The organism is Rhizobium lentis (assembly GCF_014200175.1).
Lineage (GTDB): Bacteria > Pseudomonadota > Alphaproteobacteria > Rhizobiales > Rhizobiaceae > Rhizobium > Rhizobium mulingense.
Genome location: NZ_JACHBD010000002.1, coordinates 110,204 through 166,075 on the forward strand (window position 1 = coordinate 110,204; position 55,872 = coordinate 166,075).

55 protein-coding genes (2 of these 55 only partly in view) are annotated in these 55,872 nt (G+C 62.6%); 21 read left to right on the forward strand and 34 right to left on the reverse strand.

The features are described 5' to 3' along the window. Positions 1–561, reverse strand: partial view of a ribonuclease PH gene (rph, locus tag GGI60_RS06210; RefSeq protein WP_183914106.1) — the 5' portion only. 159 nt of this gene lie to the left of the window's left edge; the window shows 561 of its 720 coding nt (coding positions 1–561); it begins with the start codon at positions 559–561; its stop codon lies off the left edge, out of view. Between the two features lie 126 nt (positions 562–687). Here rph and hrcA point away from each other — a divergent pair, with 126 nt between their 5' ends. After that, the gene (gene hrcA, locus GGI60_RS06215; protein WP_183914108.1) at positions 688–1,776 is read left to right on the forward strand and encodes a heat-inducible transcriptional repressor HrcA; all 1,089 of its coding nucleotides are present in this window, start codon (positions 688–690) and stop codon (positions 1,774–1,776) included. Positions 1,777–1,945: 169 nt separating this feature from the next. Continuing rightward, positions 1,946–2,578, forward strand: a complete 633-nt coding sequence (gene grpE, locus GGI60_RS06220) for a nucleotide exchange factor GrpE (RefSeq protein WP_183914110.1) — start codon at positions 1,946–1,948, stop codon at positions 2,576–2,578. A 45-nt stretch (positions 2,579–2,623) separates the two neighbouring features. Here grpE and GGI60_RS06225 read toward each other — a convergent pair whose 3' ends face one another. Beyond that, entirely contained in the window at positions 2,624–3,568 is a 945-nt protein-coding gene (locus GGI60_RS06225) for a nucleoside hydrolase (protein ID WP_183914112.1), read from the reverse strand. Between the two features lie 293 nt (positions 3,569–3,861). Between GGI60_RS06225 and GGI60_RS06230 the strand changes: the two genes are divergently transcribed. Together GGI60_RS06230 and GGI60_RS06235 are read left to right on the forward strand one after the other, a co-directional pair. Next, a complete protein-coding gene (locus tag GGI60_RS06230; protein ID WP_183914114.1) occupies positions 3,862–4,287 on the forward strand; it encodes an Hsp20 family protein in 426 nt (141 codons plus the stop codon). Positions 4,288–4,334: 47 nt separating this feature from the next. After that, positions 4,335–4,592, forward strand: a complete 258-nt coding sequence (locus tag GGI60_RS06235) for a DUF1150 family protein (protein ID WP_008524631.1) — start codon at positions 4,335–4,337, stop codon at positions 4,590–4,592. A 191-nt stretch (positions 4,593–4,783) separates the two neighbouring features. Here GGI60_RS06235 and GGI60_RS06240 read toward each other — a convergent pair whose 3' ends face one another. The 16 genes from GGI60_RS06240 to GGI60_RS06315 form a co-directional block, all read right to left on the reverse strand. After that, complete coding sequence (locus GGI60_RS06240; protein ID WP_183914116.1) at positions 4,784–5,485, reverse strand: tRNA (guanosine(46)-N(7))-methyltransferase TrmB; 702 nt, start codon at positions 5,483–5,485, stop codon at positions 4,784–4,786. Further along, entirely contained in the window at positions 5,482–6,732 is a 1,251-nt protein-coding gene (metK, locus tag GGI60_RS06245; protein ID WP_183914117.1) for a methionine adenosyltransferase, read from the reverse strand. Before metK ends, GGI60_RS06240 begins: the two co-directional genes overlap by 4 nt. Positions 6,733–6,909: 177 nt before the next feature. After that, a complete protein-coding gene (locus GGI60_RS06250) occupies positions 6,910–7,329 on the reverse strand; it encodes a helix-turn-helix domain-containing protein (RefSeq protein WP_004679846.1) in 420 nt (139 codons plus the stop codon). Positions 7,330–7,480: 151 nt separating this feature from the next. Beyond that, positions 7,481–9,085 carry an apolipoprotein N-acyltransferase gene (gene lnt / locus GGI60_RS06255; RefSeq protein ID WP_183914119.1) on the reverse strand — a complete coding sequence of 535 codons (1,605 nt, stop codon included), beginning with the start codon at positions 9,083–9,085 and terminating at the stop codon, positions 7,481–7,483. Between the two features lie 240 nt (positions 9,086–9,325). Further along, positions 9,326–10,471, reverse strand: coding sequence for a hemolysin family protein (locus GGI60_RS06260; RefSeq protein WP_183914121.1), 1,146 nt, complete (start codon positions 10,469–10,471; stop codon positions 9,326–9,328). After that, complete coding sequence (gene ybeY / locus GGI60_RS06265; protein ID WP_183914123.1) at positions 10,468–10,983, reverse strand: rRNA maturation RNase YbeY; 516 nt, start codon at positions 10,981–10,983, stop codon at positions 10,468–10,470. The genes GGI60_RS06260 and ybeY overlap by 4 nt, the downstream gene beginning before the upstream one ends. Continuing rightward, positions 10,983–12,035, reverse strand: coding sequence for a PhoH family protein (locus GGI60_RS06270; protein ID WP_183914125.1), 1,053 nt, complete (start codon positions 12,033–12,035; stop codon positions 10,983–10,985). The genes ybeY and GGI60_RS06270 overlap by 1 nt, the downstream gene beginning before the upstream one ends. 18 nt (positions 12,036–12,053) lie before the next feature. Then, entirely contained in the window at positions 12,054–13,463 is a 1,410-nt protein-coding gene (gene miaB / locus GGI60_RS06275) for a tRNA (N6-isopentenyl adenosine(37)-C2)-methylthiotransferase MiaB (protein ID WP_183914127.1), read from the reverse strand. 228 nt (positions 13,464–13,691) lie between these two features. Continuing rightward, positions 13,692–14,489 (reverse strand): lysophospholipid acyltransferase family protein, encoded by a 798-nt coding sequence (locus GGI60_RS06280; RefSeq protein ID WP_183914129.1) that lies wholly within the window; start codon positions 14,487–14,489, stop codon positions 13,692–13,694. 27 nt (positions 14,490–14,516) lie between these two features. Next, the gene (locus GGI60_RS06285; protein ID WP_010028198.1) at positions 14,517–14,945 is read right to left on the reverse strand and encodes a Fur family transcriptional regulator; all 429 of its coding nucleotides are present in this window, start codon (positions 14,943–14,945) and stop codon (positions 14,517–14,519) included. Positions 14,946–15,028: 83 nt separating this feature from the next. After that, on the reverse strand, positions 15,029–15,523 hold the full coding sequence (locus GGI60_RS06290) for a GNAT family N-acetyltransferase (protein ID WP_183914130.1): 495 nt from the start codon (positions 15,521–15,523) through the stop codon (positions 15,029–15,031). A 2-nt stretch (positions 15,524–15,525) separates the two neighbouring features. Further along, positions 15,526–16,188 (reverse strand): tRNA (adenosine(37)-N6)-threonylcarbamoyltransferase complex dimerization subunit type 1 TsaB, encoded by a 663-nt coding sequence (tsaB, locus tag GGI60_RS06295; protein WP_183914132.1) that lies wholly within the window; start codon positions 16,186–16,188, stop codon positions 15,526–15,528. Between the two features lie 88 nt (positions 16,189–16,276). Then, positions 16,277–16,843 (reverse strand): NifU family protein, encoded by a 567-nt coding sequence (locus tag GGI60_RS06300; protein ID WP_183914133.1) that lies wholly within the window; start codon positions 16,841–16,843, stop codon positions 16,277–16,279. Positions 16,844–16,952: 109 nt separating this feature from the next. Beyond that, complete coding sequence (locus tag GGI60_RS06305; RefSeq protein ID WP_183914134.1) at positions 16,953–17,444, reverse strand: universal stress protein; 492 nt, start codon at positions 17,442–17,444, stop codon at positions 16,953–16,955. Positions 17,445–17,553: 109 nt separating this feature from the next. Beyond that, the gene (gene trpS, locus GGI60_RS06310) at positions 17,554–18,618 is read right to left on the reverse strand and encodes a tryptophan--tRNA ligase (protein ID WP_183914135.1); all 1,065 of its coding nucleotides are present in this window, start codon (positions 18,616–18,618) and stop codon (positions 17,554–17,556) included. 97 nt (positions 18,619–18,715) lie between these two features. Continuing rightward, positions 18,716–19,114, reverse strand: coding sequence for a VOC family protein (locus GGI60_RS06315; RefSeq protein WP_183914136.1), 399 nt, complete (start codon positions 19,112–19,114; stop codon positions 18,716–18,718). Positions 19,115–19,302: 188 nt separating this feature from the next. Between GGI60_RS06315 and GGI60_RS06320 the strand changes: the two genes are divergently transcribed. Beyond that, on the forward strand, positions 19,303–19,731 hold the full coding sequence (locus tag GGI60_RS06320; RefSeq protein ID WP_183914137.1) for a D-Ala-D-Ala carboxypeptidase family metallohydrolase: 429 nt from the start codon (positions 19,303–19,305) through the stop codon (positions 19,729–19,731). A 3-nt stretch (positions 19,732–19,734) separates the two neighbouring features. Here the strand turns inward: GGI60_RS06320 and murJ are convergent, their stop codons facing one another. The 4 genes from murJ to mutS all read right to left on the reverse strand — a co-directional run bounded on the left by murJ (position 19,735) and on the right by mutS (position 27,365). Beyond that, a complete protein-coding gene (gene murJ / locus GGI60_RS06325) occupies positions 19,735–21,315 on the reverse strand; it encodes a murein biosynthesis integral membrane protein MurJ (RefSeq protein WP_183914138.1) in 1,581 nt (526 codons plus the stop codon). Beyond that, on the reverse strand, positions 21,312–24,218 hold the full coding sequence (locus GGI60_RS06330) for a [protein-PII] uridylyltransferase (RefSeq protein ID WP_183914139.1): 2,907 nt from the start codon (positions 24,216–24,218) through the stop codon (positions 21,312–21,314). Before GGI60_RS06330 ends, murJ begins: the two co-directional genes overlap by 4 nt. A gap of 133 nt (positions 24,219–24,351) precedes the next feature. Next, the gene (locus GGI60_RS06335) at positions 24,352–24,627 is read right to left on the reverse strand and encodes a hypothetical protein (RefSeq protein ID WP_183914141.1); all 276 of its coding nucleotides are present in this window, start codon (positions 24,625–24,627) and stop codon (positions 24,352–24,354) included. 11 nt (positions 24,628–24,638) lie between these two features. After that, positions 24,639–27,365, reverse strand: a complete 2,727-nt coding sequence (gene mutS / locus GGI60_RS06340) for a DNA mismatch repair protein MutS (protein ID WP_183914143.1) — start codon at positions 27,363–27,365, stop codon at positions 24,639–24,641. A gap of 113 nt (positions 27,366–27,478) precedes the next feature. Between mutS and GGI60_RS06345 the strand changes: the two genes are divergently transcribed. After that, positions 27,479–29,764, forward strand: a complete 2,286-nt coding sequence (locus GGI60_RS06345) for an NADP-dependent malic enzyme (RefSeq protein ID WP_183914146.1) — start codon at positions 27,479–27,481, stop codon at positions 29,762–29,764. Positions 29,765–29,980: 216 nt separating this feature from the next. Here GGI60_RS06345 and GGI60_RS06350 read toward each other — a convergent pair whose 3' ends face one another. The 5 genes from GGI60_RS06350 to GGI60_RS06370 form a co-directional block, all read right to left on the reverse strand. Next, entirely contained in the window at positions 29,981–30,859 is an 879-nt protein-coding gene (locus GGI60_RS06350; protein WP_183914148.1) for a GNAT family N-acetyltransferase, read from the reverse strand. 110 nt (positions 30,860–30,969) lie between these two features. Continuing rightward, complete coding sequence (locus tag GGI60_RS06355) at positions 30,970–33,249, reverse strand: ATP-binding protein (RefSeq protein ID WP_183914150.1); 2,280 nt, start codon at positions 33,247–33,249, stop codon at positions 30,970–30,972. A 55-nt stretch (positions 33,250–33,304) separates the two neighbouring features. After that, positions 33,305–33,808 carry a signal peptidase II gene (lspA, locus tag GGI60_RS06360; protein WP_097579524.1) on the reverse strand — a complete coding sequence of 168 codons (504 nt, stop codon included), beginning with the start codon at positions 33,806–33,808 and terminating at the stop codon, positions 33,305–33,307. Further along, on the reverse strand, positions 33,805–34,665 hold the full coding sequence (locus GGI60_RS06365) for an RNA methyltransferase (RefSeq protein WP_183914152.1): 861 nt from the start codon (positions 34,663–34,665) through the stop codon (positions 33,805–33,807). The genes lspA and GGI60_RS06365 overlap by 4 nt, the downstream gene beginning before the upstream one ends. After that, positions 34,662–35,759, reverse strand: coding sequence for a class I SAM-dependent methyltransferase (locus GGI60_RS06370; protein WP_183914153.1), 1,098 nt, complete (start codon positions 35,757–35,759; stop codon positions 34,662–34,664). Before GGI60_RS06370 ends, GGI60_RS06365 begins: the two co-directional genes overlap by 4 nt. 324 nt (positions 35,760–36,083) lie before the next feature. Here GGI60_RS06370 and GGI60_RS06375 point away from each other — a divergent pair, with 324 nt between their 5' ends. Together GGI60_RS06375 and GGI60_RS06380 are read left to right on the forward strand one after the other, a co-directional pair. Beyond that, entirely contained in the window at positions 36,084–36,539 is a 456-nt protein-coding gene (locus tag GGI60_RS06375; RefSeq protein WP_183914155.1) for an SRPBCC family protein, read from the forward strand. A 52-nt stretch (positions 36,540–36,591) separates the two neighbouring features. Beyond that, positions 36,592–37,026: a GNAT family N-acetyltransferase gene (locus GGI60_RS06380; protein WP_183914157.1), complete on the forward strand. Its 435-nt coding sequence runs from the start codon at positions 36,592–36,594 to the stop codon at positions 37,024–37,026. A 24-nt stretch (positions 37,027–37,050) separates the two neighbouring features. Here GGI60_RS06380 and GGI60_RS06385 read toward each other — a convergent pair whose 3' ends face one another. The 3 genes from GGI60_RS06385 to sppA form a co-directional block, all read right to left on the reverse strand. Next, positions 37,051–37,383, reverse strand: a complete 333-nt coding sequence (locus GGI60_RS06385; protein WP_183914159.1) for a LapA family protein — start codon at positions 37,381–37,383, stop codon at positions 37,051–37,053. Between the two features lie 161 nt (positions 37,384–37,544). Then, complete coding sequence (locus GGI60_RS06390; protein WP_003544934.1) at positions 37,545–37,844, reverse strand: integration host factor subunit beta; 300 nt, start codon at positions 37,842–37,844, stop codon at positions 37,545–37,547. Between the two features lie 29 nt (positions 37,845–37,873). Beyond that, positions 37,874–38,824 carry a signal peptide peptidase SppA gene (sppA, locus tag GGI60_RS06395; RefSeq protein WP_183914161.1) on the reverse strand — a complete coding sequence of 317 codons (951 nt, stop codon included), beginning with the start codon at positions 38,822–38,824 and terminating at the stop codon, positions 37,874–37,876. A gap of 224 nt (positions 38,825–39,048) precedes the next feature. Here sppA and lptC point away from each other — a divergent pair, with 224 nt between their 5' ends. The 6 genes from lptC to ptsN all read left to right on the forward strand — a co-directional run bounded on the left by lptC (position 39,049) and on the right by ptsN (position 44,642). Further along, positions 39,049–39,714, forward strand: coding sequence for an LPS export ABC transporter periplasmic protein LptC (gene lptC, locus GGI60_RS06400; RefSeq protein WP_183914163.1), 666 nt, complete (start codon positions 39,049–39,051; stop codon positions 39,712–39,714). A gap of 15 nt (positions 39,715–39,729) precedes the next feature. Next, positions 39,730–40,365, forward strand: coding sequence for an LptA/OstA family protein (locus tag GGI60_RS06405; protein WP_183914165.1), 636 nt, complete (start codon positions 39,730–39,732; stop codon positions 40,363–40,365). Positions 40,366–40,405: 40 nt separating this feature from the next. Beyond that, the gene (lptB, locus tag GGI60_RS06410; RefSeq protein ID WP_183914672.1) at positions 40,406–41,182 is read left to right on the forward strand and encodes an LPS export ABC transporter ATP-binding protein; all 777 of its coding nucleotides are present in this window, start codon (positions 40,406–40,408) and stop codon (positions 41,180–41,182) included. A gap of 194 nt (positions 41,183–41,376) precedes the next feature. Next, the gene (rpoN, locus tag GGI60_RS06415; RefSeq protein ID WP_183914167.1) at positions 41,377–42,936 is read left to right on the forward strand and encodes an RNA polymerase factor sigma-54; all 1,560 of its coding nucleotides are present in this window, start codon (positions 41,377–41,379) and stop codon (positions 42,934–42,936) included. A 591-nt stretch (positions 42,937–43,527) separates the two neighbouring features. After that, on the forward strand, positions 43,528–44,103 hold the full coding sequence (hpf, locus tag GGI60_RS06420; protein WP_003570772.1) for a ribosome hibernation-promoting factor, HPF/YfiA family: 576 nt from the start codon (positions 43,528–43,530) through the stop codon (positions 44,101–44,103). A gap of 74 nt (positions 44,104–44,177) precedes the next feature. Continuing rightward, complete coding sequence (ptsN, locus tag GGI60_RS06425; RefSeq protein ID WP_003570770.1) at positions 44,178–44,642, forward strand: PTS IIA-like nitrogen regulatory protein PtsN; 465 nt, start codon at positions 44,178–44,180, stop codon at positions 44,640–44,642. Between the two features lie 75 nt (positions 44,643–44,717). Here ptsN and GGI60_RS06430 read toward each other — a convergent pair whose 3' ends face one another. Both GGI60_RS06430 and GGI60_RS06435 read right to left on the reverse strand, forming a co-directional pair. Continuing rightward, positions 44,718–47,057 (reverse strand): methyl-accepting chemotaxis protein, encoded by a 2,340-nt coding sequence (locus GGI60_RS06430; protein ID WP_183914168.1) that lies wholly within the window; start codon positions 47,055–47,057, stop codon positions 44,718–44,720. A gap of 409 nt (positions 47,058–47,466) precedes the next feature. Continuing rightward, positions 47,467–48,354 carry an AraC family transcriptional regulator gene (locus GGI60_RS06435; RefSeq protein WP_183914170.1) on the reverse strand — a complete coding sequence of 296 codons (888 nt, stop codon included), beginning with the start codon at positions 48,352–48,354 and terminating at the stop codon, positions 47,467–47,469. 134 nt (positions 48,355–48,488) lie between these two features. Here GGI60_RS06435 and GGI60_RS06440 point away from each other — a divergent pair, with 134 nt between their 5' ends. Next, positions 48,489–49,412, forward strand: coding sequence for an SMP-30/gluconolactonase/LRE family protein (locus GGI60_RS06440; RefSeq protein ID WP_183914172.1), 924 nt, complete (start codon positions 48,489–48,491; stop codon positions 49,410–49,412). 166 nt (positions 49,413–49,578) lie between these two features. Here GGI60_RS06440 and GGI60_RS06445 read toward each other — a convergent pair whose 3' ends face one another. Together GGI60_RS06445 and GGI60_RS06450 are read right to left on the reverse strand one after the other, a co-directional pair. Beyond that, a complete protein-coding gene (locus tag GGI60_RS06445) occupies positions 49,579–50,478 on the reverse strand; it encodes a ribokinase (RefSeq protein WP_183914174.1) in 900 nt (299 codons plus the stop codon). Positions 50,479–50,563: 85 nt separating this feature from the next. Beyond that, positions 50,564–51,781, reverse strand: a complete 1,218-nt coding sequence (locus tag GGI60_RS06450) for a DNA recombination protein RmuC (protein ID WP_183914176.1) — start codon at positions 51,779–51,781, stop codon at positions 50,564–50,566. Between the two features lie 203 nt (positions 51,782–51,984). Here GGI60_RS06450 and GGI60_RS06455 point away from each other — a divergent pair, with 203 nt between their 5' ends. The 6 genes from GGI60_RS06455 to truA all read left to right on the forward strand — a co-directional run. Then, positions 51,985–53,481 carry a globin-coupled sensor protein gene (locus tag GGI60_RS06455; RefSeq protein ID WP_183914178.1) on the forward strand — a complete coding sequence of 499 codons (1,497 nt, stop codon included), beginning with the start codon at positions 51,985–51,987 and terminating at the stop codon, positions 53,479–53,481. A gap of 98 nt (positions 53,482–53,579) precedes the next feature. Beyond that, on the forward strand, positions 53,580–54,095 hold the full coding sequence (gene def, locus GGI60_RS06460) for a peptide deformylase (protein WP_183914180.1): 516 nt from the start codon (positions 53,580–53,582) through the stop codon (positions 54,093–54,095). Positions 54,096–54,168: 73 nt separating this feature from the next. Next, positions 54,169–54,420, forward strand: a complete 252-nt coding sequence (locus GGI60_RS06465) for a FitA-like ribbon-helix-helix domain-containing protein (protein WP_409527248.1) — start codon at positions 54,169–54,171, stop codon at positions 54,418–54,420. Next, positions 54,417–54,833 (forward strand): type II toxin-antitoxin system VapC family toxin, encoded by a 417-nt coding sequence (locus GGI60_RS06470; RefSeq protein ID WP_183914184.1) that lies wholly within the window; start codon positions 54,417–54,419, stop codon positions 54,831–54,833. Before GGI60_RS06465 ends, GGI60_RS06470 begins: the two co-directional genes overlap by 4 nt. Before the next feature lie 20 nt (positions 54,834–54,853). Then, a complete protein-coding gene (gene fmt, locus GGI60_RS06475; protein WP_183914186.1) occupies positions 54,854–55,789 on the forward strand; it encodes a methionyl-tRNA formyltransferase in 936 nt (311 codons plus the stop codon). Beyond that, positions 55,789–55,872, forward strand: partial view of a tRNA pseudouridine(38-40) synthase TruA gene (truA, locus tag GGI60_RS06480; RefSeq protein ID WP_183914188.1) — the 5' portion only. 720 nt of this gene lie beyond the right edge of the window; only the first 84 of its 804 coding nucleotides appear in the window; it begins with the start codon at positions 55,789–55,791; the stop codon falls past the right edge of the window. Before fmt ends, truA begins: the two co-directional genes overlap by 1 nt.

The window sequence follows — 55,872 nt, forward strand, 5'->3', positions numbered from 1 at the left end:
ATCGGTCTCGGCCGAAGAATCCTCGAGGTAGTCGAGGTCGATCACCGCCTGCCTGGCGAAGACGCCGCAGGAGATGGCGGCGACATGATCCTTCAGGACCCGGTCGACCTTGATCATGTTCCGACTTTCCATCCATTTTAGGCAATCATAAAGCGCGATCCAGCCGCCGGTGATCGACGCGGTCCGCGTGCCGCCATCGGCCTGGATGACATCGCAATCAAGGGTGATCTGCCGTTCGCCGAGCGCCTGCAGATCGACGACGGCGCGCAGCGACCGGCCGATCAGCCGCTGGATTTCCTGGGTGCGGCCGCCCTGCTTGCCGGCGGCGGCTTCGCGTTTCATGCGTTCGCCGGTCGCCCGTGGCAGCATGCCGTATTCGGCCGTCACCCAGCCCTTGCCGGTATTGCGCAGCCACGGCGGCGTCTTGTCCTCGAGGCTTGCGGTGCAGAGCACATGCGTATCGCCGAACTTGACCAGGCAGGAGCCTTCCGCATGCTTGGAAAAGTTGCGCTCGAACGAGACCTTGCGCATCTGGTCGGTTTTTCTGCCTGAAGGCCGCATTCTTATCTCCTGGAGTTGTTGACCGCTTCTACGATTGGCGGCGCCCATTTGCAAATTCCCTTTTGCCACGGGGGCGAGTTTGACTATATTTTCCGGAAGCATCATCAGTTTGGGTTCGAGAGGTTCATGGGCACCAGGTCGACGTCGGTTTCGGATGCCGTTGCCGTGCTGGACGAGCGCTCCCGGGAAATCTTTCGCCGGATCGTCGAAGGGTATCTGGAAAGCGGCGAACCGCTCGGCTCGCGGAATCTATCGCGCCTCCTGCCGATGTCGCTGTCGCCGGCCTCGGTGCGCAACGTCATGAGCGATCTCGAAGAACTCGGCCTGATCTACTCGCCGCATATCAGTGCCGGCCGGCTGCCGACTCAGATCGGCCTGCGCTTCTTTGTCGATGCCTTCATGCAGGTCGGCGATCTCTCCGCCGAGGACCGCGCCAATATCGACCGCCAAGTGCGGGCCGAAAGCGGCGGCAATCCGGTGGAATCGATGATGAACGAGGCGAGCCGCATGCTGTCGGGCATTTCGCGCGGCGCAGGCCTCGTCATCACCTCGAAAAGCGATCCGGTGCTCAAACATGTCGAGTTCATCCGGCTGGAGCCGACAAAGGCGCTCGCCGTGCTCGTCGGCGATCACGATCAGGTGGAAAACCGCATCATCGAGCTGCCGGCCGGCGTTACCTCCTCGCAGCTGACGGAGGCGGCGAATTTTCTCAATGCCCACATGTCCGGCCAGACCCTGCCGGAGCTGCGCAAACAATTAAGTCAGCTGAAAAATAACGTCCGTCACGAACTCGATGCCCTGTCGCGTGATCTCGTGGAGCGCGGCATTGCCGTCTGGGCCGGCAGCCCGGACGAGGGCAAGCCCGCCCAGCTGATCATTCGCGGCCGCGCCAACCTGCTCGAAGGCCTTGCTGGCGCCGAGGATCTCGACCGGCTGCGCATGCTGTTCGATGATCTCGAAAAGAAGGACAGCCTGATCGAGATCCTCAATCTGGCCGAAAGCGGCTCGGGCGTGCGCATCTTCATCGGCTCGGAAAACAAGCTCTTTTCGCTCTCCGGCTCGTCGCTGATCGTCGCGCCCTATCGCGACGAGGACGACCGGATCGTCGGCGCTGTCGGCGTCATCGGCCCGACGCGGCTCAATTATTCCCGCATCGTGCCGATGGTGGATTACACCGCCCAGCTCGTTTCCCGCCTTTCGCGCAATCCGCTTTGACGCGGTTTAGCTCCTTGCATGTCGTTATCCCGGAACCGCGGCACACTTCCGGGCGACATGCATTAGCGCGCAACTCCGCGGAATTTTCGCTTCTTTGTCACGCAGACTTGATTTTTTTCGGTCAAACCTCGATATCGGGCGCATCTGAAGACACCAACCGGAGACCGTCATGACCGATGAAACGACGAAAAACGGACCTGACGCAACTGCGGCCGATGCCGCAGCCGACGCTGCCGCCTACGTCGAGAACGATACAGTGCAGGAAGAGACTGCCCAGCCAGACCCGCTTGAGCTTTTGAAAGCCGAAAACAGCGACCTGCGCGACCGCTATCTGCGCCTCGCCGCCGAGATGGACAATCTGCGCCGCCGCACCGAGCGCGAGGTCAAGGACGCCAAGTCCTATTCCGTCGCCGGTTTCGCCCGCGATATGCTCGCCGTCTCCGACAATCTGCGCCGGGCGCTGGATGCCATCTCTCCGGAGGCGAAGGCCACCGCCGATGCCGGCCTCACCACGCTGATCGAGGGTGTCGAGATGACCGAACGTGCCATGCTGTCGGCGCTCGAGCGCCATGGTGTGCGCAAGCTGGAGCCGGTCGGCCAGAAGTTCGATCCGAATTTCCATCAGGCGATGTTCGAGGTGCCGAACTCCGAGGTGCCGAACAACACGGTCGTCCAGGTCGTGCAGGCGGGCTTCACCATCGGCGAGCGCGTGCTGCGCCCGGCCATGGTCGGTGTCGCCAAGGGCGGCCCGAAGCCGGCCGAAGCCGAAACCAATTCCGTCTTCGACGAGAAGGACGCCTGAGATCGATATCCTTCTCTTTTTTCGCTCGAGACGGAAAACCAAAGATCAGATGCGGGCGAAGCGTTCGATCAGAAGATCGAAGAAGCCGTCCGCATCGACGTGGCGCATCACTTTCGCATTGCGCTTTCGATCGGTCACATGCCACCAGTCGACCACGGTCATGCCGACGGTGAGTTCCGACCGGACCTCGATCTCGACATTGCAGTCCCGGCCCTGGAAAAGTGCCGGCTTCAAGAGATAGGCGATCACGGTCGGGTCGTGCAGCGGCCCGCCGTCGGAGCCGTATTTCTCGATATCGAAGCGTTCGAAGAATTCCAGCATCTCGACCATCGCCTTTGCCGGCGCCGTGCCAATCTCGGCCATGCGCTTCACCCGGTCCTTGCGGGTCAGCAACTGGTGCGTCACGTCAAGGGGCATCATCACGATCGGCACGCCCGAGCGGAAGACGATATCGGCGGCTTCCGGATCGACATAAATATTGAATTCGGCCGCCGGCGTGATGTTGCCGCCCTCGAAGAAGCCGCCGCCCATCATCACCAGTTCGCGCATGCGCGGGATGATGTCGGGAGCTTTCTGAAAGGCCATGCCGATATTGGTGAGCGGCCCGAGCGTGCAGAGCGTCACGGTGCCTTCCGGCTCGCGGCGCAGCGTCTCGATGATGAAGTCGACGGAATGGCCTGGCTGCAGCGTCATCGTCGGTTCGGCGAGTTCGGGGCCGTCGAGGCCGGTCTTGCCGTGCACGTGCTCCGCCGTCACCAGCTTGCGGGCGATCGGCCTGTCGGCACCGGCGAAAACCTTCGTCTCCGGTCGGCCGCAGAGCTCGCAGACGATGCGCGCATTGCGGCTGGTCAGCGAAAGCGGCACGTTGCCGGCGACCGTCGTGATCCCCAGCACCTCCAACTCATCGGGGCTGCCGAAGGCCAGCATGATGGCCGCCGCGTCGTCCTGGCCGGGATCCGTGTCGATGATGATTTTTCTTGCGCTTGCCATTGCGACCGTCCCGTCCTCACCATGCCCGTTGCTGCGGCATGCACCTCTTTTTCATTTCCCGTCACAAATCAGCACATTTCGCACGGGCATGTTTTGATGCGAGGCGATAGCCGCTTTGTCAAGCAAGGAGGCAGGCGCCGTCACCTTAAACTTGAGAGGGACTTAAATCGGGGAGGCGTCGCCGACAGGCCGCCTGTGTCTTGCACCGCCAGGGTGCTGTCCCCATATTAGCGGCATCCGGATGCTGCGCTTGAGGTCCGGGATGGTCGCTTGCATCAAGGACTTGAAAAGAGATGAGCCGCATAACCCCTTTCGCCAGCCCGCTGCTTCTGGGCTTCGATGCCATGGAAAAGACGCTGGAGCGCATTTCCAAGGCGAGCGACGGATATCCGCCCTACAATATCGAACGTATCGCCGCCGACAGGGGCGCGCCTGAACGTCTGCGTATCACCCTTGCGGTGGCCGGCTTCAGCGAGGAGGAACTCGACGTCTCCACCGAGGAGAACCAGCTTGTGATCCGCGGCCGCCAGGTGGAGCAGGGCGAGCGGGATTATCTCTATCGTGGCATTGCCGCCCGTCAGTTCCAGCGCACCTTCGTTCTTGCCGACGGCATGCAGGTGCTCGGCGCCAGCCTCAAGAACGGCCTGCTCTCCGTCGATCTAATTCGTCCGGAGCCCGCGCGCATGGTCAAGAAAATTAACATTTCGGTTTCACAGTAGCACAACGGTTTGTCGAACCGTTGGTCCCTTCTTCCGGAGGAACAGGAATGTTGATGAAAGAAGCCACGTCTCACTTGACCAAATCCGAGCTTGCCCACATCGGCAACGGCGAGGTCGCCTACATCAGAAAAATGCGCACCGAAGAGGTCGCCAAGTGTTTCCCCGAGGCGCCGGATATCGATCCGAACGTCGATCTCTGGGCACTCTTCGGCGCCGACGGCACGCCGATCCTCTTGACGGACAACCGCTCCAGCACCTTCTTCAAGGCTGCCGAAGACGAATTGAAGACGGTCAGCCTGCACTGACCGTTGAATAGCGCCTAATTGTCGCGACGCTGCTTTGGGATAGGCTGATCGCCGATGGTGCTGTGCCTTTGGGCCCCTCATCCGACCCTTCGGGCTACCTTCTCCCCAGCGCGGAGAAGGTGGACCGAAGGGTCGGATGAGGGGGTCGCACGGCACGCCCGTCACTATTGCCCTTTAGCTGTCATTGAAACTCACATCTTCCGGAATGTCAGATAGGCCGAAGACCGGCCCTCGCGCCGCGCCTTGGCCTCGTAGCGGGTACTCGGCCACCCCTCGTAGGGCGTCAGCCAGTCGGCTGCATTGTGGGCGAGCCAGTCGAAGCCGCCATGGTCGCGGCATTTGAGCAGCGTCCAGTTGACATAGGTGTCAATGTCGGAGGCAAAGCAGAACAGGCCGCCGGATTTCAGCACGCGATGGAAGCGGTCGAGATTGGTCTTCGAGACAAAGCGGCGCTTCCAATGCTTCCGCTTCGGCCACGGGTCAGGATAGAGCAGATCGATCTGGTCGAGCGACGCGTCCGGCAGCCAGTCGAGCAGCTGCGTCGCATCGTCGTTAAAGACGCGGATATTGCGTGCGCCTGTCTCGCCGATGCGCGACAACAGCTTCTGCATGGAATTGACGAAGGGCTCGACGCCGACGAAGCCGGTCGAAGGCCTTTCCAAGGCGCGGTGCATCAGATGCTCGCCGCCGCCGAAACCGATTTCCAGCCGCAACGTTTTGACGGGAACTGGAAAGAGGGATGCCAGCGGCTCCGGAGGAGCCGCCGAGAGGTCGATGAGGAATGCCGGGAGCAGGCTGTTTAACGTCTCGGCCTGCTGTTCGCGCAGGGCCTTGCCCTTGCGGCGACCGAAAAAGGCTTCGGTCGCCCGGCCCCGGCGTTCCATATCCGTCATGCAGCGGCCTTGGTCTTGACGGCTTCCTTCAGCGCCTTGACGAGGTCAGTGCGCTCCCAGGAGAACGAGCCGTCGCGGCCGGCCTTGCGGCCGAAATGGCCGTAAGCGGAAGTCTTGGCGTAGATCGGCTTGTTGAGGTCGAGGTGACGGCGGATGCCGGACGGCGACAGGTCCATATTCTCGCGGATCGCCGCTTCGACCTGGTCCTCGGAAACGCTGCCGGTGCCGTGCAGGTCAACATAGATCGACAGCGGCTGGGCGACGCCGATCGCGTAGGAGAGCTGGATCGTGCAGCGGTCGGCAAGGCCGGCGGCCACGACATTCTTGGCAAGGTAGCGGGCGGCATAGGCGGCCGAACGGTCGACCTTGGTGGTGTCCTTGCCGGAGAATGCGCCGCCGCCATGCGGTGCCGCGCCGCCATAGGTGTCGACGATGATCTTGCGGCCGGTGAGGCCGGCGTCGCCGTCCGGGCCGCCGATGACGAACTTGCCGGTCGGGTTGATGTACCACTTGCAATCATCGGCGATCTTCAGCTCGCCGAGCGCTTCGCGGATATAGGGTTCGACGACGGCGCGGACCTTGTTGGAATCCCAGCTCTCATCGAGATGCTGGGTGGAAAGCACGATCGAGGTCGCTTCCGACGGCTTGCCGTCGACGTAACGCACGGTCACCTGGCTCTTGGCGTCAGGGCCGAGCTTGGCGACTTCGCCATCACCCTTCTTGCGGCCTACTGCCAGCAGCTGCAGGATCTTGTGGGAATAATAGATCGGCGCCGGCATCAGGTCCGGCGTTTCTTTGCAAGCGTAACCGAACATGATGCCCTGGTCGCCGGCGCCCTCGTCGCCCTGCTGGTCGGCGGCGCTATCGACGCCCTGGGCGATGTCGGCCGACTGCGAGTGCAACAGCACGTCGATCTTGGCTTTCTTCCAGTGAAAGCCGTCCTGCTCGTAGCCGATATCCTTGATGGCGCGGCGGGCGGCGGCCTTGAACTTTGAGGGATTGATGACGTCGTTGCCGTCCTTGTCCTTCTTCATCAAGCTCGGCGGCAGGCGGACCTCACCGGCGATGACAACGCGATTGGTCGTCGCCAACGTTTCGCAGGCAATGCGCACGCCCCACGGATTGACGCCGGTCTTGGCCGCTTCGCGGTAGACCAAATCGACGATCTCGTCGGAGATGCGGTCACACACTTTGTCCGGGTGACCTTCGGCTACAGATTCGCTGGTAAAGAGATAATTCGCGCGCATTCCGGGATTCCCCTCAAAGAATAAAAGCCTGCTAGTAGGTACTCAGTTCGCGCGCCGATGACAAGCGCAGAAGGACATAAATATATCTTTATATCTGCGGCAAAGTGACAAATTTTGCCCCAAAAACGCAAAAAAGCGGCCTTTCGGCCGCCTTCGATTCTGCGAAAGGAGCTGTGATCAGTCGGCGTCGGCTTCGGCCGCGAGCGCCTTGACCAGTTCCACGACCTTGCGGCGAACCTTGGGATCGGAAATCTTCACGAAGGCGCGGTTGAGCTGCAGGCCTTCGGAGGAGGAGAGGAAGTCGACGACATAATTCGAGCTGGAGGCTTCTGCCATGCCGCCGATGGCGCCGGAATGTTCGCCGGGTGCATCCTCGAAGAAGAAGGAGACCGGGACGTTCAAGATGCTCGAGATGTTCTGCAGACGGCTTGCGCCGACGCGGTTGGTGCCTTTTTCATATTTCTGGATCTGCTGAAAGGTGATGCCGAGGCTTTCGCCAAGCTTTTCCTGGCTCATGCCCAGCATCGTTCGGCGAAGGCGAATGCGGCTGCCAACATGGATGTCGATGGGATTCGGCTTTTTCTTGTTTTCAATCATGGTCGTGCCCTAGCTACGAATTTCAACCTGTGTCCAACCGGCATGCCCCTGATCCATCCCAAAACGCCACGTTGCAGTCGGTGGGAATCCACCTTCCAACATCCGTTAAGAACGCCGATTGTCATCACTATGCAATTTTAGGGGTTTTTGGTCAATTCAACCCTAAAATAAAACCTCCGCGCGAGATCAGCGCAATCAAAATCAGCAGAGCCTCGGTCAACCAGAAGTATGTCTGGTGGGGGTATGTGGTTCCGAACCCTTCACTGAGGCTATCGACAGTTGCATCAATAAAGCCGGTTTCTCCAAGATCGAGGCCGGCGATTATTTCTCCATGGGCGTTCACCAGTGCTGAAATGCCGCTATTGGCGTCGCGAATCAGCGGCAGGCCGGTCTCGACCGCCCGCACGCGCGCCTGCAGGAAATGCTGGTAGGGGCCGGGGGTCATGCCGAACCAGGCATCATTGGTGAGGTTGAGGAGGGCGTTGGCGTCTTTTATGTCGCCGGTCATTTCATCAGGAAAAATGATCTCGTAGCAGATCAGCGGATAAAGATTGAGGCCATCGGGCAGCGCCAGCAGGTGTCGGCTTGCGGCAGCCGAAAACCCGCCCGGGATCTCGACGACGTTCTGGATGCCGAGTTCGGTAAGAAGGTCTTCGAAGGGGAGATATTCGCCGAAGGGCACCAGATGCACCTTGTCGGAGGCGGCAATGATCTGGCCGCGGCCATCGATGACATAGACGGAATTATAGTAGCGCACCGGCGTGCCCGGCCCCATTTCCTCGGCGCGCACCGCGCCGGCGATCAGGATCTGGTCGTCGTCGAGCGTATCGGCGATCCGCGTCAGGGCATCCTGGTTGTCGGTCAGGATGAAGGGGATCGAAGTTTCCGGCCAGACGATGATATTGGGCTTGCGCCCGCCATTCCTGGGCGCCTCGGCCGAAAGCTTCAGATGCGTCTCGAAGATCGCATTGCGATCGGCGTCGTTGTCCATCTTCGCCGCCTGGTCGATGGCCGGCTGCACCAGCCGCACTACCGGCCGCTTGTCCTCGGGCAAGGGCGCGGGCCGCGGCGCCAGATAGAGAGCATAGGCGCCGTAGCCGAGATGGGCGGCAAACAGTAGGACGGCAAGCGCAATGCCGGTGCGTGCGCCCTGCCGGGTCCCGACAAGGGCGGGAGCGGAAAAGACGAAGACGGCAAGGGCGGTCACACCCATCGCCCCGATCACATGCGCCGACTGCATCATCAGCGGCACCGGCATCAGGCCGTAGCCGATGGCGTTCCAGGGAAAACCGGTGAGGATGACGCTGCGAAGCCATTCCATCAGCCCGAAGCCAGCCGCAAGTGCGGCGATCCGCCCCATGCCGTCGGACCAAAAGATGCGGGCCAGCGCAACAGCCAGCCCGTAGAAGATCCCCAGACAGGCCGGCAGACCCAGGATGGCGAGCGGTAGCGCCCAGGCGAATTCCTCCGAATCGACGAGCAGCGCATGGCCGAGCCACCAGAGGCCGGCGACGAAATAACCGAAGCCGAATAGCCAGCCGACCGCAAAGGCCGGCCATAGCCTGCCTATCAGGCCGCTTTCAGGAGAAGCCGCTGCCCCGTCGATCAGCCAGACGAGCAGCGTGAAGGACAGGAACATCGCCGCGAAAAAGCCGAAAGGCGGCAGCGCCAGCACCGCGAATGCCCCTGCGGCAGCGGCCAGCAATGACCGTTTGACCCCCCAGACGAGGATAACCCTGTCCGCAAGCCGCTCCATGCACACTCCCATCAAGCCGCGAATCAACCCATCCGCAGTCTTTCAAAAAAGCGGCTCTTTGTCCTGTTAGAGCGTGTCGCGCAAAAGTGTGCCACGGTTTTGCGGCAACGACATGCGCAAAAACAAAGAGCTAAATTAAAGCGCAAGGAGCGAATCTGAAAGATCGCGACACGCTTTAATGCATTTCGTCAGGAACCGCGCAGCGGTTCCTGAATGACGACACGTTGCAAAAGCAAAGAACTAGTTGGCGGTCGATTCGGCCGGCCGGTCGTCGCCGGTCTCGGAGCCGGGCGTGATGTCGCCGGCCTCTTTGGCGCGGCGGCGGATCGCGTGGCGCTTGCGGGTGATGCGCAGCCGTTTAATGCGGCGCGGATCGGCGTCGAGGATGTGGAATTCGAAATTCGGCAGCGCCTGGACGACCTCGCCGCGCACCGGAATGCGGCCGAGGGCCGAGAAGATCAGCCCGCCCAGCGTATCGACTTCATCGACCTGCTCGCTGATGTCGAAATCCGGCCCGATCGCTGCGGCGATCTCTTCCAGTTCGACTCGGGCGTCGGCGATGAAGACGTCTTCGGCGACGCGTTTGAACATCACTTCTTCGTCATCATGTTCGTCGTCGATGTCGCCAACCACCATTTCGACGATGTCCTCATGCGAGGCGAGACCGTCGGTGCCGCCATATTCGTCGATGACGAGTGCCATCTGCGTGCGGTTCACCTGCATCCGGCGCAACAGGTCGGAGGCCAGCATCGACGGCGGCACAAACAGGATCTTGCGGATGATGCCGGCCTCCGCCAGCGTCTTCTGCAGGTCAACGCGGGCGAGATCGAAATTCGACTTGGCCGAACGCGGCGGCTTCTGGATATTCTCAGGCGCAACGTCGATCGCCGGCACCGCGACCGCCGGTTTCGTCGGGCCGCGGCGCTTGTTGCGCGCCTGTTTGGCGACATAGGAGAGCAGGTCGCGGATATGCACCATGCCGCGCGGATCGTCGAGCGTATCGGCATAGACGGGCATGCGCGAGCGGCCGGATTCCTCGAACAGGATCATCAGCTCGCCGATGGTGATGTTCTGGTCCACCGCCTCGATATCGGCGCGCGGCACCATCACGTCGGCGACGCGCACCTCGCGGAAGCGCAGGATATTGTGCAGCATCGCCCGCTCGTCGGGCGAAAAGGCGTCGTCGCCGGCCGCGTCTGTCATCAGCGCGTCGGCCAGATCCTCTCGCAGCCGCGAGCCCTGCTGCGGGCGGAGAATGCGCGCGGCGCGCGACCAGAAGGATTGGGATCGGCCGGATGGCCGACTACTACTGCCCGCCTCGTCCGAAGAGGAGGATGACTCGGAGTCCTTGGCGTCTGCCGCCGGCTTCGTCGTAAAGTCGCTCATGGTTCCATTTTAAGGTCTTGACCCTCGTAAGGATCAGATAGGCCGAGCTGCGCCAAAATGCGAGTCTCCAGCCCCTCCATAATTTCGGCTTCGGTACTATTCATATGATCGTAGCCGAGAAGATGCAAGAAACCGTGCACCAGGAGATGGGTCAGGTGGTCGTCGAAACTCTTTTCGAGCTCATGGGCCTCCCGCTCAACCGTCTCCCTGGCGATGATGATATCGCCGAGCATCGGGCCCGGCATTTTTCCCGGCTGAACCGGAAAGGCCGGAAAGGAGAGTACGTTGGTCGCCTTGTCCTTGCCGCGCCATTCGGCGTTGATGTCCTGGATCGAGGCGTCGTCGGTAAAGACCAGCGACACCTCGGGCGGAATCGTCGGGAAGGGCTGCTTTTCGCTATCGCGGAGATAGACCGCCGCTGCCGCGAGCACACGGCCGCAAAAAGCCAACAGCGTCTCTTCCTCGGGCCAGCCGATGTTCTCGATGCTGATTTGGATGTCGAGCTCGGCCATCAGTCCTGCCGGCTGCCGTCTTCAGCGTCGACGGCATACGTGGAATCATAGGCCCTGACGATGCGCCCGACCAGCGGATGACGCACGACGTCAGTATCCTTGAAGCGCACGATAGAGATGCCCTCGACGCCGTTCAGCAGCTGCAGGGCCTCGACCAGGCCGGATTTGACGCCGCGCGGCAGGTCGATCTGGCTCGGGTCGCCGGTGACGATCATCCGGGAATTCTCGCCGAGGCGCGTCAGGAACATCTTCATCTGCATCGACGTGGTGTTCTGCGCTTCGTCGAGGATGATCGCGGCATTGGCAAGCGTGCGGCCGCGCATGAAGGCGAGTGGCGCGATCTCGATGACCCCGGCGGTGATCGCCCGGTCGACCTTGTCGGCGGGGATCATGTCGTAGAGCGCATCATAGAGCGGGCGAAGATAGGGATCGACCTTTTCCTTCATGTCGCCGGGCAGGAAGCCCAGGCGCTCACCGGCTTCGACGGCCGGACGCGACAGGATGATTTTCTCGACGGCGCCGCGTTCCAGCAGCTGAGCGGCATGGGCGACGGCGAGATAGGTCTTGCCGGTGCCGGCCGGGCCGACGCCGAAGACCAGTTCGGAGCGTTCCAGCGCCCTGATATAGGCGTCCTGGGTCGGCGTGCGGGCGATGATCGTCTTCTTGCGGGTGGAAACCTGCGCCATCGTCAGCTTGGCCTTGCGCTCCATCGTCGGCAGGCTGAGCTGATCGTCGGCGGCGACCGCCATGCGGATTGCGCCCTCGACGTCGGATCGTTCCACGTTGCCGCCTTTCTGAAGTTTTTCATAGAGATAGTCGAGCGTGCGCCGCGCCTGGTTGGTGGTCACGACATCGCCCGATATGACGACGGAATTGCCGCGCGCCCGCGCATCGATGTTGAGCCGCTCCTCGAGCAGCTTCAGGTTCTGGTCGAATTGACCGAAGAGCTCGCTGGCGAACCGATTGTTCTCGAACGTCAGGACGAAGTGATTGGTGTCGCTCGGCGTGCGGGGGTGGCGCGGTGAAGAAGAAACCAATTCTTGTCCGTTCAAGCGGTCGGGCTCCTTGGGTTAGACCGCAGCCTCTGCGCGTTCGGCAAACAGGCTGTTCGTTCCGGTTCCGGTGATTCGCACTTTAATAATGTCACCGATTTGCGATGCTTTTGCATCAACATTTACGGATTGAAGCCAGGGAGAACGTCCGATTAGCTGGCCGGGCATGCGGCCGGGCTTTTCGAGCAGCAGATCGATCTCCTTGCCGATGCAGGATTCGGCAAATTCCTGCTGCTGCTTCAAAAGAAGCGCTTGCAGGCGTTCCAGCCGTTCTGCCTTGATTTCTTCCGGCACCTGGTCCTTCAGTTCCGCACCGGGTGTGCCCGGCCGTGTCGAGTATTTGAACGAGAAGGCCTGCGCGTAGCGCACCTCTTCTACGAGTCTCAGTGTATCCTCAAAATCCGCGTCTGTCTCCCCCGGAAAGCCGGTGATGAAATCGCCCGACAGCGCGATGTCGGGCCGCACTGTGCGGATGCGTTCGATCAGCGTCAGATATTCGGCTGCCGTGTGACGCCGGTTCATCGCTTTCAGGATGCGGTCCGAGCCCGATTGCACCGGCAGGTGCAGATAGGGCATCAGCGCCCTCAAGTCGCGGTGCGCCTCGATCAGCCGGTCGTCCATGTCGCGCGGATGGCTGGTGGTATAACGCAGCCGCGCAAGGCCGGGGATCTCGGCAAGGCGGTAGAGCAGGTCGCCGAGGCTCCATGCCTCTCCCTTCGGCCCGGCGCCGTGCCAGGCATTGACGTTCTGGCCGAGCAGGGTGATCTCGCGCACGCCGGCTGAGACAAGCTTTTCGGCCTCGTCGACGATCTGGGAAATCGGCCGCGACACTTCCGAGCCGCGCGTATAGGGCACGACGCAGAAGGTGCAGAACTTGTCGCAGCCCTCCTGCACCGTCAGGAAGGCGGTGACGCCGCGGGCGCGGATCTTGCGGCTCTCGGCAATCGGCAGATGCTCGAACTTGTCCTCGATCGCGTATTCGGTGTCGACGACGCGCTGGCCCTGTTTGGCCCGCCGCAGCGCTTCCGGCAGGCGATGATAGGTCTGCGGACCGATGACGACGTCGACGGCCGGCGCCCGGCGCAGGATCTCCTCGCCTTCGGCCTGGGCGACGCAGCCGGCAACCCCGATCATCATCTCCCTTCCGTCGGCCGCCTTCTTCTTCTTCATCTCGCGCAGCCGGCCGAGCGCGGAATAGACCTTCTCGGCCGCCTTTTCGCGGATATGGCAGGTGTTGAGCAGGACGAGGTCGGCCTCTTCCATGTCTTCCGTCGGCTCGTAACCGTCGCGGGCGAGCGCATCGCTCATGCGCGTGGAATCATAGACGTTCATCTGGCAGCCATAGGTCTTGATGAAGACCTTGCGGCTGTTGGAGCCGTCGCGGAGTGTCTGCTCCGGGGCCTGGAGAAGGGCGCTATCCTGTGTCATGGCCGGCTATGTAGTGGTTTTTGCCGCCCGAGAAAATCAAAATCTTGTTTTAGCAGCCGCGCAACGACATGCGAGAAAACAAGGAGGTAAAGCGCGAGGAGCGAATCTGAAGGAGCGCGGCGCCGCTAAAGCATGTCGCGCAAAAGTGTGCAGCAGTTTTGCGGCAACGACATGCGTCAAAACAAAGAGCAAAGCGCGAGGAGCGAATCTGAAAGATCGCGACGCGTTTTAGGAAATTTCCCGCCCGCGCAGGCGGCTGTTCAAGAGGTTGCGGATGCGCGAGGCAATCGTCGCGCTCACCTCTTTGCGATTGGTGTCGGCGCGATATTCCACCGCTTCGCCGAAGGAAACCTCCGCGTCGAGGGCGCCGCATCTGACGATGTCGATCAGGTGCGGCAAGAGCTCGATATCGCCCGGCCAGGCGGCGAGCGGCCTGTGATAGCGTCCCATCGGGATGCCGTGCACGCGGGTATAGGCAATCGCCACCGGCTGCACCACGACGGTCCCCGTCGGGGAGGCGGGCACGGCCATCGCGGCGGCGCCGAACAGCGAGGATTTCACCTCCAGCAGCCGGTTGCCGTCCGAGGTCGTGCCCTCCGGGAAGAGCACGATGATTTCGCCGTCGGCCATGCGCCCGGCGATCTCATTGGCCTGATGGCCGGTTTTGCGCCGCTCCTCGCGCACGACGAAGACGCTTTTCTGCAGTTTGGCGAGCGTACCGAAGATCGGCCACTCGGCCACCTCGATCTTGGCGATGAAGGCGACGTCGGCCACGGCCGACATCACCATGATATCCATCCAGGACGAATGGTTGGAGCAGAGCATCAGCGGCCGCCGGTCTTCCAGCCTGCCGGTGACGCGCACGCGGATGCCGAGGCAATAGCAGATGATGCGGTGCCAGACGCGCGGCAGCCGGCGGCGCAGCCGCCAGTCGAAACGCAGCGCCAGCAGCTGCAGCGGTATGAGCACGATGCTGACGGCAAGGATGACGGCCGCAGCCAAAGCGATGCGCAGCCAGGCGATCAAAGGTGCTGCTCCCGGGCGGCCATTGCTTCAGAGATCGTCCTTCTTCAACGGAATGCCATAGAGCTCCAGGCGGTGGTCGACCAGCTGGAAGCCGTGTTCGCGGGCGATGCGCTCCTGCAGCGCCTCGATCTCCGGCGAGCGAAATTCGATGACCGTGCCGGTTTTCAAGTCGATGAGGTGGTCGTGGTGCTCTTCCGGCACTGTTTCGTAGCGCGAGCGCCCGTCGCGGAAGTCGTGGCGGGCGATGATGCCGGCATCCTCGAACAGTTTGACGGTGCGATAGACGGTCGAGATCGAGATTTTCGCATCGACTTTCACCGAGCGGCGGTAGAGCTCTTCGACGTCGGGATGGTCTGCCGAATCTTCCAGGATACGCGCGATCACGCGGCGCTGCTCGGTCATGCGCATGCCGCGTTCGGCGCAAAGCTCCTCAAGGGTCTTGGCTACATCAGGCATGGCCCGCCTTCAAAAATATTCGCGTTTCGACAACGCCCGCACGGTCGTCGCGCCAGCCGGCCTGTCATCTCTCTGCCACGGAACTACCGAAGAACGCGCTTCATGACAAGCGCCGTGGAAAGGACGCCGTTTTCCTGCTTGTAGTAGCCTTGGCGCTCGCCGACCTTCTCGAAGCCGAGCTTGCGGTAGAGGCCGAGTGCGGCCGTATTGCCGTTGTCGACCTCGAGAAACATGCTCTCACCGCCGCGCGCCCGCGCCTCCCGCATCGCCGCCTGCATCAGCCGCCAGCCGAGCCCGGAACGGGCGACCTTTGCCTGCACGGCGACCGTCAGGATTTCCGCCTCGCCGGCGACCTGGCGGGCAAGAATGAAGCCGGGCAGCGGCTTTTTCAGGATGGCATTGGTCTGGCGCGCGACGAAGCCGAACACGGTCTCCTGCGACAGCAGGCTGTGGAACTCGCCGTCGCCCCAGGGCCTTGCGAAACGCTCGCCATGCAGCACGGCGACGTCGCGGCAATCCTCGCGCTCCATGGCGATGATCTCGAATTCCGGCTTCAGCGTCAGATAGGCTTCCAGCATGGTTACACTCGTCGCGCAATCGCATATCCGGCCTGCGGTTTGGCATCCGGTCCGCGCAGATAAAGGGGCTTTGGCTTTCCGGCATCGGCCGCGGCGGCAGCACCGAGGCGCGCCACCACCGAAATCGGAAAAACGTTGGCATGGTTGCCGCCGGCGTCCGCCTTCAGGAGCGGCGTTGCCGAACCGGTGATCTCGCCGTCGAAGCCGGCGGCGAAAGCCTGGGCCTCGGCGACGCTTGCCGCCCGGGCTGCATCGAGCGGAGAACCATCCGCCGCAAAGGCCTGGAGATAGATTTCGTCCCGCTTGGCGTCCATGGCGGCAAGCACCGGGCGGCCGGGCGTCCTCTCACGCTCTGCGGCGGCCATCACTTCGAGCGTGGTGACGCCGACCACGGGGATTTGCAGCGACAACGCAAAGCCGCGGGCTGCGGCCACGCCGACGCGGATACCGGTAAAGGAGCCGGGGCCAATGGTGACGGCAAGGCGGTCGACCTGGGAAAGCGTCATATCGGCCTGAGCCAGCGCACGGTCAACGATATCGATCAGATGTTCAGCATGCCCCTTGCCGATCATGTCCGATGCCTCCCCCAGCACCGTATTCCTGCCGCTGTCATAAACTGCGGCAGAGCAATCCACACCTGCCGTGTCGAGCGCCAGAACGATCATGCCATCAATTTCCGAATAAACTCTTGTCGCTAACCATAAACCCGTCCGGCCGAACGAGAGATGAACGGCTGGAACGAATTTGAGCTTTTCAAGCGGCAATCACTTCCTGCACTTCGGGTACGAAATGGCGCAGTAGGTTCTGGACGCCATGCTTCAGCGTCGCCGTCGAAGACGGGCAGCCGGAGCAGGAGCCCTTCATGTTCAGATAGACCTTGCCGTCCTTGAAGCCGCGGAAGGTGATGTCGCCGCCGTCCTGGGCAACGGCCGGGCGCACGCGGGTCTCCAGAAGTTCCTTGATGGTCAGCACGATCGATTCGTCGCCTTCGTCAAAGAATTCGTCGCCGGCATCGGCGTCCTCGGACAGAATGGAGGCGTCGCCCATGACCGGCTTGCCGGACATGAAATGCTCCATGATCGAGCCTAATATAGCCGGCTTAAGATGCTGCCATTCGGCATTGTCCTTGGAGACGGAAATGAAGTCGTAGCCGAAATAGACGCCGATGACGCCAGGAATTTCGAACAGCCGGGCGGCGAGCGGCGAGGCTTCGGCCTCCTCGGCGCTGCGGAATTCGGCGGTGCCGTTTTCCATGACCACCTTGCCCGGCAGGAACTTCTGCGTGGCGGGATTCGGCGTGGCTTCGGTCTGAATGAACATCTGGCTCTCCATGCGGCGGGCCCAAGACCTCGGCCGTCTTTAGAATTCTTCAAAAGAAAATAGGCCCATTGCCTGATCTAATCAAGAGACTTGTACTCAAGAAATAGGCTCAGCAGAGGGCGTCGATTTCCTCGTTCGTCAGCGTATCCGGCAGCACGGTCACCGGAATCGGAAAGGCCGCCGCGCGTCCGGCGACCGACGAAACGAGCGGTCCCGGACCTTCCTTTGCCGAACCGGCGGCAAGAACGAGGATCGCCACATCGCGGTCTTCCTCGATCACGGCGTTGATCTGTTCGGCCGCACTGCCTTCACGGATGACGATCTCCGGCTCGATGCCGATCGTCTCGCGCACGATCTGGGCGATCTTGGCGACGGTCGCTTCGGCTTCCTCGCGCGCCTCGGCCCGCATGATCTCCTCGACGCCGAGCCATTGCTGGAAATCGCCGTCGGGGATCACATAGAGCAGCACCAGGCCGCCATTGGAATTCTTCGCGCGCCGGCCGGCATAATGAACGGCGCGCTGGCATTCGGGTGTCCCGTCGATCACAGCCATGAATTTGCGCCGGTGACCTTCGAGCCGTGAGAGTCGCTTCGATACCATGGCGCGGACTCTGACACCCGAAGCGGAAAAATTGCAAGCGCAGTTTTCGGCGCGACGCCTCGGAAGCAGATACCCTTCTGCCCGGCGGCCAGAAGGGAGATCTGCTGCCTCAGTAAAGGAAGCCGATGACGTCCCGCAGCTGGTTCATCGTCACCTCGGCGCGAGCCCGGGCGCGTTCGCTGCCCTTGCGCAGGATCGCATCGATGTGGCTGGTATCGTCCATCAGCCGGCGCATTTCGCCGGTGATCGGCGCCAGCACGTGGATGGCGAGATCGACCAGTGCCGGCTTGAACACCGAAAACTGCTGGCCGCCGAATTCGGCAAGCACTTCCGACTTCGATTTGTCGGCGAGGGCCGCATAGATCGCCACCAGATTGTCGGCTTCCGGCCGGCCCTGCAGTCCGTCGACGTCACTCGGCAAACCATCCGGATCGGTCTTTGCCTTGCGGATCTTCTTCGAGATCGCATCCTCGTCATCCATCAGATTGATGCGCGACAGGTCCGAAGGATCGGATTTGGACATTTTTTTGGTGCCGTCGCGCAGCGACATGACGCGCGGTGCCGGTCCGCCGATCAGCGGCTCGACCATCGGGAAATAGGCATGCACCGGTTCGTCGCCGACGGTGATGTCGACGCCGTAGCCGGTCCTGCCGATATGCTCGGCATAATCGAGGTTGAACTTCATGGCAATGTCGCGGGCAAGCTCGAGATGCTGCTTCTGGTCCTCGCCAACAGGCACATGCGTGGCGCGGTAGACGAGAATGTCGGCGGCCATCAGGCTCGGATAGGCGTAGAGGCCGAGCGAGGCCTGCTCGCGGTCCTTTCCGGCCTTGTCCTTGAACTGCGTCATGCGGTTCATCCAGCCGATGCGGGCGACGCAGTTGAAGATCCAGGCGAGTTCGGCATGCTGCGGCACGGCCGACTGATTGAAGACGATATGTTTTTCCGGATCGATGCCGGCGGCGATGAAGGCGGCGGCGATCGAGCGCGTCTGGGTCGGCATGTCCTCATGCACCAGCTGGGCGGTGAGCGCATGCATGTCGACGACGCAGTAGATGCAGTCATTGCCTTCCTGCAGCGCGACGAAGCGGCGGATCGCGCCGAGATAGTTGCCGAGATGCAGATTGCCGGTCGGCTGCACGCCGGAGAATACGAGTTTCTTGAATTCGCTCATGTCGTCCTCAATAGGCTGGTGGAGGGCCCCAAGGCTTTTTCGCCTGTGTTGCTGATGCCGCGGCTTATGCACGGGCGACCCGTCGCAATCAAGGGGTTCAGCCTGCGGTATGCTGGATCAGATCGAAGCTGTTGCCATAGGGATCGGCAAAGACCGCGACCGTGCCGTAAACCTCGTGCCGTGGCTCCTCCAGAAAGCGCACCCCGGCTGCAAGCATGGCGGCATGATCACAGGCGAAATCGTCGGTCTTCAGGAAGAACCCGACACGGCCACCGGTCTGGTTGCCGATTGCCCCCCGCTGTACTTCGTTGGCCGCCTGCGCCAGCAGAAAGGCGGCGCCATCCCCGCCTCGCGGCTTCACGACCACCCAGCGTTTGCCGTCGGGCAGCGGCTTGTCCTCAAGGCAGTCGAAACCGAGCGCGCCGCAATAAAAGGCCTTGGCGCGGTCGTAATCGTCGACGACCAGAGTGACGAGGAAAAGCGACTGTACCGTCATGCGATTCTCCTGTGTTTGGACGTTTTTTCCATTTTGAGGCAGGCATTTCCCTAGTTTTAAGCCGAATTGATCAGGCTGTTTAGTTATAATTGAGTATAAAATTTCACAGAAAAGCTTTTATTGAACTGAAAATCCTCGACCGCGCAGGGTGGCCGGATGGCCGCCGTTCCAACCGCCCGGAGGGACCCATGCAGAACCCCGCTTTGCTCGCCATGGCAGGCCTTTTCGCCCTACAATCAGCAACCAGCGCCGTCGGTCAAGACAGCAAAAGGCCGGCCATTCATCTGCCGAAACATGAGGCGCGTCTCGCCTATACGGTCCAGACCGTCAGCGTCCGTGCCGGCTGTTTTCCGGCGCGTCTTCGGGCAGTGCTGTCGCATATCGCCGCGAGAACCGGACGCCGCCCGATGATAACCTCCGGCCTGAGGCCGCATCCTCGCCGTCATGGTTCCCTGCATGGCAAATGCCTGGCGGCCGATATCAGGGTTCCGGGCCTGTCGGAGCGCGCCATCATCGCCGCCGCAAGCAGCGCACCGGGTATCGGCGGCATCGGCAGCTATTGCAACGGCATCGTCCATGTCGATGTCGGGCCGCGGAGGCGGTGGGTCGATTGTTAGAGCCTATGCATCTTCCGCCGCCACCGGCTTGCGGTTCAGATTGCGCCGGATCATGCCAAGATTCGCTCCGCCGATCAGGAAGGCGGCGGCGAAATAGACCAGCATGGAGATCGCAATCAAGAGCCCCAGCGTACCGATCTTGGTGAGAAGCGGCGCGCCTGAGGCAAGCCAGGGCGCAAAATACTGCTTGAGGAAGACGATCGCCGCCCCCATGACGGCGGCAGCAACGATCAACAGCGCGGCGCGTTTCGCCAGTGCCCATTCCCATGTCAGATGGCCGCGGCGCAACAGCGTGGTGAACAGCAGCACGGTGCTGATCCAGCCGGCGGTAGCTTCGGCGACCGCGATGCCGGGCGCGCCCATATAGGGGAAGAGTGTCAGCGCCGTGGCGCAATTGGTCGCGACGGCGATCGCCGAGAAGCGCATCGGCGTCTTGGTGTCCTCGCGGGCATAGAAGCCGGGCTGCAGCGCCTTGATCAGCACGAAGGCGGGCAGGCCGATGCCGTAAATCGCCAGGATCGAGCCGACGACGAGGGTGTTTTCCTGATGGAAGGCGCCGCGTTCGTAGAGCACGCGGATGATCTCGTCGGACAGGATCCAGAGTGCGAAGGCGGCCGGAATGGTCAGGAACAGCACGAATTCGATCGAGCGGTTCTGCAGATTGCCGGCCTCGCGCAGGTGGCCGGCCTTCAAGGCGCGCGCCAGCTCCGGCAGCAGCACCACGCCGACGGCGACGCCGACGACGCCGAGCGGCAGCTGGTAGATGCGGTCGGCATATTGCAGCGCCGCAATCGCGCCGTCGCGGGAGGAGGCGATCGCCTGGCCGATCAGCTGGTTGATCTGGGTGATGCCGCCGGTGACCGCGGCCGGCACCGCGAGGATCAGCAGCCGTTTGACGTTCGGCGTCATCTTCGGGAAGCGCAGGCCGATGCTCATGCCGGCCGCAAGCACGCCGACATAGACGACGGCAAGCTGCAGCAGGCCGGCCACAAGCACGCCCCAGGAGAGATACCAGGCCGTCGCCAGCGGATCGGCGCCGGTGTAGAGCGCATAGAACAGCGCCCCGATCATCACCACGTTGAGGAAGACGGGCGCGATGGCGGCGGCGAAGAAATGATGCAGCGAATTCAGCATGCCGCTCATCATTGCCGTCAGCGACATGCACATGAGATAGGGAAACATCACGGCCGCCATGCGGATCGTGATCGAGAACTTCTCGGGATCGTCGGCAAAGCCCGGCGCGATGACGAAGCGCACCAGCAGCGGCATGGCAAGCTCCATCACGATGGTGATGAGGAGCAACACCGAAAACAACACGCCGAAGACTTCCTCCGAAAAGCGCTTGGCGCCATCCGTGCCATTCGCCTCGATCTCCTTGGCAAAGAGCGGCACGAAGGCGGCGTTGAAGGCGCCTTCGGCAAACAGCCGGCGAAAGAGGTTCGGGAAGCGGAAGGCGGCATAGAAGACGTCAGCCATCGGGCCGGTGCCGAGTGCGGCCGCCATCAGCGTTTCGCGGGCGAAGCCGAAGATCCGGCTGCCGAGGGTGGCGCCGCCGACGGTCGCGAATTTCTTGACGAGGCTCATGCTGGGGAATCGGCTTTCTTTTCGGCTGGGGGCGATGTCCGGGCGGTGGCGGCAGGCGCGATGATGCCGGAGGGCATGCGCTCGCGCAGTTCGTCCTCCTCCTCGGCCATCACCGCCTTCATCCGGGCGGTGATGTTGGCGCGCTTGCTGTCGCCCGAGATTTTCTGGCCGACCAGATCGGTGACGTAGAAGGTGTCGATCACTTTCTCGCCGAAGGTGGTGATGCGGGCCGACTGGATGTCGAGCGACAGATCGGAGAGCACGGCGGTGATCTCCGACAAGAGGCCGGGCCGGTCGAGGCATTCGACCTCGATGACGGTGAACTTGTTCGACAGGCTGTTGGTAATGTTGACCGACGGCGGAATGACGAAGGCCTTGCTTTTCTTGCGGTTGCGCGTGCGCGTGGCGATGACCTCGGGCAGGCGCTTGCGCCCCGACAGTACGTCCTCGATCATCCGTCCGATGGTGCCGGCGCGGCGCAGTTCGTCGGCATCGTCGGCAAATTCACGGCTGACATGGATGGTGTCGAGCGCCCGCCCGTCCGACGTCGTGAAGATCTGCGCGTCGACGATGTTGGCACCGGCTGCCGCACAGGCGCCGGCAATGACGGCGAGCAGGCGTGGATGGTCGGGCGAAAGCACGGTGATCTCGGTGATGGCGTGGAAACTGTCGGTCCGCACCATGGTAGCGAGCGCCTGGCCCGCCTTGTCGGCCTGGCGGATAAAGTGGGCGTGGCGGAGCTGGTCTTCCAGCGGCACGGAGAGCAGATAGGGCTGGTAATGCAGCTTGGTATAGGTATTGCGGTCCTTCTGGCTCCAGTCGGAGAGCGCAGCGCGCAGCGCCTCGGCGGCGGCGTTGGCGCGCTCCTTACGCGAGACTTCCGAGAAACCGCCGGCCAAAAGCAGCTCGGTTTCATAATAGAGCGTGCGCAGTAGCTGGCCCTTCCAGCCGTTCCAGACGCCGGGTCCGACGGCGCGAATATCGCAGATCGTCAGGATCAGCAGCATCTTCAGCCGGTCGAGCGACTGCACCCGGTCGGCGAAATCGGTGATGGTTTTGCGGTCGGTGAGGTCGCGGGTCTGCGCCACCATCGACATCGTCAGATGTTCTTCGATCAGCCAGACGACGATTTCCGTCTGCTTCTGCGACAGGCCGAAGCGGGCGCAGAGCTTGCGGGCGACGCGGGCGCCGGCGATCGAATGATCCTCCAGCCGGCCCTTGGCGATATCGTGGAGAAGAACGGCGACGTAGAGCGCCTCGCGGTCCTCGATGTTCGAAATCAGCTTGTTGGCGAGCGGGTGCAGATCCTCGGCCCGCGACTTGTCGATCTCCGAGAGAACGTCGACGGTGCGGATCAGATGTTCGTCGACCGTATAGTGGTGATACATGTTGAACTGCATCATCGCGACGATCTTGCCGAATTCCGGGATGAAGCGGCCGAGCACGCCGGCCTCGTTCATCCGCCGCAGGATCAGCGCCGGGTCGCGTTTCGATGTCAGGATCGACATGAACAGCCGGTTCGCCTCGTCGTTTTCCCGTAAGCTGTTGTCGATCAGGGCAAGCGAACGGGTGACGCGTTTCAGCGCATCAGGATGAAATTCCAGCCCATTGATGTCGGCGACATGGAAGAGCCGCAGGATGCTGACCGGATCGCGCTTGAACACCTCAGCGTCGGCGAGTGCGATGCGGCCGCGATCTTCGACGAATTCGACGCTGCCGGCGATCTTGCGGGTGCGATGGGTGAAACGGCTGATGACGCCGGTGAGGCCGGGGATCGATTTGGCCTGCTGGTCTTCGAGTGCGGCGCAGAGGATGCGGGTCAAATCGCCGACATCCTTGGCAACGAGGAAATAATGCTTCATGAAGCGCTCGACGGCCGAAAGGCCGGGGCGGGTGTGATAGCCGAAGGCCTCGGCGATCTCGCGCTGGATGTCGAAGGACAGGCGCTCCTCGGCCTTGCCGGTCAGGAAGTGCATATGGCAGCGCACCGCCCAGAGGAAGTCGTCGGCCTTCTCAAGCAGGCGGTATTCGTGCTTTGACAGGACGCCGAGCTTGATCAGCTCCGCCTGGTCGCGGACGTGATAATAATATTTCGAGATCCAGAACAGCGTGTGCAGGTCGCGAAGCCCGCCCTTGCCTTCCTTGACGTTCGGTTCAACGAGATAACGCGTGTCGCCGGCCTTGCGGTGGCGTTCGTCGCGCTCGGCGAGCTTGGCGGCGATGAACTCAGGGCCGGTGCCGGTGACGATTTCCTTGTCGAAGCGGGTCTCGAGCTCGGTTTCCAGCCGCTGCAGCCCGCAGATAAAGCGCATCTCCAGAATGGCGGTGCGGATGGTCATGTCGGACTTGGAAAGCGCGATGCATTCCTCCACCGTGCGGGTGGCGTGGCCGACCTTGAAGCCCATGTCCCAGAGCACGTAGAGCATGAATTCGACGGCCTTGTGCGTCTCTTCCGCCGGCCGCGGCAGGAAGAGGAAGAGCAGGTCGATGTCGGAGCCGGGCGCCAGCGTGTCGCGGCCGTAGCCGCCAACGGCGGTGACGGCGAACTTGTCCTTCTGTTGCGGAAAGACATGGGCGGTGGCGAAATTGTAGAGGACGGTGATGATCTGGTCCTGCAGCCAGGAAATTCGGTAGGCACAATTCAGCCCGCTGCCGTCGGCGGCAAGGGCCGCACGCGCCTTTTGCCGGCCTTCCGTGCTCGCCTTTTTCAAGACGGCGAGAAGATCGGCGCGCATGACGTCGGGCCGGTTGCGGTTAGCTTCGGCAACGGCGTCGCATTTGTTCTGCAGCAGTTCGGTGTCGAGGATTGTGGAGAAATCGAGGTCGCGCATCGCTTTCGCCAGAGGGGCGTCCTGTTCATGCCGGGCTGGCGGTTCGCGGCCTGCCGCTTGTTTCGTCTGCATGCGCTATAGCCTCTTTGCCCGGCGATTGACACAGGTCCTCATACTGCAAGACCCTTTAAATTTGGCGAAATGGTGTTGGCCGGCAGCAGGGTGCCGGACGCTTTGACGCAAGCGGCGACTTTAGGCAAAAGCCTCATCCGGTCGCCTGCGCTCTCAGCGCGTAGAGCACCTGCCGTGTCTCGCCCAGGATCTCTTCGAGCGTCTGCCTGTCGCATTCGCGATAACCTGCCTTGGCGATCGCGGTTGCGAGCTCCGAGATCATAGCGCAACTGCGGGTGATTTTCAGCAGGCCGATCGGCGAGGTCCAGCCGCGCGCATCGCGGTCCTGGTCGGCGCGCCGCATCGTGTCGAACATGGAGCAGATCAGTGAGAGGCGCTCGGTTTCGCGAACCAGCTTTTCCATGAACATCGGCCGCGCTCCTATTTCAGCTTCTTCTTGAGATCGTATAGCGCATCCATCGCCTCGCGTGGCGTCATGTCGTCGAGGCTCATCGCCTTCAACGCCTCCTCGACCTTGGACGGGCCGCGAGCCGCGTCCTCGCGGCGCACGGCCACCTGGAAGAGCGGCAGGTCGTCGATCAACTGGCTCGCCGGATTCTTGCGGTCGGCATCCTCGAGACGGGTGAGCACGTCGCGGGCGCGCGCCACGACCGAGGCCGGAAGCCCGGCGAGGCGGGCGACCTGAATGCCGTAGGAGCGGTCGGCCGCACCGGGCCCGACCTCATGCAGGAAGATGACGTCGCCGTCCCACTCCTTGACGCGCATGGTGGCGTTCGATAGCCGGCCAAGTTTCTCCGACAGCACGGTCAGCTCGTGGAAATGCGTGGCGAAGAGGCCGCGGCAGCGATTGGCCTCGTGCAGGTGCTCGACGGCCGCCCAGGCGATCGACAGGCCGTCGAATGTCGCGGTGCCGCGGCCGATCTCGTCGAGGATGACGAGTGAACGGTCGCTCGCCTGATTGAGGATGGCGGCGGTTTCCACCATCTCGACCATGAAGGTCGAGCGCCCGCGCGCCAGGTCGTCGGAGGCGCCGACGCGCGAGAACAGCCGGTCGACGATGCCGATATGGGCTGATGTCGCCGGCACGAAGGAGCCCATCTGCGCGAGGATCGCGATCAGAGCGTTCTGGCGCAGGAAGGTCGATTTACCGCCCATATTCGGGCCGGTCAGCAGCCAGATGGCGCCGTCCTTGGCGCCGTCCTTCGGCGAAAGATCGCAGTGGTTGGCGACGAACGGGCCGCCCGCCTGACGCCGCAGGGCCTGCTCGACAACAGGATGACGGCCGCCCTCGATAGCAAACATCTTCGAGCCGTCGACCAGGGGCCGGCAATAGGCCTGCTCTTCGGCGAGCAGCGCCAGGCCGGCGGCGACGTCGATCACGGCCAGCGCGCGGGCGCCCGATTTGATAGCCTCGGCTTCAGCCACGACGGCGGCCGTCATCCTGTCGAAGGCTTCGAGTTCAATCGAAAGCGCCCGGTCGGCGGCGTTGGCGATGCGGCTTTCGAGATCGGCAAGTTCGGTCGTGGTGAAGCGCATCGCGCTCGCCATCGTCTGGCGGTGGATGAAGCGGGCCTTGGCTTCCCCCGTATCGGTCATCGGGGCTGCATTGCCGGCGGTGACCTCGATGAAATAGCCGAGAATATTGTTATGCTTGATCTTCAGCGACCGGATGCCGGTTTCCTCGGCATATTGCAGCTGTAGCCCGGCGATGACGCGGCGCGACTGGTCGCGCAGCGCCCGGACCTCGTCGAGTTCGCCGCTGGCGCCGTCGCGCAGGAAGCCGCCGTCGCGCTTCAGCAGCGGCAGTTCATCGGCAAGCGTCTCGGCAAGCAGCGTTTCCAGGCTCGTGGGAAGCGCTTTCAGCCCGGACAGCGCCTCGCCGAGTTCTTCCGGCAGCATGGCGTCTGCGAGCATGGCCGCAACGCCGCCCGCCGCCTGCAGGCCTTGGCGGATGGCGGCAAGATCGCGCGGGCCGCCGCGGTCGAGCGCCAGGCGGGAGAGCGCCCGCGGCATGTCGGGCACATGTTTCAGCGTGTCGCGCAGCTTGCCGCAGAGCGACGGCTCGTCGATCAGAAAGCCGATCGAATCGAGCCGGGCATTGATGCGGCCGGGATCGGTGAGCGGCGACATCAGCCGCTCGGCCAGAAGCCTGGCGCCGCCGCCGGTGACGGTGCGGTCGACCGCCTTCAGCAGCGAACCGTTGCGATCGCCCGACAGCGTGCGGGCAAGTTCGAGATTGGCGCGGGTGGCCGGATCGATGAAGAGCGTTGAGGCGGCACTCTCCCGCTCGGGCTGCCCAAGCGGCGGACGCTCGGCGATCTGAGTCTTCTCGACATAGGCGACGGCGGCTGCGGCCGCTGCAAGCTCGGCGCGCGAGAAACTGCCGAAGCCGTCCAGCGTCGAAACCCCGAAATAGCGGGCGATCCGGCCTTCGGCGCTGGCGCTGTCGAACAGAACCGCCGGCTGCGGCACCGCCGTTCGGCCGAGCACGTCAAAGACGGGTTTCAGCTCGGCATCGTGGAAGATCGTATCGGGCAGGATGAGCTCGCGCGGATCGATGCGCAGGATGTCGGCGAGCAGGCGCGAACTTTCCGTCTCCGCCAGCCGGAAGACGCCGGTGGAAATATCGATCCAGGCAAGCGCCAGCGCCGGTTCGGCCCCACCGCGAATGCGGGCGAGCGACATCAGATAGTTGGATTCCGAGGGCGATAGCAGCTTTTCCTCAGTGATCGTGCCCGGCGTGACCAAGCGAACGACATCGCGCTTGACGACGGATTTGCCGCCGCGTTTCTTTGCTTCGGCCGGATCCTCGACCTGCTCACAGACGGCGACGCGGAAACCGAGGGAAATCAGCTTCTGTAGATAATCGTCAGCGGCATGCACCGGCACGCCGCACATCGGGATATCCTGGCCCATATGCTGGCCGCGCTTCGTCAGCGTGATGCCGAGCGCGCGCGAAGCCTCCAGCGCATCCTCGAAGAACAGCTCGTAGAAGTCGCCCATGCGATAGAAGAGCAGCGAACCCAGATTGTTCGCCTTGATCTCGATATATTGCTCCATCATCGGCGTCGCCGACGCACGGCTTTCCGCCGTGGCAAGCTCGGCAGCCGAAAAGGCTTCATTTCCAGTGTCTATTCGTGCGTTCACGGAGGTGCAGTTTTTCCCAAAAAAACAGGTGCCAACCCTATCCGCGCGCCGCTATAGATGACAACAGCATTTGAGGAAGAGCAAAGCGTCGCCCACAGGACGTTGGAGGATTTATGCCCGATATCGATAAGAAGAACCGGCCGGCGACATCAGTAACCGACCAGGAGGCGCTTGACTTTCATGCGATGGGCCGGCCCGGCAAGCTGGAGATCAACCCGACCAAGCCGATGGCAACGCAGCGCGATCTGTCGCTGGCCTATTCCCCGGGTGTCGCCGTGCCCGTCAAGGCAATCGCCGCTGATCCGCAGACGGCCTACGACTACACTGCGCGCGGCAACATGGTCGCGGTCATTTCCAACGGCACGGCGATCCTCGGCCTCGGCAATCTCGGCGCGCTTGCCTCGAAGCCCGTGATGGAAGGCAAGGCGGTCCTCTTCAAACGCTTCGCCGATGTCGATTCCATCGACCTCGAGATCGATACGGAAAATGTCGACGAGTTCATCAACTGCGTGCGCTTCCTCGGCCCCTCCTTCGGCGGTATCAACCTCGAGGATATCAAGGCGCCGGATTGCTTCGTCATCGAAAGCCGGCTGCGCGAGCTGATGGATATTCCGGTCTTCCATGACGACCAGCATGGCACGGCGATCATCGCCGCCGCCGGCCTGATCAATGCGTTGGAGCTGACCGGCCGCGACCTGAAGACGACCAAGCTCATCTGCAACGGTGCGGGCGCGGCGGCGATCGCCTGCGTCGAGCTCATCAAGGCGATGGGCTTTGCCCCTGAAAACATCATCCTTTGCGACACCAAGGGCGTCATCTACCAGGGCCGCACCGAGGGCATGAACCAGTGGAAATCGGCGCATGCGGCAAAGACCGACGCCCGCACGCTGGAAGAGGCGATGAAAGGGGCCGACGTCATTTTCGGCTTGTCGCAGAAGGGCGCCTTCTCGGCCAAGATGATCCGCTCGATGGCGGATCGGCCGATCATCTTCGCCATGGCCAATCCCGATCCCGAAATCACCCCGGAAGAGGTGGCCCGCATTCGCGACGACGCCATCATGGCGACGGGCCGCTCGGACTATCCGAACCAGGTCAACAACGTCCTCGGCTTCCCCTATATCTTCCGCGGCGCGCTAGACGTGCGCGCCTCGACGATCAACGACGCGATGAAGATCGCCGCAGTCAAAGCGCTGGCCAATCTGGCCCGCGAGGATGTTCCCGATGATGTGGTCGCCGCCTATCAGGGCAACCGGCCGCGTTTCGGGGCGCAATATATCATCCCGGTTCCCTTCGATCCGCGGCTGATCTCGGCCATCCCGGTCGCGGTCGCCCAGGCCGCCATCGAAAGCGGCGTTGCCCGCAAGGTCATCACCGACATGGCCGGTTATGCCCGCGAGCTTTCGGCCCGCCGCGATCCGATCGCCTCGACGCTCGCCAGCCTCTATGAGCGTGTGCGCCGCCGGCCGAAGCGCATCGTCTTTGCCGAAGCCGAGGAAGAGCAGGTCCTGCGCGCCGCACTGTCCTATGCCAACCAGCAGCTAGGCACCGCTCTGCTGCTCGGCCGCGAGGACTTGATCCGGGCGACGGCGGAGCGCGCCGGCATCGATCTCAACCGCCCTGGCCTCGAGATCGTCAATGCCCGCATCTCCACCCGCGTCGAGGCCTATATCGATTACCTCTATGCCCGGCTGCAGCGGAAGGGTTATCTCCACCGCGATGCGCAGCGGCTGATTCACAACGACCGCAACCATTTCGCCGCCAGCATGGTGGCGCTCGGCGACGCCGACGGCATGGTGACAGGCATCACCCGCAACTATTCGACCGCGCTCGAGGATGTGCGCCGCTGCATCGACGAGAAGCCCGGCCACCGCGTCATCGGCGTGTCGCTGGCGCTCTGCCGCGGCCGCACCGTCTTCGTTGCCGATACCGCGGTGCACGACATGCCGAGCGCCGAAGAGCTTGCCGATATCGCCGAAGAGGCCGCCGGCCTCGCACGGCGCATGGGCTATCCGCCGCGTGTCGCGTTGCTCGCCTATTCCACCTTCGGCCATCCCTCCGGCGAACGTTCCGAGCGGGTCCGCGAGGCGGTGAAGATCCTCGACAGGCGCCGCGTCGATTTCGAATATGACGGCGAGATGGCCGCCGATGTCGCGCTGAACCGCAAGGTGATGGAGCAATATCCGTTCTGCCGCCTTTCCGGCCCCGCCAACGTGCTGGTCATGCCGGCCTTCCACTCGGCTTCGATCTCGACCAAGATGCTGCAGGAACTCGGCGGTTCGACGGTGATCGGCCCAATCCTCGTCGGCCTCGACAAGGCCGTGCAGATCACCTCGATGGGCGCCAAGGACAGCGATATCGTCAACATGGCGGCGATCGCTGCCTACGGGGCGGGTTCGTAAACCGGCCTCTGCCTCCAATTCGAGACGGCATTTAGCGCCCGGCCGGCAGCACGTCGGCCGGGCTGCGCCACTTTGGCCGTTTTGCGGCATTCTATCGGGCGGCCTATGGGGAGAACCCGTCGGACACGAGAAGGCGATCGGATCTATGAGGGCGCCGATCAGACAACCCGGCAGGTTTGCGCCAGGGCAGCATGCTGCAAGCTGGCCAGAGAAGGTCTAGCTCGCGAAGCGGCCGGCGTCGGCGCCGTAATAGTTCAGGTAGCGGTCGGAAATGCTGGAGATCGGCAGCACGATCAGCACGTCGGTCGTGTTGAAGGCGTGGTCGATGACGGCGCTGGAGCCGACCATTGCGCCGAGGCGCAGATAACCCTTGATGAGCGGCGGCAGGGCCATCAGCGCCCGCTTCGGGTTGACCGCCTCGACCGGCATCAGGTCCATGTTGCGGGCGAGATGCGGCAGTGCGCCGACGGCCCATTCATCCTTCGCCAGCACATTATGATAGAGGAAGGACAGCGCGAGCGCATGGCTTTCCAGATAGACGCCGGGGAACGAGGCGCAGCCGAACATGGCGCTCATCCCGTGCTTCAGCGCATAGGCCCAGTTGCCCTGCCAGAGAAGCTCGACGGTGCGCTTGGTGCGGTATTCCGGCAGCACGCAGGAGCGGCCGAGCTCCATGAAGCGCTTGTCCGGATGCTTGGCGAGAAGCCCCTCGATCTCGAATTCGGAAGCCGAGTAAAAACCGCCATTGGCCATGGCGACATCCTGGCGCAGCAGCCGATAGGTGCCGACGATCTGGTCTTCAGAATCGCCCTCGATCGCACGGTCGAGAACAAGCAGATGATCGCAGAAGGCATCATAGGCGTCGACATCACGCTGGCGGCGCATGGCGTCGAGCGGCAGCTGTGCCTTCATTTCGTCGACGAAGACGCGGTAGCGCACCGCCTGGGCGGCGTCGATCTCGCGCGCCGTGCGGGCAAGACGCGTTTCCAGATTGCCGATGCGGCCAAGGATATCGCCGTCCTTCTGCGCAGCAGCCGTCGACGGCCGTGCAGCCTCGGCTGTGACGTCACGATTGAGAATGTCGATGGAGGACATGGCGATTCTCCGGTTGCCGGCTTATCGACGCCATAAAACACTTCTGTACGACAGGAAAGTGACATATTGCATTTCCTGAGGCAAGACGCGTACCGATCCCCACGGGGGCTCTATCGTGCCTCTGCCCGGCGGGCGGAAAGTGCTGCTACCGCCTGAACTTCGGTCAGCAGCCGCAGCGGGTCGACCGGCTTCACCATGACCCGGTTGGCGCCGTTGAGCAAGACCTGGCGGCGCGATTCATCGCTCTTGTCGGCGGTCAGCACGATCACCGGCACGGGCGCAAGATCGAGCCGCCGTTCGTGACCGCGCAGCCGTGCCAGCATGTCGATGCCATTGCCGCCCGGCATCGACAGATCGCTGATGATGATGTCGGGGCGGGTATCGGCCTCGCCGAGGGCGCAATCGAGCAGCGTCTCGAAATCTTCGACATGACGCACCTTGTGGCCGCCTTTTTCCAGGACGACGCGCACCAGCATGGCGTTGATCGGATCGTCCTCACCGAGCAGGATGCTGAGCCCGCTCGCCGCCACCCTCGCCTCCGCCACCGAAAGCCCGAAGCCCGGCTGGTTGTCGTTCAGCGCGTCGCGCTTTTCCATGCCGCGCATGCGCCCGCGCAGCACATCGATCAGCGACTGTTCGCGCAGCGGCCGGATGAGCCAGGCATCGAACAGGTCGAGCGGATGGGCGCTGCGTTCTTCAGGGTTGACGAGCAGAACCTTGCGCAGGCCGAGCGCGGCGATTTCGGCGCGGTCGGCAAGGTGAGTGGAAAATTCCGCCGACATGCGGTGGTCGACGATGATATCGGTCGGCCGGCCGCCGCCATTGGCCATGCCGAGCAGCTTTTCCCGCGCCGTCTCGCCGTCACCGACGAGATGGCAGACCCCGCCGAGCGCGGTGATGGTCTCGGCGATGGCGGTGCGCGCCGCCCCTGCCGGCGCCAAGAGCACGACGCTGTTGCCGGCAAGCAGCGTGTTTCGCCGGTCGGGCCGTTCGCTGCCGATCTCGACGGGAAAGCGGATGGTGAATTCGCTGCCGAGGCCCTTTTCGCTGGCAACCGTCAATGCGCCGCCGAATTCGCGCATGATGCGCGCAGAGATTGCAAGGCCGAGCCCGGTGCCGCTGCTCTTGTCGGCGACAGTGCCGCCCTGCTCGAACTCGCCGAAGACGCGCGCCTGCTCCTCCGCCGTCATGCCGGGACCGCTATCGGCCACGGTGATCAACAGGTTGCCGGCGTCAAGCGAGACGCGGATGAAGACGCCGCCGACCTGAGTGAACTTCACGGCGTTGCCAATGACGTTGAACAGAACCTGGCGCAGCCGCGCCGGATCGAAGCTCATCTGCTCCGGCACGTCGGATGACACGGTGGCGCCGATTTCGATACCCTTTTCGTGCGCCCGGTGGGCGAGCATCTCGACGACGCTCTCGAGCAGCTTGCGCAGGGATTCGGAGCGCGGGTGCAGCTCGAAGCGGCCGACCTCGATGGTGGAGAAATCGAGCAGATCTTCGACGAGCTGCGTCAGCGCGTGGCCGGATTGGCGGATATTGGTCAGATAATTCTGCTGTTCCTGCGTCAGCCGCGTCTCCGCGAGCAGATGGGTCATGCCGAGGATGCCGGAAAGCGGCGTGCGCACTTCGTGGCTGACGGTGGCGAGCAGCCTGGATTTGGCGGCGCTGTTATATTCGGCCTTCTGGCGGGCCTCCTCGCGGCTCTGCGCGATCAGCCGCTCTTCGGTGACGTCGCGGGCAACGCTCTGCAGCAACAGGCGGCCGTTCGCAGGATCGCGGGTGACGACGTCGCGCCAGACGAAAATGCGCTGGCCTTCCGGTGTCGAGATTTCGACATCGTAGCAATGTGGGATCGGACCGGGACGGAAGGCGAGGCCGATCTCCTCGCAGCTGCGTCCTTCCGGATGCAGCCGTCCGGTCAGACGGCGAAACGTATCGTTGGCGGAGATGATGCGCCGGTCCATGGTGCGGCCGACCGTGATGTCGCCGAGCACGTCGTGCACGTCGGCGAACAGCTTTGTGCTGTCGTTGCGCTCCGGCAGCGATTGGCCGCCTGGCTTGTTTGCCCCCCGCCGGCGGATCGTCAGGACGAGGTAACCGGCAAGCACCGCCAGGCCGAGAACGACAAGCCCGCCCGGCAGCAGCAACGGATGGCCGGCATGGGCAAGCAGCATGAGGATCGTTGCGGCAAGCAGGCCGGCGCCGCGCAGCCAGTAGAACAGCAGGCGCCGTGTCGGGTCGGACGCCTGGCGCTGATTGGCTTCCGCATGTGCGCTTGCATGTGGTCGCAGGGAGGGCTGCCCCATCCGCTCCTGACACGGCGTGGTGGCGGGTCCGCCGAAGGCGGCGGACAATCTTTCCTGCAACTGTCCCAGGTTGTGCATGCTATCTGGCTAACATGAGGCCCCTTCCGAATGCCTTCAGGAATTCGATAAGATTTTAGCGGCCGGCCTTTTTCGGCAGCAACAGCTCGTCGAGAATGACGCAAGCCGCGCCGATGGTGATGAAACTGTCGGCGAGATTGAAGACCGCGAAGGACCAGCTTTCGGTATAAAAGAGGATGTAGTCGATCACATGCCCGTAAGCGAAGCGGTCGACCAGATTGCCGATCGCGCCGGCGATGATCAGCGCGTAACCTAGATGAGCGAGCCAGCGATCTTTGGCGGTGCGGTACCACAGCCAGATGACGAAGGCGACGATGATGAGCCGCATGCCTACGATGAACCAGCCGTCCATGCCCGACAGCATCGAAAAGGCAACGCCGAGATTATAGGTGCGGTAGAGCGCCAACATCGGAAGAACCGGCACGGCTTCTTGCAGCGGCAGGTAATGGTCGACGGCGATCTTGACGATCTGGTCGATGAGAACGGCGGCGACGATGAAGAAGAGGATCGGCGCTGGGCGCGCAAAGAGCGCGGGGCGTGCATGCGTCTGTTCGGTCATTTGCCCTCGGCAAGTGAGAGGAGATGGCGGCGCACCTCGAAAAGCATGATGGCGGTGGCGACGGCGAGGTTCAAGGAATCGGCGCGGCCCTGCTGCGGAATGCGGGCAAGCGCGTCGGCCTCTTTGGCGAGTTGCTCGGGGAGGCCGGATTGCTCGTTGCCCATCAAGAGCACGATCGGCTTCTTCCGGTAGTCGATCGTGCGGTAATCGACCGCGCCGGCAAGATGGGTGGCGACAATGGAAACGCCGGCCGATTTCCGCCAGGCGAGAAATTCCTCCGGCGTTGCGCGTGCGACCGGCACGGCAAAGACCGAGCCCATGGTGGCGCGCACGGTCTCGAGCGAAAAGGGATCGGTTGCCTCTCCGACCAGAATGACGCCGGAAGCCCCGGCCGCATCGGCCGTGCGAATGATGGTGCCGAGATTGCCGGGGTCGCGAACGCGGTCGAGCGCCACCCAGGTCTCGCCCTCTTTCGGCCGGATGTCCTTGAGCGGTTTCCAGCGCTGGTCGAAGATGCCGACGACCATCTGCGGGTTGTCGCGCCGGGTGATCGCGGCAATTACCTTTTCGCTGACTTCGAGCACCAGCCCGCCCGAGGCGACGGTCTTGGCCGCCATCTGCTCGACCAGCGGCTTGCCCTTGGCGGCCTTGGCATAGACCAGCGTGCGGATCGTCCAGCCGAGTTCGATCGCATCGATGACGAGCTTCAGCCCTTCGGCGAGGAAAGTCCCGCTTTCCTCCCGCGACTTCTTGTTCGTCAGCGCCTTGATGTCCTTGATGATCGGATTGGCAAGCGAGGTGACTTCCTTCACCTGTCCGACCCTACGCGGTCCCTGATCGTGGAAGTCCTTGCTCATTTCGGCACCCAGCGGGAAAAGAGGGAGGTGGAAAGGGCGCGGCCCGGCGTCTTGCCGTCGAGGCCGGCTTCGCGGATGACCAGCTCGCCGGATTCGACCACGCCGCCGGCGCCCCGCATGGTCTCGCGCATCAGCTCGTGGATCGAATAGAAGCTGGCGCGGATCGAATAGGCGGTCAGCACCAGGCCGACGGCCTGCGGCGACAGGATCTCGCGGCAGACATCGAGCATCAACGGCAGATGCTCGAAAAGATGCCAGACTTCGCCATTGGGGCCGCGGCCAAATTTCGGCGGATCGGTGAGGATGATGTCGTACTGGCTGCCGCGGCGTTCCTCGCGCAGGATGAATTTCATCGCGTCTTCGCAGATCCAGCGGATCGGCAGCTTCTCCATGCGCCCGAGCGCCTGGTTTTCGCGCGCCCAGCCGATCGCCTTCTTCGACGCGTCGACATGGGTCACCTCGGCGCCGGCTGCTGCGGCGACCAGCGAGGCGACGCCGGTATAGCCGAAGAGGTTCAAGACTTTCAGCGGCCGGCCGGCCCTTTCGACGTGATCCTTCATCCAGCTCCAGTGGACGATCTGCTCGGGGAAGACGCCGACATGGCGGAACGAGGTGAAGCGGCCGAGGAAATCGACGCCGAGCAGATTGAGCGGCCAGGTCTCGCCGAGTGCGGCCTTCGGGAAGCGCCAGCGGCCGGTGCCTTCTTCATCGGTATCGCCCGTAAAGACGGCATCGACCTTTTCCCAGACATGAGAGGGCAGCGAGGGCTGCCACAGCGCTTGGGCCTCCGGCCGGATGATGCGATAGGGGCCGTATTGCTCGAGCTTTTGGCCGTCGCCGCTGTCGATCAGGTGGAAGTCGCCGGCGCCGAGTGAGTCGAGAATGACAGGCACGCGCTCGGCCGGACGTTCGCCGCTGCGCGCCGTCAACAACCGCTCGACGGCTGCAGGCGCAGCAGCCTCGCGTACCGTCTCGCGGGCAGCCGCAGGCCGCGCGACCGGCTTCGGCGGCCGGCTTGCCCGATTGTCCCTGCGGCTTTCACCGGAAGGACCTGATGTCTTCTTCTGGCCCGCCTTGCGTTCTTTCTGTTTCAACGTGCTCTTCCGCGTCTGTCGGGGTGTCTCTACGGGGCTGCGCGCTCTGCCGCACCCTTTGAATTATGCAGTAGCCTAGAAAACCGTGCCGGATCAACTGCGCGCCGGCGCGGGCATCGATTTCAAGCTGTCTGAGGCGCGCGTAGTCAAATTATAGCTTTGACTGGACGTGCATGCGCGGAAGGGCAGTGTCAGGATGGGGGACGTTGGAGAATGCAGGGTCAATTTCCCGCTGCGGCGCCAGCCCGCAGATAAACATTCCTCGCCTTGGCAAAAGGCCCTCGCGCTGGGATAAGGTGAGCGAATCGCAAATGGGGCTGTCGAATGGATTTCACCGGCGAAGAACGCATCGCCGCGCCGCGGGACGTCGTCTGGGCGGCGCTCAACGATCCCGAGATCATGCGCGGCTGCATTCCGGGCTGCCAGAATATCGAGCGGCTGTCGCCGGAAAACTTCGAGGCGACGATCAAGGTCAAGTTCAGCCTGCTGTCCGCCACTCTCCATGGGCTGCTGACGCTTTCCAATGTGGATGCGCCGAGAAGTTATACGCTGTCGGCCGAAGGCAAGGGTGGTCTTGCCGGCTTCGCCAGGGGAAGCGCCGATGTCGTGCTCGAAGACAGGGGCGTGGAGACGATCCTGCACTATCGGGGGAGGGCTGAACTCGGCGGCAAGCTCGCCCAACTCGGCGCGCGCCTGCTCGATTCGACCTCGCAAAGGCTCGCCGAAGGCTTCTTCTCCGATTTCAATGCCGCCGTCGTTGCAAAAATGGTGGCAGATTGAGTGCCGTCGCTGTGGACTTGGCGCGGGCAGGCGCTTGGTTTAAGGGCTGATCATGACGTGGACAATCAGGCCGCCTCGGGCGGAAGACCAGGACATGCTTGCGGATATCTATCTGTCCGTTCGGCGCCAGACATTCGTTTGGGTCGATCCAGGCAGATTCCATCGCGAGGATTTTGCCGCCCATACCAGTGGCGAGACGATCCTCGTCTGCGAGCATGCCGATGGCAGACTTGCCGGCTTCCTGTCGCTCTGGGCGGAGGACGATTTTATCCACATGCTTTACATAAGAGCGGAATTCCAGGGTCTCGGCGCCGGCAAGGCGCTGTTGCAGGCGCTGCCGGAATGGCCGCAACATAAATACCGGCTGAAATGCCTGGTGAACAACCGGCGGGCGAAGGCCTTCTACCTCTCCCACGGCTTCCAGGTGACGGGCAACGGCGCGTCGCCGGAGGGGGATTATGAGGAGCTGAGCTTCTTGCCGGTTTGACCGGCTGCCGAAATATGCGGCTGACTACCGCGACGGCAGCTGGCCGGCGATATCTTCGGCGCGCGTCCTGTGGCGGTCGGCCTCGCCCTGCCAGCGGATGGCTTCCTTGGCCTCGGTGCGGGCGCGCTTGCGGTGTTTGCCCTGGCTGAACCAGGTGGCGGCCGAGCCGATCAGCATGCCTGAAATCACCGCGATGAACAGGAAAACGAAGAAGGGCGCGGAGACCGCAAGCACCTGATCGTCAGGCCGGAACGGATTGAAGGCGAGCGTGACGCTCTGCCGGTTGGCAACGCAGAAGACGATGAGAATGACGCCGAGCGGCAGCAGAATCAAGAGGTTGACGATCTTCTTGGCCATTGGGGTCTCCACGCGTCGGACGGCGCCGCTCTCTTCGAATGGCGCATTGAATCTACGCATCGGCCCGAAAATCGATTCCGATTTTCGGGCCGATGCGCTAGCAGAATAGGAAAACGGAGTTCAAGTTCAAGTGCGGTTTCGCCGCAGGCCGGTTGCGCCGCTCAATCCTCTTCGTCGGCCTGGCCGGGATTGAGCCGCTCGCGCAGTTCCTTGCCGGTCTTGAAGAAGGGAACCCACTTCTCCTCGACGAAGACGGTATCGCCGGTGCGCGGATTGCGGCCGGAGCGGGAAGGGCGGTTCTTGACCGAAAACGCGCCGAAGCCGCGCAATTCGACGCGGTTGCCCGCAGCCAGTGCATCGGTGATCTCGTCGAGAACCGCGTTGACGATATTTTCGACGTCGCGATGATAGAGATGCGGGTTGCGTGCCGCAACAATCTGCACCAGTTCGGACTTGATCACAGTCGCCCCCTTAAATTATTGATTTCTTATCAATCGTGGCCAACCTGCCAAACTGAAAGCAGCCCGTCAAGAAGCAACTTTGGGGGCAGGATTCCATTAATATCCTGGCCTTTGACGAGATCCTCATAACCGAGGATCGTAATCAGCCGCGAAACAGCCCCAGCGAGCAGAAACGGCGTGTTGCTCTTCTTGTCCCAGTCCACCAGCGGCAGATCGGCGTCGACCCCGCGCGATTTAAGATAGGCACGGATTTCGGGATCGCCGCCGATCGTATCGACGAGTTTCGCCTCGAGCGCCTGCCGTCCGGTATAGATCGTGCCGTCGGCGAGCTTCAGCACCTCTTCACGCGGAAGCTTGCGCCGGTCGGCCACGAGGTCAACGAACCAGTTGTAGCTGTCGAGCACCATATTGCGGATCATCGCCTTGGCCTCCTCGCTCGCCTCGTGGAAGGGCGAGGGCTCGGCCTTCAGCGGCGAGGATTTGATCTCCTGCAGCGACACGCCGATCTTGTCGAGCAACGGCTGGATCTGCGGATACTGAAAGATGACGCCGATCGAGCCGGTAATCGAGCTGTCGCCGGCAATGATCGTATCGCCGGCAGTGGCAATCATGTAGCCGGCCGAAGCGGCCAGCGTGCGCACGTCCGAGACGACGGGCTTCTTGGCCGAAATGGCACGGATCGCCTTGAAGATTTTTTCGCCGCCATAGGTCGTGCCGCCGGGCGAGGAGATCGAAATCACCGCTGCCTTCACCTGATCGCTGGTCTCGACCTTCTTCAGCCGCTCCAGTAGCTCGTCGTCGTCGACGATCAGCCCGGATATCGTCACATGAGCGATATGCGGGCGTTGGGTTCCGGCACCGCCGAAGGCGAAGCCATAGAAGGCCAGACCAAGCGCCACCACGAGGGCCACTGAGACGATGCGCCAGAAGCCGAGCTTGCGGCGCAGCCGCCGGCGATCGGCGATGATCGAACTGTCCATGAGATACCTCCAGCGCTGGCCCGGCGTCGGCATGGCGCCGATCGATCCGGTGAATTAGGTGGCAGCGGCGCGTACGAATGCCACTTTTTGATGTTTTTCCGTTTTGTTGCTTGTTGCAGAAAAAATTCCATATTGGCAAGCCAATGTAATAATGCGAAACGAACTGTGATTGGCGGCCGGCTTTGTTATAAGGCGCGGCAATCACCGCAGATGGAACGAGACCTATGCTCGATACCCTGAAGAACAACGGAAATGCCGCTTATGCGGGCTCCGGCAGGAGCGCCTATGGCGATGCGTTGTTCCATTCCGCCCGCGTGCGGCGGCTGAAGATTCTGCTGCCTGTGGCCGCCCTCATCGTCGCCGCTGGCCTCGCGGCGGTGGCGCTTGTCAGCATCTACCTGCCCGAAAACGTCAAGTTCGAAGGTGCCAAGATCGAGAACGGCAAGGTCGTGATGGAGAAGCCGGCGATCGCGGGCCGCAATTCCGACGGCATCAACTATTCGATGCTCGCCGAACGGGCATTGCAGGATATCCGCAATCCCGATCTCATCACGCTGGAGACCATCAAGGCGGCCGTGCCGATGAATGACGGCCTGATCGCCCGCGTCGTGGCCTCGACCGCCGATTACAACCGCGCCACCGACAATCTGCATATGACGGCCCCCTTCACCCTGGTGCTGAGCAGCGGCCTCAATGCGCAATTCCAGTCCGCCCGGCTCGACATCAAGGGCGGCAACATGCGCAGCGACGACCCCGTCACCATCACCAAGGACAATGCTTCCATTGTTGCGAAGACGCTTGAGATAACAGATAAGGGGCGGGTGATCACATTCGAGGGGAATGTTCGCATGAATGTCGATCCATCCACCATCCATAAACAGGGCACCTAACCAGCCGGGTCATCCATGACAAAAGATTGTCGCATTTCAGCTTGCAAGACGGGCGTAGCATTCATTGCCGGCGCGTTTGCCCTTATCCTGACGGCCTCGGGCGCCGGCGCGCAGCAGGCGACGGCGATGTCGGGGATGAAACTTTCCAACGACCAGCCGATCCAGATCGAAAGCGACAAGCTCGAGATCCATGACCAGGAGCACACCGCCCTCTTCACCGGCAATGTCAAGGTCGTCCAGGGAACGACGACGATGCAGTCTGGCAAGATGACCGTCTATTATAAGGATAAGGCGGCAAAGCCGGGCGCCGATGGGGCTCAGCCCGCCGCCCAGCCGGAAAAGTCTGCCTCGCTCGCATCGGGGAGTGCCGACATCGACAAGATCCTGGTGACCGACAAGGTCCTGCTAACCTCGGGCACGCAGACGGCGACCGCCGATGACGGCAATTTCGACATGGCCTCGCAGACATTCATCCTGACGGCGGATCAGGGCAATAAGGTTATTCTGTCGGATGGGCCGAACGTCTTTACCGGGTGCAAACTGACCGTTCACATGCAATCCGGCCAGGCGGAGCTTGAAAGCTGCGGCGGGCGTGTCCAGATTCAGCTCGATCCGAAATCGCAGCCGAATGCGCAGCAGAAGCAGAACTGAGAAGCCGGCCTCCCACGTGAAATTATCATCGCTATCCACCATGTTCGGCCAGCCCGAGCCACAAGCTGCGGGTGCCGCCGACAAGAGTCGCTATCAGGGAACGCTGATCGCCCGTGGTCTGACGAAGACCTATGCGACGCGACGCGTCGTCAACGGCGTTTCGCTGGTGGTGCGCCGTGGCGAGGCCGTCGGCCTGCTCGGTCCGAACGGTGCGGGCAAGACGACCTGTTTTTACATGATCACCGGCCTTGTGCCGGTGGATGAAGGCACCATCGAAATCGACGGCAACGACGTGACGACTATGCCGATGTATCGCCGCTCCCGCCTCGGCGTCGGTTACCTTCCGCAGGAAGCCTCGATCTTTCGCGGGCTGACGGTGGAAGAAAATATCCGCGCCGTTCTCGAAGTGCATGTCAAGGACAAGGCCGATCGCGAGCAGAAGCTGAACGAGCTGCTGGAGGAATTTCATATCCAGAAGCTCAGAAAGAGTGCCGCCGTCGCTCTTTCCGGCGGCGAGCGCCGCCGTCTCGAAATCGCCCGTGCGCTGGCGACCGACCCGACCTTCATGCTGCTCGACGAGCCCTTTGCCGGTGTCGACCCGATCTCGGTCGCCGACATCCAGAATCTCGTCCATCATCTGACGGCGCGCGGCATCGGTGTTCTCATCACCGACCACAATGTTCGCGAGACGCTTGGTCTCATCGACCGCGCCTACATCATTCATGCCGGCGAAGTGCTGACCCATGGCCGGGCGAACGATATCGTCAACAATCCGGAAGTGCGCCGGCTCTATCTCGGCGACAATTTCAGCCTCTGAGGCCGGATCAGGCTGATTTTCGAGCAAATCGGAATCCGTCATGCTCCCGTCGGCGCGGAAATTCACCTTGCCGCTTAGTTCCGCTTGACCAAATGAGATAAAAAAGCAATTTTTGGGCCAACTTGGTTTCCGTGGCCTGAGGCGTTAACTGGACGCGGTTTCCCGGAGGAATTGAGGGGAGTTTCGCGTCCGTCATGGCACTGTCCGCCAATCTTTTCCTGCGCCAGAGCCAGTCCCTGGTGATGACACCGCAACTGATGCAATCCATCCAGTTGCTGCAGATGACGCATTTCGAGCTCAGCCAGTTCATCGCCCAGGAAGTGGAAAAGAACCCCCTGCTCGAATTCCCGTCAAACGACGGCGAGGCGGGCGACGAACGCGGTGGCGGTGAAGACGAGCAGTTTGGCCAGCCGCCGGAGGATGCCGGCTCGGACGACGGCGCCGACAATCGCGCCGAGGCGCTCTCCAGCGACTGGTACGACAATGGCGGCAGCGAAAGCACCGGCCGGCTGAACGACGAGCTCGACGCCAATTATACCAATGTCTTTCCCGACGACGGCGCCCCGCAGCGCCTCGATGCGCCGGAGCTTGTCGGCCAGTGGAAGTCGATGCCGGGCAGCGCCGAGGGCGCCGATTACGATCTCGACGATTTCGTCGCCGGCCAGCTGTCGCTGCGCGACCACCTCGCTCAGCAGATCCCCTTCGTCCTGCCCGATATGACCGACCGGCTGATCGCGCAGAATTTCGTCGATCAGCTCGACGATGCCGGTTATCTGCAGACCGATCTCGTAGAGATGGGCGAGCGGCTCGGCACGAGCCTGCCGCAGGTCGAACACGTTCTTGCCGCGCTCCAGACGCTCGATCCGCCGGGTGTTTTCGCCCGCAGCCTCGCTGAGTGCCTGGCGATCCAGCTCAGGCAGAAGGACCGCTACGACCCTGCCATGCAGGCGCTGGTCGACAATCTCGAACTGCTGGCGCGGCGCGATTTCGCCACGCTGAAGCGGCTTTGCGGTGTCGATGAGGAAGACCTCCTCGACATGCTCGCCGAGATCCGCCAACTCAATCCGAAACCCGGCAGCGGTTTCGAGGCGGGTGTTTCCGAAGCGATCATGCCCGATGTCGTCGTCAGGCCGTCGGCAGACGGCGGCTGGCTGGTCGAGCTCAATCCGGATACGCTGCCGCGCGTGCTGGTCAACCAGTCCTATTTTTCGCGCGTGGCCAGGAACGGTGAGGATTATGCCTTCCTTTCCGAGTGCCTGCAGAGCGCCAACTGGCTGACGCGCAGCTTGGACCAGCGGGCGAAAACCATCATGAAGGTGGCAAGCGAAATCGTCCGCCAGCAGGATGCCTTCCTGCTCAACGGCGTCGACCACCTGCGGCCGTTGAACCTGAAGACAGTGGCCGAGGCGATCAAGATGCACGAATCCACCGTCAGCCGCGTCACCTCGAACAAATACATGCTGACGCCGCGCGGCCTCTTCGAGCTTAAATATTTCTTCACCGTGTCGATCAGCGCCGTCGAAGGCGGCGACAGCCATTCGGCCGAGGCCGTACGTCACAAGATCCGCGCCCTCATCATGCAGGAGAGCCCGGACGCGGTGCTCTCCGATGACGATATCGTCGATATGCTGAAGAAGGGCGGCATCGATCTCGCCCGCCGCACCGTGGCGAAATACCGGGAAGCGATGAATATCGCCTCCTCGGTCCAGCGCCGCCGCGAGAAGCGGGCGCTCGCCAAGGTCGCGGGCTTCTGACGCGGGTCTCATACAGGCGCCGGGTTCGACCGCATCTCCAGCCATACCAGGTGTCACCACGCCGCTGTCCGGCTAAATTTGGTGGACTTGCTGCACGGTGTTGATTCTACTGCGTATCAGACGGTTCTCGGCGCTTTGGACAATTCAAGAGATCGCCGCCCGCCACCAGCCGGATCGAGCCGCGGACCTCGACCCGGCAGGTTAGTGTGAGGGGCAGCCGTCGACGCCAACCGGACAGTAGTGGTGTCACCGCAATAATGATAGCCGCAAGGCGGCACAGCTTAAGCGCGAAGCATTGAAAGCCATCGAAGCGGGGATCGTCAGGAGCGCTTGCCGGCAAGGAATCCTCCGCACGTTTCCCGCGCATCTCCGAAGGCCATTTTCCGCCCTATTGACTTTTCGGTAAGCTCTGGCTAGAAGCCCGCCGCAATCGACGCCGTGAGCGCTTTTAAAAGTTATCCCCATCATCCCAAGGGCACCGAGGACCCGCAGGCCCACGCCGATCTTGCTTGAGATTGCGCGAAGTGCTTGGATGAACCTGAGGCTTGGCGTAAACTGATACCCGCAAACGACCATAAGAAGGGAAACTCCATGAGTGTGCGTGTATCCGGGAAACATATGGAAATTGGTGAATCCTTCCGTCAAAAGATCGAGGACCAAATTGGTATGGCCATCACGAAATACTTCGACGGGGGGTATTCCGGCCAGGTGACCGTCGAAAAGGCGAGTTCTCGTTTCTCGGCAGACTGCAAGCTTCATCTCGACAGCGGAGTGGTGCTGCATGCCGCCGGCGAAGCAACCGATCCCCAGCTTGCCTTCGACGCCGCTTCCGAGCGCATCGAGAAGCGTCTGCGCCGCTACAAACGCAAGCTGAAGGACCATCATGCCGGAAACCACCTGAATGGTTTTGCAGAAGTCTCCTACACGGTCATGGACTCCGTTCCTGATCACGAGGATGAAATTCCCGACGATTTCGCCCCAGCTATCGTCGCTGAAAGCACGAAGCAGCTGAAGACCATGTCGGTCGCCACCGCCGTGATGGCGCTCGACATGACCGACGAGCCGCTTCTCCTGTTCCGCAGCCCCGGCAAGGAACATCTGAACATTGTTTACCGTCGCCACGACGGGAATATTGGCTGGATCGATTCGGCCAATATCAAAGGCTGAGATCAGGGCGGTGAGCGGCGGTATCGTCGCCGCTCCCCCGCGTCATCTGATCCCGGCGACAGAAGGAAAAAGAAATGGCATTGGCAGATTTGCTCCATCAGGATGCGATCATTCCCGCCCTCAGAGTAAATTCCAAGAAACAGTTGCTTCAGGAATTGGCGGCACGAGCCGCAAGGATCACCGGGCTCTCCGAACGGGAGATCTTCGACGTCATCCTGCAGCGCGAACGCCTGGGCTCGACCGGCGTCGGCAACGGTATCGCCATTCCTCACGGCAAGCTGGTAAACATTCATTCGATCGTCGGAATCTTCGCCCGGCTGGAGCAGCCGGTCGATTTCGAAGCGCTGGACGACCAGCCGGTCGATCTCGTCTTCCTGCTGCTGGCGCCGGAAGGCGCGGGCGCCGATCATCTCAAGGCGCTGTCACGCATAGCCCGCGTCCTGCGTGATCACGATCTCGTGGCAAAGCTGCGCGCCACCGATTCCGCCTCGGCGATATACGCCTTCCTCAACGAAGAGCAGACCTCGAACGCGGCCTGAACCGCTTCCATTCCTGACAAAAAAAGCGCCTGATTTCGCAGGCGCCTTTTTTCGTTATAAGACGGAACCGAACGATCAGAACTCTTCCCAACTGTCCTGCGCCACGGCGGCGGAACCGCGCGACGGCGCGGCCGGTCGGCGGGCCGCCGGGGCGGCGGTCCGAGCTGAAGCGGCTGGGGCCGCCGGCGCCCGCATCTGCTGGGCGACGGCGGTGAGCTGAGCGGCGTTGCCCGAACCGGAGACCCGGAAGCGTGTGGCGAGCGCCTTCAGCGTCTGCGCCTCGTCGTTGAGCGCCACGCTGGCGGCGGTCGCTTCCTCGACCATCGCTGCGTTCTGCTGCGTAACCTGGTCCATCTGGTTCATGGCCTGGTTGATTTCCTTGAGACCCACGGCCTGTTCGCTCGCCGAGGCCGAGATCTGCCGGATGAGGTCGTTGATGCCCATCACCTGTTCGGCGATCTTGTGCAGCGTGCCGCCGGCACGCCCGACGAGATCGACGCCCTCCTTGACCTGGACGGCCGAGGTGTTGATCAGCGTCTTGATCTCCTTGGCGGCGTTGGCCGAACGCTGGGCGAGCTCGCGCACTTCCTGGGCGACGACGGCAAAACCCTTGCCGGCCTCGCCGGCGCGCGCCGCCTCGACGCCGGCATTCAGCGCCAGCAGATTGGTCTGGAAGGCGATCTCGTCGATGACGCCGATGATCCGCGAGACCTCGGTCGAAGACTGTTCGATCCCCCGCATCGAGGCGATTGCCTTCTGCACCACCTCGCCGGACCTTTCGGCATCCTGACAGGCGAGGCTAACGTTGTCGGCCGCCGTGCGCGCATTCTCGGCGCTGGAATCGACCTGCGCGGTGAGCTCGTTGAGCGCGGCCGCCGTCTCCTCCAGGCTGGCCGCCTGCTGCTCGGTGCGCTTGGCGAGGTCGGAGGCGCTGTTGCTGATCTCGCCTGTGCCCGAGCCGATATTGGCGACGCTGAGGGTCATGGTGTTGATGGTCTCTTCGAGGCTTGCAAGCGCCGCGTTGAAATCCTGCTTCAGCTTGCCGTATTCGCCGGGGAACTCGTCGGTGATGCGGTGGCCGAGATTGCCGCGCGACAGCTCGGAAAGGCCGGCGCCGACGATCGAGACGATGCGGCGCTGTTGCGACACCGATTCTTGCCGTTCCGATTCCGACCGGCCGCGCTCGGCCTCCGCCGCCTGCCGCTCTCTGGCAGCCTCGTCTTCGAGGCGCTTGGTGTCGGCGAGCGTGAAGCGGAAGCCTTCGAGCGCCTTGGCGACCGAACCGACCTCGTCGCTCCGATCCTGGGCTGCGACCGCCTCCTCATAGTGGCCGTCGCTCAGCGCCTTGACGCTGGCGACCAGCCCGCCGAGCGGCCGTTGCACGAGCGAACGGACGGCGAGATAGAGCGCCAGCATGACCGCGCCGAGCACGATCAGCCCGTTGATGATCATCATGTATGTCTGGTCTTTGACCGGTGCATTGATGGCCGTGTGCGGGACATCGACGAGCACGACCCAGGTGGCGTTGACGCCGGGAACGGCGAAAGGATAGACGACGCGGTCGAAGGGATCGAGGCCGTCATAGGTCAGGTTCCTGACGAGGCCGGGCTCTTTGTTCGACAGCGCCGCCTTGACGACGTCGGCGCCTTCTCCGTCATATTGCTTGGTCATCAGGTCGGGGTTTGGCGCGACAATCCAGTTGCCGGCCTGCGACAGCAGCGTCACGCGGCCGGAGCCGAAAGGATGCAGCGCCTGCAGCTTGTCGGTGAGCGACTTCAGCGAAATGTCGACGCCGGCGAGACCGATCATCTTGCCGCCGGCCGTGACGGGATAGGCGATCGAGGTCAGGAGCGTCGGGACATCTGTTCCCTCGGCAAGGTACGGCGTGGTGATCGCGCCCTTGCCGCTGTCAGCGGCGAGCTTCCACCATTCGGCAGTATAATCATTGTCGAAGGTTGAGTACTGGACGCCGCCATCCTTGGTCTTCGACCAGTAGGGCGTGAAGGCGCCGTTCTTGTTCGTCCCTTCGTCATTATTGTTGGCGATCTCGGTGGTCTTGCCGTCGAGCGCCCCGAGCTGCTCGCAGAACCAGCTGCCGAAGGCGAAGGCGTTCTGCTCGAGATTGGCTTTCAGCACATTGATCATGCCCTTGCGGTCGAGCGATTTGCCCTCATGGCCGCGGCCAATCACGCCCGACATGGTGCGTGCGGCGCTGGCGAGTTCGCCGACATTGGCGGCGATTTCGTTGGCGATCGATTTTGCCTCGAGATTGGCCTGATCCATTGTCAGCGTCTGGACGCGATCCCGTGTCTGGCCGATGAGGAAAAAATTCGAGACGATGAGAACAAGCGCGATGGCAATGCCAGTGATGACGAGAAGTTTCGCTGCAAGCGATTTCATGCGAAAAATAAACATGGGGTCCTCGGGCAAGGATACGCCGAACGGGCATTCTCCGGCGCAGGAGCGAAGGCATCGCCCCGTCATGGAGCAGCCGGCCTGCAGCGGCGCGCGTCTTTCAAGACGCCACGGGACGCTGCAGCACTTTGAACTGGCGGCCGGCTGCAATAACGAAGGGCGCCGGCGACCACGAGGAAGATCGCCGGAGATACCTTAAATTTGAATGAAACTCGAATGGTCGAGGCAAGGAAAACCGCAGAAATTCCCTCAAAACCAATGGGTTTTCTTGGCGGCTTCGCAAAGAGACTGAAACTATAGTCTGTCCGCGACGTCCTTGCTTGACGGGATTGATGGCTGTCTCCCGATTTGAGGCATGCGAGCGAACCGGCGACCGCGGCGCCCGCGATCTACACGTCGAGCTTGTCGGCTACCCGTTGAGCATCAAATCGGAATGGCGGAGCGTGCTGGGGTTGGACCCGAATGCCGCCCTGAAGCGCTTTGCGAAATGCGCCCTCGATGCATAGCCCACCGCGATGGCGGCGGCTTGAGCGCTCTCGCGCTGCGCCATCAAATGCCGCGCCGCCAACATCCTTTCGCGCCGCAACAGTTTGGCGAAAGAGATACCTTCCTCCGCTAGTCGCCGGCGCATGGTGGATTCCGATAGGCCAATCATCCTCGCAACCTCGGGCGCCCGCCAGTCAAGGGAGAGGTCACTGGCGATCAGCCCAAGCACCCGCCCCGTGATCGACACGTCGAACATGGGACGCGCTGCCGGATCGCCATGGAGGAGCGCAAGAAGTTCGGTCAGCCGCGAGCGCCGCACGGAGGATTGCGCGGGGCCATCGGCGATCGCCGAGGCGGCATGAATCACGGCATCGACCAGATGTGGCGTCAGCTCGACCTGCAGGGGCTCGACGGCGGCCCTGCGGCGGTCGGCAATCGTCGACGGAACGCTGGCCTCGAGCAGGACCGAAGCGTCCGGCACCTCGAGGATCAGCGACTGATAGAAGCCGTGACTCTCATCCGGCAGGTTGAGGATGTCCATCTTCGTCTTTGCCGGCAGCACAAACAGCGAGCCGGCGCGAAGCGCAGAGCCGTTCATGCCGCGCCAGACTTCCTTGGCGCCGGAGACGACAACGCCCAGGATCGGATGCGGAAGTTCGATGGCGATCAGGCGTTCCTTGGCCAGGGCACAATAGGAAAACAGGTTCTCGCCATGCACGAGGCTGCCCCCGGTGCCCGCCGCTCGAAACCGTGCCAATCCCTCCAGCAGCGCGGAAGAGAGCGCTTGTTGTGATGCCTTCCCGATGTCCATGCGTATGACTTTATCCGATGGGCATGGCTGCGAAAATGATGGATTGACCGAAATGGGCTCATCTCCGGTCGAAGCGGGCGCGATGAGGCGCGGCTTTCCCGCAATTCTCGCCACTCCGCAACAGGAGTGAGCTTATGAGACAGATGATTTCCAGGAAGGTGCTGCAGGCCACGGCGGCGGCGATCTTTGTAGCGACCAGCACCCTGACCAATGCCTCCGCCGAGGAAACGGCGAAGGTCGTCACTGTTATCGATGGGTTTCAGTCACCCGAGAGCGTCCTGACCGTCGCCGATCGCCGCTTCGTATCGAATATGGGGAAGGCGCTCGATCCCATGGCGAAGGACGGCGACGGCTTCATCTCCGAGGTTTCCGCCGACGGCAAGGTCGTGACGCTGCGAGCTTTCCCGCCCGCCGGCGAGACGCTCGATGCGCCGAAGGGCATGGCTGCGGTTGGCGGCCGGCTCTATGTCGCCGATATCGACCGCGTCGTCGGTTTCGACCTGACGAGCGGGGCGCGCGTCTTCCAGCAACGCCTTCCGGGAGAAGAGCCAGCGCTCGCGAACGATCTCGTCGCGACCGCGGACGGGCAATTGCTGCTGACCGATAGCTTGCGCAACGCCGTCTATCGGCTCGACCCGAAGGCCGGCAGCATCGCCGAGCTCGCCAGCGGTATTCCCGGCGCGAACGGGATCATCGTCGAGCCGCAAAGCCGGCGCGTTCTCGTGGCCGGAATCGGCAAGAATTTCGGCGGCGGCGATATTTTTGCCATCGACGAGAGCGGCAAAGCAAGCCGCCTCGAACAGTCGCCGCATGGCCTGTTCGACGGACTGGCGACGCTGCCGGATGGCCGGCTGGCGGTCTCGGATTGGAAGGCGGTCGATCGCCCGGTTCCTGGAGCGCTGATCCTCTTCTCGGTCGATGGCGCTCCGACCGGCGAAATCCGGTTGGAGCGGGACATTCATGGCCCTGCCGATTTCACCGTCGACGGCGCGGCCGGCACGCTCTGGATACCGGCGACGCGCGACAATCAGGTTGTGATTTTCCGCCCGGGTGGCTAGCTCGGGCACGCACTGATCTTCTGTTGCCTGAACACGCGCTATGCCGGCACGGTCGTCAGCCTCCGTCCGTGGCGGCCGCCGGTCGGCGGGCACGTCGGCAAGGAAAACCGCAGAAATTCCGTCCAAACTAATGGTCTTTCTCGTCGGCTTCGCAAAGAGACTGAAACTATATTCTGTCCGCGACGTCCTTGCTTGACGGGATCGATGGCTGCGCCCCCGATTTGAGGCATGCGAGCGAACCGGCGACGGCCGCCCGGCGCAACGCCGTGGGAAAATCGAGGCCGTCGTCGAGGCTTGCGGCGAAATAACCGCAGAAGGTGTCTCCCGCCCCCACCGTATCGACCGGTTCGATTTTCAGGCCTTGCGCCCTGGAAACGACCCCGTCGCGGATGGCGATGACGCCATCGCCGCCGAGTGTGACGATCAGCGTCTGGCCGGTCTCCTGATGCAGGCGGTGAAGGGCTGCCTCGCGTGCCTCGGCGTCCATGCCGTCCTGTCCGGCGAGCCGCTCGAACTCGGTTTCGTTGGCGATGACAATATCGGCCAGGCGGCCGAGACGCGGCGCATCGGGGATCAGCGGCGCGAGGTTGAGGATGCTGGTGATGCCCTTGGCGCGGGCAGCCGACAGCGCGTGTTCGACGGCATCGACCGGCACTTCGAGCTGCAGCATCAGGATATCGCCTTCGTTCATCCTGCCGACCGCCGTCTCGGCATCGGCAGCCGTCACCAGGCCGTTGGCGCCGGGGACCACAGCGATCATGTTCTCGCCATCGCCGCCGACGAGGATCAGCGCCGTGCCTGTGGGGCCGTCGACATGCTTGACCAGGGAGAGGTCGGTTCCGGCATCATCGAGTAGGGCGAGCGCATCCGCGGCAAAACCATCCTTGCCGACGCCGCCGGCCATATGCACATAGCGACCAGCGCGGCGGGCTGCCAGCGCCTGATTGGCACCCTTGCCGCCGGCGGCCGTGGCAAATCCGTTGCCGGCGACCGTCTCGCCGGGCTTCGGCAGGCGCGCGGTCGTGGCGATGAGATCCATGTTGATGGACCCGAAAACTGTGATCATGAGGATGTCCTGTCTTTTGGAACACGCGGGCGACGTGATGTTCCAACTCTTGTATGAAATGCGGGGCAGACACTGCCCGAAGCGGTCACTCCTCGTCAACCATCCGAAGCTTGAGAAGACCGGTGCGGCTTTCCACTGATTTGGCCGGAGTCTCGTCGTCCGGCCTGATATCGCCGCTCGCCTCGAATTCCAGCGCTTCGATCTTGGCGCCGCGCCTGGTGAGCTTGTCGGCCGATGTAACGACCATGTCGATATCCTTCTGCGCCATGGCGAAATGGCCCTGCAGCTTGCGCACCCGCTCGTCGAGCCGGCCGAGATCGTCCATCAGCAGCGCCACCTCGCCCTGAATCAGATGCGCCTGCGCCCGCATGCGCTGGTCCTTCAGCACCGCCTGGATAACCTGGATCGACAGCATCAGCAGCGACGGCGAGACGATGACGATGCGCACCCGGTGCGCCTTCTGCACCACCGGCTCGAAATTTTCGTGGAGCTCGGCAAATATCGATTCGGACGGCACGAAGAGAAAGGCGGTATCCTGGGTTTCTCCCTGGATCAGGTATTTCTCGGCAATATCCCGGATATGGATCTCCATGTCGCGGCGGAACTGCTGGCCGGCGAGCTTGGCGGCCTCGGGGCTGCCGGCGTCGCGGATGGCGTTCCACGCTTCGAGCGGGAATTTCGCGTCGATGACGAGCGGCGGCGCGCCGTTCGGCATGCGGATCGTGCAGTCCGGCCGCGAGCCGTTGGACAGCGTCTGCTGGAAGGCGTAGGCGCCCATCGGCAGGCCGTCGGCAACGATCGTCTCCATCCGCGACTGGCCGAAGGCGCCGCGCGTCTGCTTGTTGGAAAGTATCGCCTGCAGCCCGACGACGTCCTTGGCGAGCGTCTGGATATTGTTCTGCGCCGCATCGATGACCGCCAGCCGCTCCTGCAGCCGCTGCAGGTTCTCATGCGTCGATTTGGTCTGCTCGGCGATCGTCGAGTTCATGCGCTGCGACATGCCGTCGAGACGCTGGCTGATCGTCTGGTTGAGTTCGCTTTGCCGCGCGCCGAAGACCTCGGTCATCGCCGCGATCCGACCCTGCATCTCCGCCTGGATCTTCAAAAGCTCGGCCATGCGCATCGCACTTTCCCTGGCGCGCAGATCCGCCTCCTCCGCCTGTTCGCGGCGAAGCCCGGCGGCGCGCAAAAAAAGGACGATCACCAGCAGGATGAGGACTGCAAGAACGCCGCCGGCCAGCGCCAGCATGGTCGGGCTGATCGAGGCGACGGAAGCTGCGAGCGATTCGGAAGTGGCGGTCATGGCGCAACCATAACAGAACATATGGCAATATATAGATCAAAACGTGAACGAAATCGGTGATCCTCAATATCTTCCAAGGCCACCGCGCCTTGCCGGCCCACGCGGAAAATCGCGGTCGGATTTAATGATTGCTCAACCATATTCGCCAAAAGCTGTGGCGCAGAATTCCCTCCCGCGCCGTCGCGCCAAATACAGAGATACCCATGACATCCCAGCAGACCGACAGCGCGCTCAAACAGCGTCTCGATTTCATCGAACTGGACGAGGCGTCACGCAAGTCGATGCGAGAGCTGCGCCCTGTGATTGCCGAGTTGATCGGCGGCGCCCTCGATAAATTCTACGCCAAGATCGCGAGGACGCCCGCTGTGTCGAGCTTCTTCCCTGACAAGGTCCATGTCGGCCATGCCAAGAAGCGGCAGCAGGATCATTGGGCCAATCTTGCAGGCGGTACGTTTGATGAAAGCTATGTCGAAGGCGTGACCGCCGTCGGCCGCACCCATGCTCGCATCGGGCTGGAGCCGCGCTGGTATATCGGCGGCTATGCCCTCGTCATGTCCGAGCTCGTCAAGGGCATCATGGAGAAGCAGTGGCCGTCGGTCTTCGCGCGCCAGCAGGGCAGGCAACTGGCGGAGAAGCTGTCCGCCGTCATCAAATCGGGCATGCTCGACATGGATTATTCCATCTCGGTCTATCTTGAGACCCTGGAAGCCAAGCGCCGCGCGCTGGAAGAGGAGCGCGCCAAGGCGCAATCCGACCAGGTCATCGCGCTGGAGCAGCTGCGCCGCGGCCTGGAAGCACTGTCGAACGGCGATCTCGAAGCAACTCTGCCATCCGACCTGCCGGGTGATTTCAGGCAGATGGCCGAGGATTACAACCGCGCCGTCAGCGCTCTTCGCCAGTCTTTCGCATCCGTGCGCGATACGTCGGGCCAGATCATGAGCGGCGCCGACGTCATTTCCAATGCAACCAACGACCTGGCGCTGCGCACCGCCCAGCAGGCAGCCGGCGTCGAGGAAAGTTCAGCGGCCCTGCAGCAGCTTTCCGTCAGCGTCGGCCAGACCGCCGCCAATGCCGAAAAGGCTTCCGGCGCCGTGCGTGAGACACAGCAGAAGGCGAAGAATTCCGGTGAACTCGTCACCAGCGCCGTCTCGGCGATGGCCGGCATCGAAAAATCCTCGACCGAAATCTCCAAGATCATCGGCGTCATCGACGAGATCGCCTTCCAGACCAATCTTCTGGCGCTGAATGCCGGCGTCGAAGCAGCGCGCGCAGGTGAAGCCGGCAAGGGTTTTGCGGTCGTCGCCCAGGAAGTCCGCCAGCTCGCCCAGCGCACGGCTGAAGCCGCCAAGGAGATCAAGAACCTGATCTCGCAGAGTTCCCGCCAGGTCAATGAGGGTGTGGGCATCGTCTCCAGCACCGGCGAGGCGCTGAACGACATGATCAGCCGCATCGATATCATCAACCGATTCGTCGCCGATATTGCCGCCGCCGCCCGCGATCAGGCAACCGGCGTCAACGAGGTCAGCGTGGCGATCCGCAGCATGGGCGAAATCACCCAGCAGAATTCCGGCATGGTCGAGCGCACCTCGGCGGAAACCCGCCGGCTCACCGATGAGGTGGGAAAGCTGATCGAGCTGCTGCAACACTTCCGCGCCCGGCCGGAAGGCCGCGCCGTCACGGCTGCCCGCCGTGCGGCTTGACGCGAATATGGCAAAATTCCGGGCGGGGATGCAAAAAAGCGTCTTCCCCGCCCGCCGGATAATTCCATAGTGAGAAAAGATGGGTTATTGGAACGCCCATGACCATCAAGCCACTCATCATTCTTCCCGATCCCCTTCTCCGCCAGCTCTCAAAGCCGATCGAGCGGGTCGACGCCGACCTGCAGCGTCTGGCCGACGACATGCTGGAAACCATGTATGATGCGCCGGGTATCGGCCTTGCCGCCATCCAGATCGGCGTGCCGCGCCGCATGCTTGTCATCGACGTGTCGCGCGAGGGCGAAGAAAAGCAGCCGCAGGTCTTCATCAATCCCGAGATCGTCAAATCCTCCGACGAACGCTCGGTCTATGAGGAAGGCTGCCTGTCGATTCCCGATTATTATGCCGAGGTCGAGCGGCCGGCCGTCGTTTCGGTGAAATATCTCGACCGTGACGGCAAGGAACAGACGGTGGAAGCCGACGGCCTGCTCGCCACCTGCCTGCAGCACGAGATCGACCATCTGAACGGCGTGCTGTTCATCGATCATATCTCGCGGCTGAAGCGGGAGATGGTGATCAAGAAGTTCACCAAGGCGGCGAAGTCCAAGGCGCTCTGAGTGTTGCGTTGAACAGGCGCCGGCGAGGCACTATGATATCATCGATATCATGATGGAGGTGCCGAATGGGTGATTGCTTATTCGCGATGTTCCTGAGGCAATGAAACGGCAACTTCAGGAAAGCGCGCAGCGTAATGGCCGCAGCCTTTCGGAAGAGGCGATCGAAATCATCCGCCGGCAGATTGCGGCCGGGCGTTCGGGGGCTTCCGCCGGACAGCGCCTGCGCTCGCTGATGAGCGATGAAAGATTGACCGATGAGGGGGTGGAATCCATCGCCGCATCCCGCCACGAACCCGATCGCGAACCGCCGCACTTCGACACATGATCGTCCTCGATACGAATGTGATTTCCGAGTTGCAGGGGAGAACCCACAGCGAGCGGATATTGAACTGGCTGGATGGCTACGACGTTGAGGCGCTTTTCCTGACGACGATCGCCGTCGCCGAAATGCGCTATGGACTTGAACTCCTCGACGATGGCAGGCGAAAGACGGCGTTGATTTCCGACTTCAATCGGATCGAGTCGGAATTTGCCGGCCGTATCCCCGGTTTCTCTCTGAGCGCCGCCAATCGCTACGGCCTTCTGGCGGCGCAGCGCAGAAAGACGGGGCGGATGGAGACTAAGGATGCCATGATCGCCGCCATCTGCCTTGCAAACGGCGCCACGCTCGCCACCCGCAGCATCCGAGATTTCGAGGGGCTTGATCTCAAGCTCGTAAACCCGTTTGAAGACGGCTGATCCTCAATTGGCGAGATAGAATGTCTCTTAGCATCATTTTCATGGGAACTCCGGAGTTCTCGGTTCCGACCCTGCGCCTGCTCGTCGACGCCGGCCACAGGATCGTCGCCGTCTATACGCAGCCGCCGCGGCCGGGCGGCCGGCGCGGGCTCGATCTGAAGAAATCGCCGGTGCATCAGGCGGCCGAGCTGCTCGGTCTCCCGGTCTTCACGCCGGTCAATTTTAAGGATGCGGAGGAGCGCGAGAGGTTTGCCGCGTTCAAGGCCGATGTCGCCGTCGTCGTCGCCTACGGGCTACTGCTGCCGGAGGCGGTTTTGAACGGCACCCGCGACGGCTGCTATAACGGCCATGCCTCGCTGTTGCCACGCTGGCGGGGTGCTGCGCCGATCCAGCGGGCGATCATGGCCGGCGATGAAAAGACCGGCATGATGGTGATGAAGATGGACAAGGGTCTTGATACCGGCGCCGTCGCACTGAGCCACGAAGTCGAGATCGGCCCGAACATGACGGCAGGCGAATTGCATGACCGGCTGATGCTGGTCGGCGCCAAGGCGATGGCGGAAGCCATGGTGAAGCTGGAAATGAACGACCTGCCGCTGACGCCGCAGCGGCAAGACGGCGTGCTTTATGCCGCCAAGATCGACAAGGCCGAGACGCGCATCGACTTCGCCAAGGAGGCGCGGGATGTGCACAACCATATCCGCGGCCTGGCACCGTTCCCCGGCGCCTGGTTCGAGCTGGAGATCGGCGGCAAGCCGGAACGGGTGAAGGTGCTGGGGTCAGAGCTGGCCGAGGGGCAGGGGACCGCCGGACAGTTGCTGACCGACGATCTCGTCGTCGCCTGTGCTTCTGGCGCCGTGCGGCTGACACGGCTGCAGAAGGCAGGCGGCAAACCGCTCGCCGCATCCGATTTCCTCCGGGGCACGTCGCTTGCGGCCGGCACGAGGCTTTCCTGATGCCGCGCTACCGCATGACCGTCGAATATGATGGTGGTCCCTATGTCGGCTGGCAGCGGCAGGAGAACGGTCCGTCGGTGCAG

Coding starts and splice junctions, on each gene's coding strand:
- GGI60_RS06320 (WP_183914137.1), top strand. CDS start 19,303: ATGCAGAACCCCGCTTTGCTCGCCATGGCAGGCCTTTTCGCCCTACAA.
- GGI60_RS06285 (WP_010028198.1), bottom strand. CDS start 14,945: ATGCCTGATGTAGCCAAGACCCTTGAGGAGCTTTGCGCCGAACGCGGC.
- GGI60_RS06440 (WP_183914172.1), top strand. CDS start 48,489: ATGAGACAGATGATTTCCAGGAAGGTGCTGCAGGCCACGGCGGCGGCG.
- GGI60_RS06315 (WP_183914136.1), bottom strand. CDS start 19,114: ATGACGGTACAGTCGCTTTTCCTCGTCACTCTGGTCGTCGACGATTAC.
- GGI60_RS06405 (WP_183914165.1), top strand. CDS start 39,730: ATGACAAAAGATTGTCGCATTTCAGCTTGCAAGACGGGCGTAGCATTC.
- GGI60_RS06375 (WP_183914155.1), top strand. CDS start 36,084: ATGGATTTCACCGGCGAAGAACGCATCGCCGCGCCGCGGGACGTCGTC.
- GGI60_RS06455 (WP_183914178.1), top strand. CDS start 51,985: ATGACATCCCAGCAGACCGACAGCGCGCTCAAACAGCGTCTCGATTTC.
- GGI60_RS06350 (WP_183914148.1), bottom strand. CDS start 30,859: ATGTCCTCCATCGACATTCTCAATCGTGACGTCACAGCCGAGGCTGCA.
- GGI60_RS06430 (WP_183914168.1), bottom strand. CDS start 47,057: ATGTTTATTTTTCGCATGAAATCGCTTGCAGCGAAACTTCTCGTCATC.
- miaB (WP_183914127.1), bottom strand. CDS start 13,463: ATGACACAGGATAGCGCCCTTCTCCAGGCCCCGGAGCAGACACTCCGC.
- GGI60_RS06290 (WP_183914130.1), bottom strand. CDS start 15,523: ATGCTGGAAGCCTATCTGACGCTGAAGCCGGAATTCGAGATCATCGCC.
- GGI60_RS06225 (WP_183914112.1), bottom strand. CDS start 3,568: ATGGCAAGCGCAAGAAAAATCATCATCGACACGGATCCCGGCCAGGAC.
- GGI60_RS06365 (WP_183914152.1), bottom strand. CDS start 34,665: ATGAGCAAGGACTTCCACGATCAGGGACCGCGTAGGGTCGGACAGGTG.
- sppA (WP_183914161.1), bottom strand. CDS start 38,824: ATGGACAGTTCGATCATCGCCGATCGCCGGCGGCTGCGCCGCAAGCTC.
- GGI60_RS06230 (WP_183914114.1), top strand. CDS start 3,862: ATGAGCCGCATAACCCCTTTCGCCAGCCCGCTGCTTCTGGGCTTCGAT.
- lptB (WP_183914672.1), top strand. CDS start 40,406: ATGTTCGGCCAGCCCGAGCCACAAGCTGCGGGTGCCGCCGACAAGAGT.
- lspA (WP_097579524.1), bottom strand. CDS start 33,808: ATGACCGAACAGACGCATGCACGCCCCGCGCTCTTTGCGCGCCCAGCG.
- GGI60_RS06435 (WP_183914170.1), bottom strand. CDS start 48,354: ATGGACATCGGGAAGGCATCACAACAAGCGCTCTCTTCCGCGCTGCTG.
- tsaB (WP_183914132.1), bottom strand. CDS start 16,188: ATGATCGTTCTGGCGCTCGACACGGCAGGTGTGGATTGCTCTGCCGCA.
- def (WP_183914180.1), top strand. CDS start 53,580: ATGACCATCAAGCCACTCATCATTCTTCCCGATCCCCTTCTCCGCCAG.
- grpE (WP_183914110.1), top strand. CDS start 1,946: ATGACCGATGAAACGACGAAAAACGGACCTGACGCAACTGCGGCCGAT.
- GGI60_RS06385 (WP_183914159.1), bottom strand. CDS start 37,383: ATGGCCAAGAAGATCGTCAACCTCTTGATTCTGCTGCCGCTCGGCGTC.
- hpf (WP_003570772.1), top strand. CDS start 43,528: ATGAGTGTGCGTGTATCCGGGAAACATATGGAAATTGGTGAATCCTTC.
- GGI60_RS06355 (WP_183914150.1), bottom strand. CDS start 33,249: ATGCACAACCTGGGACAGTTGCAGGAAAGATTGTCCGCCGCCTTCGGC.
- GGI60_RS06305 (WP_183914134.1), bottom strand. CDS start 17,444: ATGGTATCGAAGCGACTCTCACGGCTCGAAGGTCACCGGCGCAAATTC.
- trpS (WP_183914135.1), bottom strand. CDS start 18,618: ATGAGCGAATTCAAGAAACTCGTATTCTCCGGCGTGCAGCCGACCGGC.
- metK (WP_183914117.1), bottom strand. CDS start 6,732: ATGCGCGCGAATTATCTCTTTACCAGCGAATCTGTAGCCGAAGGTCAC.
- GGI60_RS06345 (WP_183914146.1), top strand. CDS start 27,479: ATGCCCGATATCGATAAGAAGAACCGGCCGGCGACATCAGTAACCGAC.
- GGI60_RS06235 (WP_008524631.1), top strand. CDS start 4,335: ATGTTGATGAAAGAAGCCACGTCTCACTTGACCAAATCCGAGCTTGCC.
- lptC (WP_183914163.1), top strand. CDS start 39,049: ATGCTCGATACCCTGAAGAACAACGGAAATGCCGCTTATGCGGGCTCC.
- murJ (WP_183914138.1), bottom strand. CDS start 21,315: ATGAGCCTCGTCAAGAAATTCGCGACCGTCGGCGGCGCCACCCTCGGC.
- GGI60_RS06380 (WP_183914157.1), top strand. CDS start 36,592: ATGACGTGGACAATCAGGCCGCCTCGGGCGGAAGACCAGGACATGCTT.
- lnt (WP_183914119.1), bottom strand. CDS start 9,085: ATGGAGCGGCTTGCGGACAGGGTTATCCTCGTCTGGGGGGTCAAACGG.
- GGI60_RS06450 (WP_183914176.1), bottom strand. CDS start 51,781: ATGACCGCCACTTCCGAATCGCTCGCAGCTTCCGTCGCCTCGATCAGC.
- hrcA (WP_183914108.1), top strand. CDS start 688: ATGGGCACCAGGTCGACGTCGGTTTCGGATGCCGTTGCCGTGCTGGAC.
- GGI60_RS06300 (WP_183914133.1), bottom strand. CDS start 16,843: ATGTTCATTCAGACCGAAGCCACGCCGAATCCCGCCACGCAGAAGTTC.
- ptsN (WP_003570770.1), top strand. CDS start 44,178: ATGGCATTGGCAGATTTGCTCCATCAGGATGCGATCATTCCCGCCCTC.
- fmt (WP_183914186.1), top strand. CDS start 54,854: ATGTCTCTTAGCATCATTTTCATGGGAACTCCGGAGTTCTCGGTTCCG.
- GGI60_RS06445 (WP_183914174.1), bottom strand. CDS start 50,478: ATGATCACAGTTTTCGGGTCCATCAACATGGATCTCATCGCCACGACC.
- GGI60_RS06240 (WP_183914116.1), bottom strand. CDS start 5,485: ATGACGGATATGGAACGCCGGGGCCGGGCGACCGAAGCCTTTTTCGGT.
- ybeY (WP_183914123.1), bottom strand. CDS start 10,983: ATGGCCGAGCTCGACATCCAAATCAGCATCGAGAACATCGGCTGGCCC.
- GGI60_RS06470 (WP_183914184.1), top strand. CDS start 54,417: ATGATCGTCCTCGATACGAATGTGATTTCCGAGTTGCAGGGGAGAACC.
- GGI60_RS06330 (WP_183914139.1), bottom strand. CDS start 24,218: ATGCAGACGAAACAAGCGGCAGGCCGCGAACCGCCAGCCCGGCATGAA.
- GGI60_RS06260 (WP_183914121.1), bottom strand. CDS start 10,471: ATGAGCGACTTTACGACGAAGCCGGCGGCAGACGCCAAGGACTCCGAG.
- GGI60_RS06335 (WP_183914141.1), bottom strand. CDS start 24,627: ATGTTCATGGAAAAGCTGGTTCGCGAAACCGAGCGCCTCTCACTGATC.
- rpoN (WP_183914167.1), top strand. CDS start 41,377: ATGGCACTGTCCGCCAATCTTTTCCTGCGCCAGAGCCAGTCCCTGGTG.
- GGI60_RS06250 (WP_004679846.1), bottom strand. CDS start 7,329: ATGATTGAAAACAAGAAAAAGCCGAATCCCATCGACATCCATGTTGGC.